The following is a 56,930-nucleotide window of genomic DNA, read 5'->3' on the forward strand; positions in this document are numbered from 1 at the left end:
AGGGCCTCCTGGGCGGCGCGTGCGGAGGGCGAGAGCGCGGGCGTGATGCCGGAGGTGTGCACGAGGGCCGCCGCGGCGAGCAGGTCCACCGCCACGGGCGACTCCAGCGAGGCCGGCGACAGCGCCGCCGCGGCCGACCCGGCACGGTAGTAGTGCATCGTCCCTTCCACGGCGCCGTCCGCCCGCGGGGAGAGCTCTTTGACGTAGAGGCCCGTCGGTGCCATCGGGTCGATCTCCACGGCCCGATCGTCGACGCCGTGCGCACGGAGCTCGGCGGTGAGGAAGCGTCCGAAGCCGTCGTCGCCGACACGGGACACGACCGCGGTGCGGATGCCCGCGGAGGACAGCGCGATCGCGGTGTTCCATTCGGCCCCGGCGAGGGAGCGGTGGAACGTGCGGCAGGTCTCGAGCGGTCCGGCGGTGGCGGCGACGAGGGCGACCAGGCCCTCGCCCAGGCACACGACGCGGGGAGTGGTGTCCGGCACGTTCTGGACATTACCGGATCACGGGCGGCACCGCGTCGATACCGGATCGCAACATCGGACTCTTGGCATCCGCCTGGCCGCTGGGTACCTTCGAGGAATCACCGTCTCCGCGGCGACGATGCCCGGAGACGCGCAAGGAAGCGCCCGACAGGGAAGGTCATACACCCATGCACCAGTCAGCCATGCCTCGGCGAGGAATCGCCGTCATCACCGGAGCGACCATCGCCGCTCTCGCTCTCGCCGGATGTGTCGCCAGCGAGCGCGGGGACAACGGGTCGGAGGGTTCCGGTGATGTCGACGGCACCTTCGTCTTCGCCGCCTCGTCCGATCCCGCGAGCCTCGACCCGGCGTTCGCGCAGGACGGCGAGACCTTCCGCGTCTCCCGCCAGATCTTCGAGGGTCTGGTGGGCACGGAGCCCGGCACGGCCGACCCGGCGCCGCTGCTGGCGGAGTCGTGGGAGTCGTCCGAGGACGGCATGTCTCACACCTTCGCGCTGAAGGAGGGCGTGACCTTCCAGGACGGCACCCCGTTCAACGCCGAGGCCGTCTGCGCCAACTTCGACCGCTGGTACAACTGGACCGGTCTCGCCGCCTCCGAGGCCTTCGGGTACTACTACAACAAGCTCTTCAAGGGCTACGCCTCCAACCCGGAGGACGCGGTCTACAAGTCCTGCACGCCCGACGGGGAGAACTCCGTCACGATCGAGCTGAACAAGCCGTTCGCCGGCTTCATCGCCTCGCTGTCGCTCCCGGCCTTCGGCATGCAGAGCCCCTCGGCGATGCAGGAGTTCGGCGCGGACGAGGTCGGCGGCACCGCCGAGGCCCCGCAGCTGTCCGAGTACGCCATGGGCCACCCGGTCGGCACAGGCCCCTACCAGTTCGAGGAGTGGGCGCCGGGCGAGCAGGTCACGCTCAAGGCCTACGACGACTACTGGGGCGAGGCCGGACAGATCGACCAGATCATCTTCCGCACCATCGACGACCCGACGGCGCGTCGTCAGGCGCTCGAGTCGGGCTCCATCGACGGCTACGACCTCGTGGGCCCCGCCGACACGAAGGCGCTGGAGGAGGACGACTTCACCATGGTGTCGCGTCCCCCGTTCACGATCCTCTACCTCGCCTTCAACCAGGCGATCCCGGAGCTGCAGGACCCGAAGGTGCGCGAGGCGCTGTCCTACGCGATCGACAAGGACGCCCTGATCAGCCAGGTCCTCCCGGAGGGCACCGAGAAGGCGACGCAGTTCGTCCCGCCGGTGGTCAACGGCTACAACGACGAGGTCACGACCTACGACTACGACCCGGAGAAGGCCAAGGAGCTGCTCGCGGAGGCCGGCTACGACGAGGCGAACCCTCTGTCGCTGGACTTCAACTACCCGGTCAATGTCTCGCGTCCGTACATGCCGGACCCCGAGCAGATCTACACCGTCCTGTCCTCGCAGCTCTCGGAGGTCGGCGTGGAGACCACTCCGGTCTCCGAGGAGTGGGTCGAGTACCTCGACCGCACCAGCGGCACCGCCGACCACGGCATCCACCTGCTCGGCTGGACCGGCGACTACAACGACACGGACAACTTCGTCGGAGTGTTCTTCGGCCAGCAGAGCTCGGAGTGGGGCTTCGACAACCCGGAGCTCTTCCAGGCGCTGACCGAGGCGCGCGGGGTCTCCAACCTCGACGACCAGACGGCCCTCTACGAGGACATCAACGAGATGGTCGCGGAGTTCATCCCCGGCGTCCCGCTCGCGCACCCGGCGCCGACGCTCGCCTTCGACCCGCGCGTCGAGAGCTACCCCGCCAGCCCGGTGAACGACGAGGTCTTCACGGACATCGTCCTCACGAAGTAGGCCTGACCATTTGATATGCCGAGCCCCGGTTCCGCCTCGCGGGACCGGGGCACGGCGTACCTTCTGATCGACGGAGAACTCTGTGCTGCGCACCATCGGCAGGCGACTGCTGTTCCTCATCCCCACCCTGTTCGGGCTCAGCATCCTGCTGTTCGCCTGGGTCAGGGCCCTCCCCGGCGGCCCCGCGGTCGCCCTCCTCGGCGAGAAGGCCACCCCGGAGGCCATCGCCAGGGTCAACGAGCTCTACGGCTTCAACAAGCCCCTCATCGAGCAGTACTTCATCTGGGTCACGCGCCTGCTGCAGGGCGACTTCGGCACCTCCATCCAGACCAACCGGCCGGTCACGGAGGAGTTCCTCCGCCGCTTCCCCGCGACGATCGAGCTGAGCGTCGCGGCGCTCATCTTCGCGGTGGGCGTCGGCATCCCGCTCGGGTACTGGGCGGCCCGCCGCCACGGCAAGTTCACCGACCACGCGTCGGTCGTGCTGAGCCTCATCGGGATTACGATCCCGGTCTTCTTCCTGGCCTTCATCCTCAAGTACGTCTTCGCCGTGCAGTTGGGGTGGCTCCCCTCGGACGGCCGCCAGGACCCCCGGATCGATGCCACCCATCCCACCGGTTTCTACGTCTGGGACGGCATCATCACGGGGGAGTTCGACGCCGCGTGGGATGCGATCCTCCATCTGATCCTCCCGGCGCTCGCGCTCGGCACCATCCCGCTCGCGATCATCGTCCGCATCACCAGGGCGAGCGTGCTGGAGGTGCAGAACGCCGACTACGTGCGGACGGGGCGGGCGAAGGGCGTGGGCTCCGGCACGCTGCGCAGCCGGTTCATCCTCCGGAACGCCATGCTCCCCGTCATCACGACGATCGGACTGCAGACCGGACTCCTCATCTCGGGGGCGGTGCTCACCGAGACCGTGTTCGCCTTCCCCGGCATCGGATCGTTCCTCGCGCGCGCCATCTTCACGCGCGACTTCCCGGTGCTGCAGGGGTTCATCATCTTCATCGCGATCGCCTACGCCCTCATCAACCTGGCCGTGGACGTGTCGTACAGCCTCATCGACCCGAGAGTGAGGGTGCAGTGATGTCCTCCTCCCTCATCCGAAAGGAGGCGCTCGCATGAGCATCGCCCTCCCACCCGCACAGGGGCCGTCCGCCGAGAGCGGCGGCAGCATCGACACCGTCGCCATCGCCCAGGCCGACCTCAAGGAGAGCGGCGGCGGGTTCTGGCGCGACGTGTTCCGCCGGCTCCGCCGCAATCCGACGGCGTGGATCGGCGCCGTCATCGTGCTCCTCTTCCTCCTCGTCGCGGTGCTCGCGCCGGTCCTCGCTCCGTACCCCGAGACCGCGCTCCCCGGGGCGAAGGAGATCACGCCCACGCACATCCCCGGCCCGGGCGAGCTGCCGCAGTTCCCCCTCGGTCTGGACCGGTTCGGCGGCGACGTGCTGTCGAAGCTCATCTGGGGCGCCCAGGCGTCGCTGCTGATCGGCGTCGTCTCCACCGCGATGGGTCTCGTCGGCGGCATGATCCTCGGACTCCTCGCCGGCACGTTCGGAGGCTGGGTCGACACCGTCATCATGCGCGTCGTCGACATCATCCTCTCGGTGCCGAACCTCCTGCTGGCGGTGTCGATCGCCGCGATCCTCGGACAGACGCCGTACGCCGTGATGATCGCCATCGGGGCCTCTCAGGTGCCGATCTTCGCGCGCCTGCTGCGGGCGTCCATGCTCCAGCAGCGCTCCAGCGACTACGTGCTCTCGGCGCAGACGCTCGGCCTCGGCCGCGGCCGGATCACGATGTCGCACGTCCTCCCGAACGCGATCGGGCCCGTGATCGTGCAGGGCACCCTGACCCTCGCGACCGCCGTGATCGATGCCGCGGCGCTGTCGTTCCTCGGTCTCGGCGGCGGCGGCCCCGCGACGGCCGAGTGGGGTCGCATGCTCACGTACGCGCAAGCGGAGCTGGCGATCGCCCCGTGGCTGGCGTTCCTCCCCGGCATCTGCATCGCCGTCACCGCGCTCGGCTTCACCCTGCTCGGTGAGGCGCTGCGCGAAGCCATGGACCCGAGGACGAGGGCACGATGAACATCCGCGACGAGGGCGCCGTGCGCGCCGCGAAGGAGAACGGGATGGCGGACCAGCCCCTGCTGTCGGTCGAGGGCCTGGCGGTGGACTTCGCCACCATGGACGGCGTCGTGCACGCCGTCGAGGGCGTCGACCTCGAGATCCGTCCGGGGGAGACCGTGGCGATCGTCGGCGAGTCCGGTTCCGGCAAGTCGACCACCGCGATGGCGATCATCGGGCTGCTCGCGGGCGGAGGGAAGGTGGCCGCCGGCAGCATCAAGCTCGACGGGCGGGACATCTCCCGCGCCTCCGAGAGCGAGCTGCGATCGATCCGCGGACGGGACATCGGACTCGTGCCGCAGGACCCCATGTCGAACCTCAACCCGGTCGCGAAGATCGGCACCCAGGTCGCCGAGACGCTGCTCGCCCACGGCCTCGCCACCCGGCAGAACGTGCAGTCCAAGGTCGTCGAGGCGCTGACCGCCGCCGGTCTTCCGGATCCGGAGCGTCGGGCCAAGCAGTACCCGCACGAGTTCTCCGGCGGCATGCGGCAGCGGGCCCTCATCGCCATCGGGCTGGCGTGCAAGCCGCGGCTGCTCATCGCGGACGAGCCCACCAGTGCCCTCGACGTGACGGTGCAGCAGACCATCCTCGACCAGATCGGCGAGATGACGAGGGAGCTGGGCACCGCCGTGCTCCTCATCACCCACGACCTCGGTCTCGCCGCCGAGCGGGCCGAGCGCGTGATCGTGATGCACCGCGGCAAGGTCGTCGAGCAAGGGCCGGCGCGGCGGATCCTCGAGGACCCGCAGCACCCGTACACCCAGTCGCTCGTGAAGGCGGCGCCGTCGGTGGCGGTGGCGCGGCTGCGTCCTGAGGCCTTCGTCCGGGACGCTTCGACAGGCTCAGCGACCCAGGAGGGCGCTTCGACGGGCTCAGCGACCCACAGTGAGTCTGGGTCCCTGAGCTCGTCGAAGGGCAACATCGTCGAGATCGAGAACCTCACGAAGGTGTACCCCGTGCGCGGCAAGCACGAGGACTTCGTGGCCGTCGACGACGTCTCGCTCGCGATCCCGCGTGGGGAGACCGTCGCGATCGTGGGGGAGTCCGGATCGGGCAAGACGACGACCGCGCGCATGCTGCTCAAGGTCATCGAGCCCACGAGCGGCCTCATCCGCTACGAGGGCAAGGACATCTCGACGCTGAGCCGTGCGGAGACGAAGGACTTCCGGCAGCGGGTGCAGCCGATCTTCCAGGATCCGTACTCCAGCCTGAACCCCATGTTCACGATCGAGCGCCTGATCGCGGAGCCGCTGGAGTTCTACAAGCGGGGGAGCGGGGCGGACCGGCGCAAGCGCGTGCGACAGCTCCTGGACGACGTCGCGCTACCGCAGTCGATGCTGCGGCGCTACCCGTCCGAGCTCTCCGGCGGGCAGCGTCAGCGTGTGGCGATCGCGCGAGCGCTGGCCCTCTCGCCGGACCTCATCGTGTGCGACGAGCCCGTGTCGGCACTCGACGTGCTCGTGCAGGACCAGATCCTGCGGCTGCTCGGCGACCTCCAGCGCGAGTACGGCCTGAGCTACCTGTTCATCTCGCATGACCTCGCGGTGGTGCGGCTCATCAGCGACTACGTGTGCGTGATGAAGGACGGGAAGCTCGTGGAGGCCGCGTCGTCGGAGGAGATCTTCACGAATCCTCGCGACCCCTACACGCGCCGCCTCCTCGCCTCGATCCCCGGCAACGAGCTCAACATCGCCTCCTGACCCGAGACCCCGGTTTCGGGTCGAAACCCCGCCCTGCCTCCGCGGCGAGGGCGGGGTTTCGGCGCCCAGGCGGGGTCTCGGCGGTCCCATTACCGCAGCATCGAAGATTGGTCAAGGATTGCGCTTGCCATGTCGCGAGATCGCGTCTATAGTTGGTAGTTGCGCTCGCTTCTCCCTGCCCTCATATGGTGGTCGGCATCTCGTGAGCTTCTGAGCGCACTCCACCTGACGACAAAGGAATCGAGAAGCCCTGCGGGGCTCACGGAGGTTATTCCCTTGGCTGCTGCTCCCAACGCATCCACATCCACCACCACCAAGAACGGACGCGGAGCTTCCCGTCTCTCGTTCGCCAAGATCTCCGACACGCTGACGGTCCCCGACCTTCTCGCCCTGCAGACCGAGTCCTTCGGTTGGCTGGTCGGCAACGACGCCTGGAAGGCGCGCGTGGCCGAGGCCAAGGCCGCCGGTCGCACCGACGTGAACGAGAACAGCGGTCTGGGCGAGATCTTCGAGGAGATCTCCCCGATCGAGGACCTCGGCGAGACGATGCAGCTGTCGTTCACGAACCCGTACCTCGAGCCCGAGAAGTACTCCATCGAGGAGTGCAAGGAGCGTGGCAAGACGTACGCGGCCCCGCTCTACGTCGAGGCCGAGTTCATGAACCACCTCACGGGTGAGATCAAGACCCAGACGGTCTTCATGGGCGACTTCCCGCTCCAGACCGACAAGGGCACGTTCATCATCAACGGCTCCGAGCGCGTCGTCGTCTCGCAGCTCGTGCGCTCGCCGGGTGTCTACTTCGACAAGACCCCCGACAAGACGAGTGACAAGGACATCGTCTCGGCGCGCGTCATCCCGAGCCGCGGTGCCTGGCTCGAGTTCGAGATCGACAAGCGCGACCAGGTCGGCGTCCGCGTCGACCGCAAGCGCAAGCAGTCCGTGACGGTCTTCCTCAAGGCGCTGGGCATGACCAGCGAGGAGATCCTCGAGGAGTTCGCCGGCTACACCTCCATCGAGGAGACGCTCGCGAAGGACACGATCGTCACCAAGGAAGACGCGCTGCGCGACATCTACCGCAAGCTGCGTCCGGGCGAGCAGGTGGCCGCCGAGGCCGCCCGCGCGCTGCTCGACAACTTCTACTTCAACCCGAAGCGCTACGACCTCGCCAAGGTCGGCCGGTACAAGATCAACCACAAGCTGGGTCTCGACACCCCGCTGACGGAGTCGGTGCTGACGGTGCAGGACATCGTCGCCACGATCAAGTACCTCGTGCGTCTGCACGCGGGCACCGAGGAGACCTTCGAGGGCATCCGCGGCGGCAAGAAGACCGAGATCCGCCTCGCGACCGACGACATCGACAACTTCGGCAACCGTCGCATCCGCGCGGTCGGCGAGCTCATCCAGAACCAGGTCCGCACGGGTCTGTCCCGCATGGAGCGCGTCGTCCGCGAGCGCATGACCACGCAGGACATCGAGGCCATCACGCCGCAGACCCTGATCAACGTGCGCCCCGTCGTCGCCGCGATCAAGGAGTTCTTCGGAACCTCGCAGCTGTCGCAGTTCATGGACCAGAACAACCCGCTCGCGGGTCTGACCAACAAGCGCCGTCTGTCGGCTCTCGGCCCCGGTGGTCTGAGCCGTGACCGCGCCGGCGTCGAGGTCCGTGACGTCCACCCCTCGCACTACGGCCGCATGTGCCCGATCGAGACGCCGGAAGGCCCGAACATCGGTCTGATCGGTGCGCTCGCGACCTTCGCGCGCATCAACTCGTTCGGCTTCATCGAGACCCCGTACCGCAAGGTCGTCGACGGTGTCGTGACCGACCAGATCGACTACCTGACCGCCTCCGAGGAGGTCGACTTCAACATCGCGCAGGCCAACGCGCCGCTCGATGCGAAGGGTCGCTTCCGCGAGAGCCACGTGCTCGCGCGCCCCAAGGGCGGCAGCGGTGAGGTCGACCTGTTCCTCCCGGAGGAGATCGGCTACATCGACGTCTCGCCGCGCCAGATGGTGTCGGTCGCGACCTCGCTCGTGCCCTTCCTCGAGCACGACGACGCGCAGCGCGCGCTCATGGGCGCCAACATGCAGCGTCAGGCCGTGCCGCTGCTCCGCAGCGACTCGCCGCTCGTCGGAACCGGTATGGAGGGCTACACGGCCATCGACGCCGGTGACGTGATCACCGCCGAGAAGGCCGGTGTCGTCTCCGAGGTCTCCGCGGACCGCGTCGTCGTCATGCTCGACGAGGGCGGCACGCAGGAGTACCACCTGCGCAAGTTCGACCGCTCGAACCAGGGCACCTCCTACAACCAGAAGGTCGTCGTCTCGGCCGGTGAGCGCGTCGAGGTCGGAGAGGTCATCGCCGATGGCCCCGCCACCGAGAACGGCGAGCTGGCCCTCGGGAAGAACCTCCTCGTCGCGTTCATGACGTGGGAGGGCTACAACTTCGAGGACGCCATCATCCTGAGCCAGGACCTGGTGAAGGACGACACCCTCTCGTCGATCCACATCGAGGAGTACGAGGTCGACGCCCGCGACACCAAGCTCGGCAAGGAGGAGATCACCCGTGACCTCCCCAACGTCAGCCCCGAGCTGCTGAAGGACCTCGACGAGCGCGGCATCATCCGCATCGGCGCCGAGGTCCGCCCCGGCGACATCCTCGTCGGCAAGGTCACGCCGAAGGGTGAGACCGAGCTGTCGGCCGAGGAGCGTCTGCTCCGCGCGATCTTCAACGAGAAGAGCCGCGAGGTCCGCGACACGTCGCTCAAGGTGCCCCACGGTGAGCAGGGCACGATCATCGCGGTCAAGGAGTTCAACGCCGAGGACGGCGACGACGAGCTCGGCTCCGGCGTGAACCGCCGCGTCGTGGTCTACATCGCCCAGAAGCGCAAGATCACCGAGGGCGACAAGCTCGCCGGCCGCCACGGCAACAAGGGTGTCATCGCGAAGATCCTGCCCGTCGAGGACATGCCGTTCCTCGCGGACGGCACCCCGGTGGACATCGTCCTCAACCCGCTCGGCATCCCGGGTCGAATGAACTTCGGCCAGGTCCTCGAGACCCACCTCGGGTGGATCGCGAAGCAGGGCTGGAAGGTCGAGGGCACCCCGGAGTGGGCCGCCAAGCTGCCGCAGCAGGCGTTCGAGGCCGCGCCCGGCACCAAGGTCGCCACCCCGGTGTTCGACGGTGCGAGCGAGGAGGAGATCTCCGGTCTGCTCGACTCGACGCTCCCGACCCGTGACGGCCTGCGCCTGATCGACTCGAGCGGCAAGACGCAGCTGTTCGACGGCCGCTCCGGCGAGCCGTTCCCGGCGCCGATCTCCGTGGGCTACATGTACATCCTGAAGCTCCACCACCTGGTGGACGACAAGATCCACGCCCGCTCCACCGGTCCGTACTCGATGATCACCCAGCAGCCGCTCGGTGGTAAGGCGCAGTTCGGTGGACAGCGCTTCGGTGAGATGGAGGTGTGGGCCCTCGAGGCCTACGGTGCGGCGTACGCCCTCCAGGAGCTCCTCACGATCAAGTCCGACGACATCCTCGGCCGCGTCAAGGTGTACGAGGCCATCGTCAAGGGCGAGAACATCCAGGAGCCCGGCATCCCCGAGTCGTTCAAGGTGCTCATGAAGGAGATGCAGTCGCTCTGCCTGAACGTCGAGGTCCTCTCGGCCGACGGTACGCTGGTCAACCTCCGCGACACCGACGACGAGGCGTTCCGCGCCGCAGAGGAACTCGGTATCAACATCTCCAGCCGCTTCGAGGCCGCCTCGATCGACGAGATCTAATCCTTCGACGGGCTCAGCCGTCCCCGCGACGGCTGAGCCGGTCGAAGCCCAGACTTCTCAAAAAGAACTTCCGACACAGGAGAACTAGTGCTCGAGTCCACAACCTTCGATGAGCTTCGCATCGGCCTGGCGACCGCAGACCACATCCGCGCGTGGTCCTACGGCGAGGTCAAGAAGCCCGAAACCATCAACTACCGCACCCTCAAGCCGGAGAAGGACGGTCTCTTCGGAGAGCAGATCTTCGGCCCGTCCCGTGACTGGGAGTGCGCCTGCGGCAAGTACAAGCGCGTCCGCTTCAAGGGCATCGTCTGCGAGCGCTGCGGCGTGGAGGTCACCAAGAGCTCCGTCCGTCGTGAGCGCATGGGTCACATCGAGCTCGCCGCTCCCGTCACCCACATCTGGTACTTCAAGGGCGTGCCCTCGCGCCTCGGCTACCTGCTGGACATGGCGCCGAAGGACCTCGAGAAGGTCATCTACTTCGCCGCGTACATGGTCATCTCGGTCGACGAGGAGGCCCGTCACCGCGACCTGGGTACCCAGGAGAACAACATCCGTCTCGAGCTGAAGACGCTCGGCGACCGCCGCGACGCGAAGATCGCGGAGCGCCTGGCCAAGCTGGAGGAGGAGCTCGCGGCCCTCGAGGCCGAGGGTGCCAAGGCCGATGCCAAGAAGAAGGTCAAGGACGCCGCCGAGAAGGAGATGTCGCTCATCCGCAAGGGTGCCGACGAGGCGATCCTGAAGCTGGAGCGCGTGTGGGAGGACTTCCGCACGCTCGAGGTCGGTGCCCTGCGCCCGGAGGACGACGTCTTCCACGAGCTGCAGGACCGCTTCGGCCAGTACTTCGAGGCCTACATGGGTGCCGAGGCGATCCAGCGTCGCCTGGCCGCGTTCGACCTGGCCGCCGAGGCCGAGAGCCTGCACCTGCAGATCTCGGAGGGCAAGGGCCAGCGCAAGATCCGTGCGATCAAGCGCCTCAAGGTCGTCAACTCGTTCCTCGAGACCGGCATGAGCCCGGCCGCGATGGTGCTCGACGTCGTCCCGGTGATCCCGCCGGAGCTGCGTCCGATGGTCCAGCTCGACGGTGGCCGCTTCGCGACCTCTGACCTGAACGACCTGTACCGCCGCGTGATCAACCGCAACAACCGTCTCCGTCGCCTGATCGACCTCGGTGCCCCCGAGATCATCGTCAACAACGAGAAGCGGATGCTGCAGGAGGCCGTCGACGCGCTGTTCGACAACGGCCGCCGCGGTCGCCCCGTCACCGGTACCGGCAACCGCGCCCTGAAGTCCCTGAGCGACATGCTCAAGGGAAAGCAGGGTCGCTTCCGCCAGAACCTGCTCGGCAAGCGTGTCGACTACTCGGGCCGTTCGGTCATCGTCGTCGGCCCGCAGCTCAAGCTGCACCAGTGCGGTCTGCCCAAGCAGATGGCGCTCGAGCTCTTCAAGCCGTTCGTCATCAAGCGCCTGATCGACCTCGGTCACTCGCAGAACATCAAGGCCGCCAAGCGCGCCGTCGAGCGCACCCGTCCCGAGGTCTGGGACGTGCTCGAGGAGATCATCCGCGAGCGTCCGGTGCTGCTGAACCGTGCACCCACCCTGCACCGTCTCGGCATCCAGGCGTTCGAGCCGCAGCTCGTCGAGGGCAAGGCCATCCAGCTGCACCCGCTCGTCTGCGCGGCGTTCAACGCCGACTTCGACGGTGACCAGATGGCCGTGCACCTGCCGCTGTCGGTCGAGGCTCAGGCCGAGGCCCGCGTGCTCATGCTCGCGTCGAACAACATCCTGAAGCCGTCGGACGGCCGTCCGGTCACCCTGCCCTCGCAGGACATGATCATCGGTCTGCACCACCTGACCACGGTCAAGGCCGGCGCCAAGGGCGAGGGCCGTGCGTTCGGCTCCGTCGGCGAGGCACAGCTCGCGTACGACGAGGGCACGCTCGACCTGCAGGCGAAGGTCCGCATCCGCATCCCGGGTCTGGCCTTCCTCGAGGGCGAGGCTCCCGAGGGCTACGAGAAGCACGGCCTGGTCGACGCTTCGCTGGGTCAGGCGATCTTCAACGACGCGCTGCCGAAGGGCTACCCGTTCGTGCGCGAGCAGGCCGACAAGGGCAAGCTGTCGCAGATCGTCAACAAGCTGGCCGAGGAGTACCCCAAGGTCGAGACGGCCGCCACGCTGGACCGCATCAAGGATGCCGGTTTCTACTGGGCGACCCGTTCGGGTGTGACCGTCGCGCTGAGCGACATCCTCACCCCGCCGAACAAGGCGGAGATCGTCGCGGGCTACGAGAAGCAGGCCGCGAAGGTCCAGTCCCAGTACGAGAAGGGCCTCACGACCGACGCCGAGCGTCGTCAGGAGCTCATCAAGATCTGGACCGAGGCGACCGACGAGGTGCAGGCCGCGATGAAGGCGCACTTCCCGGAGGACAACACCATCAACCGCATGGTGTCCTCTGGCGCTCGTGGTAACTGGCTGCAGATCCGGAACATCGCCGGTATGCGTGGTCTGGTGAACAACCCCAAGGGTGAGATCATCCCGCGTCCGATCATCTCCTCGTACCGCGAGGGTCTGTCGGTGGCGGAGTACTTCATCGCGACGCACGGTACCCGTAAGGGTCTGGCCGACACCGCTCTGCGTACCGCCGACTCGGGTTACCTGACCCGTCGTCTGGTGGACGTCTCGCAGGACGTCATCATCCGCGAAGAGGACTGCGGCACGTCGAAGGGCCTCGAGCTCCCGATCGCCGCTCCGAACTCGCAGGGTGAGCTGGTGCGCGACGCGAACGTCGAGAACTCGGTGTTCGCCCGCACGCTGGCCTCCGACGTGGTGAACGCGTCGGGCGAGGTCCTGGCCGCGGCCGGCGACGACGTGGGCGACGTGCTCATCGACAAGCTGGTCGCCGCGGGCGTCGAGACCATCAAGGTCCGCTCGGTCCTGACCTGCGACTCCGCCGTCGGCGTGTGCGCGCAGTGCTACGGCCGTTCGCTCGCGACCGGCAAGACCGTCGACATCGGCGAGGCCGTCGGCATCATCGCGGCCCAGTCGATCGGTGAGCCCGGTACCCAGCTGACGATGCGTACCTTCCACACCGGTGGTTCGGCGTCGGCGGATGACATCACGCAGGGTCTGCCCCGTGTGCAGGAGCTGTTCGAGGCGCGTACCCCCAAGGGTGCATCGCCGATCGCGGAGGCCGACGGCCGCATCACGATCGACGAGACCGAGAAGGCCAAGAAGGTCATCCTCACGCCCGACAACGGCGACGAGCCCGTCGTCTACCCGGTGCTGAAGCGTGCCACCCTCCTCGTCGAGGACGGCCAGCACGTCTCGGTCGGTCAGCCCCTGCAGGTCGGCACGCTCGACCCCAAGGAGGTCATGCGCGTCATGGGTGCCCGCGAGGTGCAGAAGTACCTCGTCGGCGGCGTCCAGGGCGTCTACCGCTCGCAGGGTGTGCCGATCCACGACAAGCACATCGAGGTCATCGTCCGCCAGATGCTCCGCAAGGTCACCGTCGTCGACCACGCCGACACGACCCTGCTGCCCGGTGAGATGGTCGACCTGAAGCGCTACCAGCAGATCAACCGTGAGGCCGTGGCCGAGGGCAAGCGCCCCGCGTCCGGTCGCCCGGAGCTGATGGGTATCACGAAGGCGTCGCTCGCGACCGAGTCGTGGCTGTCCGCTGCGTCCTTCCAGGAGACGACCCGCGTGCTCACGCAGGCCGCCATGGAGGGCAAGCGCGACCCGCTGGTCGGTCTCAAGGAGAACGTCATCATCGGAAAGCTCATCCCCGCCGGAACCGGTCTCTCGAAGTACCGCGACGTCACGGTCGAGGCCACCGAGGAAGCCAAGAGCGAGCGCTACCCGAACCGGATCTTCGCATCCGACGGCGCGTACGCGGACGGCGACTTCGGCTACGTCGACTTCGACGCGTTCTCGACGGACGACATCACCCCCGGTACCTACAACTGAGGTGTGACTGAGTGAACGAAGGCCCCGGGGTTCTCCCCGGGGCCTTCGTCGTCCCTCGGCGCGGTGGGGTGTGCATGGCTTCGGAGATCCGGCGCGGCGCGCCGCCGGTGGGCCTCATCCATCGGGGTGTCGGGTGTCATCTCCGAAGCTGTGACCGGGGCGGGCGCGGTAGGGTCGGCGAGTGACCACTGAGACTTCCCCCGGCGGCGCGGCCGTCGTCATCGGAGACGCCCTGATCGACGAGATCCGGGATGAGGCCGGCGTCCGCGAGTTCGTCGGCGGAGCCGCCCTGAACGTCGCGGTGGGGCTGCGCCGGCTCGGAATCCCCACGACGCTCATCGCGATGGTGGGGGAGGATGTCGCCGGCGCGCACATCCGCGAGTATCTGGCCGATCACGGCGTGCGGCTGATCGCGAGCGCGGCACCGCACGGGTCGTCGCGGGCCGTCGTCACGCGGGCCGCGAACGGCGAGCCGAGCTATGTCTTCAACCGCGCGGCCCAGGAGCGCACGATCCGGTACGCCCACGAGGCGAGGGCGGCCATCGCCGAGGCGGACATCGTCGCCGTGAGCTGCTTCCCCTTCGATGTCCCGGCCGAGGTCGACGCCCTCGCCGCCGCGGTGGAGGGCGCGCGGCTGGCGATCGACCCGAACCCGCGCACCGGCATGCTGTCCGACCGCGAGGAGTTCGTCCGCGGCTTCGAGCGGCTGGCGGCGCGGGCGGACCTGGTGAAGGTCGGCGCCGACGACGCCGCCGTGCTCTATGACGGCGACCTCGACGCCCTGCGCGCGCGGCTCCGGGGCCTCGGCGTCGCGGCGGTGCTCGCGACGGCCGGAGCGGACGGGGCCGTGCTCGAGTCGGTCGCCGGGTCGGTTTCGGCCCCGATCTCGGCGCTCCCTGGTCGGGTGGTCGACACCGTGGGAGCGGGGGATGCGACGCTGGCCGCCGTCGCCGCCGGACTGGTGGACGGGGCCCCGAAGGCGGCCGAGGGATGGTCGGCCCTGCTCGAGCGCGCGATGGACGTGGCCGCTGCGACCTGCCGCGCCGAGGGCGGGCTGCTGCGCACACCGGAGTCGCTCGCCGCCGCCGACCGCGGCGTGTACGGAAGCTGACGCCTCGATTTCTCGCGCCCGCATCCGGCAGGTATGATTGTTCTTCGTGCCCCCGGTTGGCTGTTCAAGTCGGACGGGTGCGCTCTGGCGAGTTACCCAAGTGGCCAAAGGGATCTGACTGTAAATCAGCCGTCTTCGACTTCGGGGGTTCGAATCCCTCACTCGCCACCACGGAAGCCCCCGCTCGCGGGGGCTTCTCCCGTTCTCGGCCTCACCTGCGCGCCGAGTTCCTAGACTGGAGCGATGCGACCTCTCACCGAAGCCGACGTCCGGGCCTCGTTCGTGAACGCGGACGCCGACGAGCTGCGCGTCATGGAGATGCCGCACGACTTCCTCCTCGTGGACTGGGACTACCTCGACTTCTTCGCCTGGCGCGACCCGAGTGCCGGCAAGCGCGGCTACGTCCTCGTCCCGCACGAGGGGCGTGTGGTCGGCGTGGTGCTGCGGGCGTCGGAACCAGGGCGCGGGCGCTCGGGCATGTGCAACATCTGTCACACGATGCAGCCGGGCAACCAGGTCGCCTTGTTCGCCGCCCGGCGCACGGGAGCGGCGGGGGAGCGCGGCGACTCGGTCGGCACCTACATCTGCGCCGATCTGTCCTGCCACGAGAATGTGCGCCTGGCGCATCCGCTCGCACCGAACGAGATCCGGGCGGCGGGACAGGTCGACTTCCGACTCGATGGCACCCGGCGACGGATGGAGCGGTTCGTGGCGCGCGTCTGGGAGGGCGCCTGAGCGCGACTAGCCTGGAGGCATCCGCCTGTGCTCGAAGGAGAAGCCATGAGTGATGCCATCCTGTTCGCCGTCGACGAGGGGCTGGCGCGGCTCACGCTCAACCGTCCGACCCGCCTCAACGCCTTCAACGCCGATCTGGCGTACGCCTGGCGGGATGCGACCGTCGAGGCGACGTCGCGCGACGACGTGCAGGCCATCCTCATCGACGCGGCGGGACCGGCGTTCTGCGCGGGCGGTGACGTGATCGACATGGCGACGACCATGGGGTCGTCCGGGGCGGAGATCACCGCGCTGGCGGAGGTCATCAACACCGGGATCCGCGCGCTCACGGAGTCGAGCGTGCCCGTGGTCGCCGCGGCGCACGGGACGACGGCCGGTGGCGGACTCGGCATCCTGCTTGCCACGGACTACGCGGTGGTGGGCTCGCGGTCGCAGCTCGGGAGCCTGTACGCGAACATCGGCCTCACTCCCGACCTCTCCGTGTCGGCGCAGCTCGCGCGGGCCGTGGGTCAGCGCCGCGCCCTCCAGCTCGTGCTGCAGGACCGCCTGCTCACGGCCGCGGAGGCCCTCGACTGGGGGCTGGTGGCCGAGGTCGTGGAGGGCGAGGACGGCAGGACGGAGGCCGGCCTGGTCCGTGCGCGGGCCGAGGAGGTCGCGCGGTTCTGGCTCGCCGGGGCCGCCGACGCGTACGGCCAGGCCAAGCGGCTGGTGCGGTCGCAACCGGAGCGCACCTTCGCCGATCAGTTGAGCGAAGAGGCCCGGTCCATCGGTGCCGCCCTGGAGACCCCGGACGCACAGGCGCGGGTCGCGGCCTTCGCGGCGGCTTCCGCGAAGAAGGCCGGCTGACCCTTCCTCCCCAGATCGCGGTCCGTTCCCGATCTCCTTCGGACTCGAGGGAAGCCGGAACAAGCGGGCCCGCGCGTGGCAGGATGAAGGCATCGCCGCTCGACGAGAGGATCCCCATGTCCCATCCGGACACCGCCCGGCTGCAGCCGCAGGGTGACAAGAAGAACATGTCGCTGCTCATCAGGGGCTCGCTGTGGGTCGCGATCGGCGCCCTCATCGCCGCGGCTCTGGTCTGCGTCGTATGGGTCCTGGTCGGCGATCAGAACGGCCTCATCGGTCGCGCCTTCCTCACGATCCTCCTGCTCGCCGCCTTCGCCGGGATCGCCATCCTCGAAGCGGGGCTCGCGACGAACCGTCCGGACTGGCTCCAGCTCGCGAGCATGGTCACGTGGGTCATCGCGCTCCTCGTCGGCCTCGTGAAGATCTGGCTCCCGGAAGACGGGCTCTACTTCGGTGCGGAGCGCTTCTTCCAGCTGCTGCTCGTGATCGGGATCCTGCAGCTCGCACTGCTCCATGTGCGGCTCTTCACCCGTGCCGCGCAGCGCCACGTCACGACCTTCACGAAGGTGATCCACATCGTGACGATCGTCTTCCTCGGCGCCCTCGTCGCCCTGCTGGTCTTCTTCCTCGCGTTCCCCAACACCTTCGACTACACCGAGCTGTACTGGCGCATCGTCGTCGCCCTCACGATCCTCGTCGCCGTCGGCACCACGCTGATTCCGCTGCTCAACGCCCTGTTCGCGCCGAAGAAGGCTCCTGCCGCCCGGCCCGTCGCTTCCGCACCGTCCTGGCCGACCTACGCCGACGGGATCACGCCGCTCCCGGCTCTTCCCGACGGAAGCCCGGACTGGAACGCCTATTACACGGGGTACCCCTCGGCGGCTCCCCAGGCCCTGGGTCAGGCGCCCGCCGCGGGGTTCCCCGTGGCGACCCCGCCCCTGGCGCCCACCGCTCCGGCCCTCCCGGACTTCGCGGCGCCTCCCGCTCCTGGCCCTGTGCCTCCCGCGCCCGACCTGCCGGCGCCGCCGCAGCCGGCGTCGCCCTCGTCGGCACCTGCGCAGCCGGCGCCGCCGCAGCCCGCTCCGCCCGCCCAGGGCGAGCCCCCGGCCTTCCCGCCGCCGCCGCCCGCACCCTCGCACCCGGCGCCGTGATCGACGCTCTCGAGCTCAGCGCGCTGGCGACGGAGATCGCCGAGGAGGCGGGTGCGCTGGCCCGTACCCGACGCCGGGAGGGCGTCCGGCTCGCGGCCACCAAGTCGACGCTCGCCGACATCGTGACCGAGGCGGACCGCGAGGTGGAGGCGCTCATCCGCGAGCGACTGCGCGCGGCGCGGCCGGCGGACGGCTTCCTCGGTGAGGAGTCGGGGGCGGCCACCGGCGACAGCGGCATCACGTGGGTGGTCGACCCGATCGACGGCACGGTGAACTACGCCTACGGCATCCCCGCGTACAACGTGAGCATCGCGGCCGTCAGCGGTCCGCCGGAGCCTGACGCCTGGGTGGCGCTGGCCGCCGCCGTGCACGCGCCCGCTGTGGGCGAGACCTTCACCGCGGCACGCGGGCACGGTGCCTGGTCGGACGGCGTCCGGCTCGCGGTGACCGCGGTGACCGACGCCGGGGCACTCCTGGCGACCGGGTTCGGCTACGACCCGGCGACGCACGACGGCGACCTCGCGACGGTCCGCCGGGTGATGCCCATCGCCCGGGATCTCCGCCGTATGGGATCGGCGGCCCTGGACCTGGCCTACGTGGCGGCGGGCCGATTGGACGGATACTTCGAGCGCGGCCTCAAACCGTGGGATCACGCGGCGGGTGCCCTGCTCGTCCAGGAAGCGGGTGGGCGCGTGAGCCGGATCGATCGGGAATCGCCGCGGCCCTTCCTGATCGCGGGTGGCGTGACCGTGCACGACCGACTCCGGGATATCCTCGATGAGGAAAAACCCTGACCGATCCATGGCTTTCACAGGAGGATCGGGGTAGTGTTTACCCGATCGTTACTTTCACCACCCGAAGGTGAGAGTTGTCATTGCGCCCCCGAGCATCACGAACGACCGAGAGATTAGCTTTGCCCTTCGAGAACCCCCAGGCTGCCGCTGCGCCCACGCGCCGGTCCAGCCGCCCTCGCACTGCGGCCTCCGAGGCCTCGGCGAGCGGGTCGACGGCACCCCTCGCTGACGCGGAGACCGTGATCGCCCTCGCTGCTGTCATCCCCCTGTCCCGTCGCGCCGCGCGTCAGCGTCAGGCCGAGGTGCCCCCGGTGCCGCTCGCACCCGAGGAGCCCTTCATCGCCGCGGCTGCACCGGCCATCGCCGATGTCCCCGCGGTGCCCGTCGTCGCCGAGATCGTCGAGAAGTCCGAGGACACGGTCCCGGTCGAGGACATCGCCCCGGCATCCGAGCCCTTCGTCGCCGAGGCTGACGCCGAGGGCGACGCCTTCGAGCGCGCCTCCCGCGCCTTCCGTGAGACCGGCTCCATCCCGACGCCGTCGGCGTCCCGCCGTTCGACTTTCACTGCGAACGCCGCATCGCAGGCCGCGCCGAAGATCGACACCGCCGGCCTCGCGGCCGTCGGCCCTCGCCGCACCCGCCGCATTCGCAAGACCCTCGCCGCCGGTGCCACCGTCGGCGCGATGGGGCTCGCCGGACTCCTGGCCGTGTCCATGACCCTGCCCGCGGAGGCCGTCGCGGCCGCCCAGGGCGGATCGCTCGCCTCGACGTCCCTCGTCACCGCGGCCGCCGCCGATGCGGCAGGCTCGGCGGACGACGAGATCCAGGCCTTCGTCGCGCCGTCCGGTGTGCAGAACGAGCCGCTCTCTCGCGCCGACAACTTCAGCACGGTCTCCCTCGTCGAGGTCGCCGCCGAGCAGGGCATCAACTACTCCGGTGAGATCTTCACGAACGACCCGGACGCCGCCATCCAGTGGCCGTTCCTCGTCGGCGTGGGTATGAGCTACGGCTACGGCATGCGCAGCGGCCGCCTCCACGAGGGCATCGACTTCGTGCCGGGCAACGGTGCGCCCATCCAGGCGATCGCCGACGGCACCGTCCGCATCGCGACCGAGCAGGGTGCCGCCTACGGTGTCACGGTCTACATCGACCACGTCATCGACGGCTCGGTCATCACGAGCCACTACTCGCACATGCAGTACGGCTCGCTGCAGGTGAAGGCGGGCGACAAGGTCAAGGTCGGCGACATCGTCGGCAAGACCGGTAACACCGGCCGCTCCTACGGGGCGCACCTGCACTTCGAGCTCATCGTGAACGGGACGACCATCGACCCGATGCCGTGGCTCAAGAAGAACGCCGGACGCACGTCGCTCACCTCGGAGGAGTGACCGTCTCGATTTCATGAGGACGCCACAAGGATGGTATTCTCGTGTGGTTGCCCCGCGAGGGGCAGCACGCCCCGATAGCTCAGTGGCAGAGCACTTCCATGGTAAGGAAGGGGTCGTCAGTTCAATCCTGACTCGGGGCTCGGAGTTCGCATCTGCGATGCGGATGCCGTGCGGCAGGGTAGCTCAGTTGGTGAGAGCGCACGACTCATAATCGTGAGGTCGCGGGTTCAAGCCCCGCTCCTGCTACTTGTGAAAACCCCCGGAAGCTTCCGGGGGTTTTGTCGTTCCCGACCTCTGTGCCGGGATACCGTCCTCGCCCCGCGCGGAGCGGCTTAGAGTGTGTGACGCGTCGGCCACACGGCCGACCACCGAGATGGCGGGCATCGAGAGACGAGGTCTCCTGTGTCTGCGCCCGATCGCCGTGCGAGCATCGTGTTCCGGGACGCGCGGCGGGCCCTGGACGAGGCGGTCGCGGAGGGACGCGGCCACTGCCTCGGGCTCGAGGCGCTCGCGCCGAGAGACTCCTGGGATGTCCTGGTCGCTGAAGGATACGGGCGGGCGCTGCTGACCGGCGCCCTCGTCGGGGCGCTCGACGGCCTCCATCGGTGCCGTGCGACGGTCGCTGACGTGCTGAGCTGTCCGGCAGTGCCCCTCGGGGTCGAGGTCGGACCGACGTCCCTCCGACTCGCCATGGGGTGGCTCGCGGACGGGCTGGCCGACACGGACGATGCTGCCGTGTCCCGCAAGGCGGTGGCCAGCATCGCCGACGACCTCATCGGCGCTTCCGAGGTTGCGCTCGCCGTCGGCGATGCGCACCGAGTGGCCGTGCTGGTCTTCGCGATCGCGGCCGTCGGCACCCACGCGGTCTGGTGTGCGATGTGATCCGGGTGGTCAACGCTGCGGGGCGAACGGTTCCCGCGGGGAGGCCCCGACCCGCCCGCGGATGAAGACCATCAGCACGAGGCCCACGACGACCACCACGATGTTCCCCAGAGCCGCGAACGCCGTCAGCCCACCCTCGGCGGGGTGCAGCGTCTGCAGGAAGATGCTCGGGTCGGTGCTGGCGTGCAGGAGGATCGGGGCGACGATGGTCCGGGTGACGCGGAGCGCGAGGTACATGCAGATGCCGAATGCGAAGGTGTACACGAGCTGGAAGAGCGTCGGGAACAGGTCCTGCCCGGTTAGCAGGTTCCCCGAGTGCAGCCCGGCGAAGATCGCCGCAGAGACCACCGCGACGACGAGTTCGCGCGCCCCCGCGTCCCGCATCATCTTCACGACGAGGCCGCGGGTGAGGACCTCCTCCGCGAAGCCGATGACGAGTCCCGCGAGCAGCCACGTCGCCACCACGTCCACCCCGACGCTGCCGTGCTCGATCGTGAGGAAGCGGAGGACGTTGAACAGCAGGACCGCGACGATCGCGATCCACATCCATCCCGCTCCCCGGATGGGCTGGCGCCCGAAGATCGGTCGCCACCACCCGACCGAGGCGATGAACGCGACCAGCAGGAGGCCACCGACGAGGATCGGCAGGACGTCGTAGACGAGGACGCCGGCTGCACTCGCCGGGTCGTCGACCTGCGCGGCCAGCGGGAGGAAGGCCAGCGAGAGCAGCTGATAGAGACCGTAGTACACGGCCGCGAGCAGGAGGGCGCGCCACCAGCCTCCGCGATCCCAGAAGCGCTGCCAGGCGGAACGGTGCGGTGCGGCGTCGGTCACGGGTGCTCCTCGGAGGGGGAAGGGGCGGACTGCTCCAGTCTGGTGGTTGCGTGCCGCACCCGGCGAAAGCGCTCGACGACACGCCGCGTGTCAACCCCCTCGGCCCTGGGAGCCCGCCCGCCGAGACTGGCCGTCCGGATCCCCAACGTCAGGAGGCGCCATGTCCGACACGTCGAACAGCCAGGACAACCAGGAGGAGATCGAGGCCATCGGCGTCGACCCCGACTTCGTCACCACCGATCACGACCCCGAGCCCGACGAGCTTCCGGCGACGGGCGGCGGGGAGGACGACGACGACGTCGACGTCGCCGACCTCCCCTAGCGCGGGCTACCTGCCCAGGGGCGCCGAGCCGGTCTCTCCCGGCTCGGCGTCCGCGCGTTCGTCGACCCGCCCCCCGGCGCGGAGCTCGGCCTCCAGGCGTTCGGCCTCCTCGCCGCTGATCGCCTCACCGCGGGCCACGAGCCCGGCCTGGTCCGACAGCGGGATCTGCTTGAGGAAGAGCGACAGGATCAGGGCGAGTGCGATGAAGGGCACGAGGTACCAGAACACCGGGGCGAGTGCGTCCGCGTACGCCGTGACGATACCGTCGCGCACCTCGTCCGGCAGGCTGTTCAGCGTGGCGGGGTCGATCGTGGATGCGGCTTCGGATGCGGCCTCGGGCGAGGCCCCGGCGCCGGCGAACACCCCGAGGAGGTTCTCGGTCAGGCGCGTGGTGAAGATCGTGCCGAACACCGCGGTCCCCAGCGAGGCGCCGACCTCGCGGAAGTAGTTGTTCGTGCTCGTGGCGGTGCCGATCTCGCCTGCCGGGACGGCGTTCTGCACGACGAGCACGACGACCTGCATGATGAGGCCGAGCCCGGCGCCGAAGACGAACAGGAACGCGCAGATCAGCCAGATCGGCGTCTCCGCCGACAGGGTGGTCATGGCGACCATCGCGATGCCGGTGATGATGGTGCCGAGGATCGGGTAGATCTTGTACTTCCCGGTCTTCGAGATCGCGATGCCGGAGAAGATCGAGGTCCCCATGAGGCCCACCATCATCGGGATCATCAGCAGCCCGGACGCGGCGGCGGACGTTCCGGACGACATCTGCAGGAACGTCGGGACGAAGCCGATCGCCGCGAACATGCCGATGCCGAGGACGAGGCCGATCGCGGTGGCGTTCACGAAGATCGGGTTGCGGAAGAGGCTGAGCGGGATGATCGGGTCCTGCACGCGCGACTCGGTGATGACGAACGCCGTCGCCGACACCACGAGCCCGGCGCCCCAGGCCCAGGTCGCCAGGGAATCCCAGCCGAACGCGGCGTCGCCGCCGAAGTCGGTGAAGAAGATGAGGCACGTCGTGGCCGCGGACAGGAAGAGCACGCCGAGGATGTCGATCGGCTTCTCCGCCTTCTTGCTGGGGAGCTTCAGCGCCACGAGGGCGATGAGGAACGCCGCGATGCCGACCGGGATGTTGATGTAGAACGCCCACTGCCAGGTCATGTGGTCGACGAAGAAGCCGCCGAGGAGCGGTCCGGCGACCGCGGAGAGGCCGAACACCGCGCCGAGCGGGCCCATGTACTTGCCGCGCTCGTTGGCCGGCACGATGTCGGCGATGATCGCCTGCGAGAGGATCATGAGCCCGCCGCCGCCGAGACCCTGGAGGGCGCGGAAGACGACGAACATCCAGAAGTCCGACGCGAAGGCGCAGCCGACCGAGGCGAGCGTGAACAGGGCGATGGCGACGAGGAACAGCGACCGCCTGCCCAGCACGTCGCCGAACTTGCCGTAGATGGGCATGACGATGGTGGTGGCGAGCAGGTAGGCCGTGGTGATCCAGACCTGATGGTCGACGCCGCCGAGCTGGCCGACGATGGTGGGCATCGCGGTCGACACGATCGTCTGGTCGAGGCTCGCGAGCAGCATGCCCGCGATCAGGGCGCTGAAGATGATCCAGATGCGGCGCTTCGTCAGGAGGAAGGGCGCATCCGCGGTGGCGGTGGCGGACATCAGTGGGCTTTCTGTGAAGGGGAGTAGAGGTCGCGCGCGAGGCGCAGCCGGCGGGTGATGAGGTCGGCGAACGGTTCGGTGGAGTGGTGGTGCAGCAGCTGCTCCATGCACAGGCGCACGAGCGCGCCGACGGAGTGGACGAGCACCTCCGCGCGCAGCTCCGCGTCCGGCTCCGCGCCGATGCGGCGGGCCACGAGGGCGATGTCGCGGCGCTCGTGCTTCTCCTGCTGCTCGAAGGCGGCCCGCAGCAACCGCGGCTCCTGCTCGATGACGGCGAACAGCTCCGCGGCGTGCTCGATGGGATCGAAGAGGGCGAAGCGCTCGATGGTGAGCTGCACGAAGTCGTCCAGGAGATCGCCCTCGCGGTCGAGGAAGGCCGCTTCGAGCTCCTCCTGGCGGGAGTCGATGACGGCGAAGCCGAAGACGGCGTTCTCCTTGCTCTCGAAGTAGTTGAAGAACGTGCGCCGGGAGACCCCGGCGTCGGCGCACAGCTCCTCGACGGTGAAGCCGGCGAAGCCCCGCTCGGTGGTCAAGCGGCGCGCGGCTTCGGTGAGCGCGCGCGTGGTCCGACGCTTGCGCTGCTCCCGTGTGGATTCTGCACTGTTCTTCATAAAGTGCAACTTTGCACTCTGAACCTTGGAGTGCACTGAGAGTCGCCGCCGAGAGGTGAGCCGAAATTCGTTCGGAGAAGTTTGTGACATTCTGTGCTCCCCGACCGTCTTAGTGGTGTCGTGAGAACACGGCCCGCGCGGGAACCGCGTGGTCACACGGATGAAGGAGCTCGAGATGGCGAACGTGACTGGGGGCACCCAGCCCAAGGCTCAGGTCGTTCCGGCGGCGCAGGGGGCGGCGGGGAAGACCACGATCGAGGATGCGGTGGTCGCGAAGATCGCCGGCATCGCGGCACGAGAGGTGGACGGGGTCTACGCGCTCGGCGGCGGCGCCGCACGCATGATGGGCGCCATCCGCGACGCCCTCAACACGACCGACCTCGCGCAGGGGATCAGCGTCGAGGTCGGCGAGACGCAGGTGGCCGTCGACGTGACGATCGTGGCGGAGTACCCCGTGTCCCTGCAGAAGGTGGCCGACCAGGTGCGGGCCGCGATCCACCGGGCCATGGTGGAGCTGGTGGGCATGGAGGTCGCCGAGGTGAACGTGACCGTCAACGACGTGCACATCCCCTCCGAGGACGACGACGAGGCTCCGGAGGCGCGAGTCCAGTGAACGCCTCGGTGATCGGCGGAGCTGCGGCGACGGTGCTCGCGCTGACCTGGATCGTCTGGGGGTTCTGGGCGTTCCTGCTCGTCACCCTCGCGATGCTCGTCGGTGCGGTCGTCGGCCGCATCGTCGACGGTCGCCTGGACGTGCGGGCGCTCGCCGACGTGGTGCGCGGGCGGCGATCGTCCTCATGAGCGTCGCAGTGACGGACGGGCCGACGACCGTGGCGGGGGCCACGGTCGTCGAGGCCCGGGCGCTGCATCGGCTCGCGCTGGGGATCGTCCGCGATGTCGCCGGAGTCGGCACGGGAGACGCGAGCGTCGACCTCGCCGACAGCCGCGGCGACCTGCGAGTCTCCGTGGCGGTCCCGGTCGTCCTGGGGAGCCGCGCGGGCGGTCCCGTGGCGGTCCGCGCCGACGCCGTGCGCGACGCGGTCGTCCGCGGGATGCGCGAGCTGGCGGCCCGCCGCGTGGGAGCGGTGGACGTGCGTTTCACCGGAGTCCGGCGTGAGGAAGAAAGGAGAGTGGCATGACGGCGAACACGACGACGTCGCGGCGACTGCTTCGTCGAGAGGCGAGGGCGACCCGCCGGGGCCCGGCGATCGCGCTCGCGGTCGTCCTCGTGATGCTTCTCCTCGCTCTGCTGGGCGCGGTGGTCGCCGGGACTCTCGACGCGGGGTTCCGCGCGCAGGTCACCGGATGGCTCACGCCCGTCACGGCTTCCGCCGCGGCGCCTGCGGTGATGATCGCCGCCGGGGCCGTGCTCGTGGTCGTGGCGCTGCTCCTCCTCGGACTCGCCGTGATTCCCGGTCGGCGGGCCCGTCGCACGCGGCTCGCCGCACGGGCCGCGCTCGTGATCGACGACGGGGTGCTCGCCGACGCCATCGCCGACGGCACCGCGCGCCGGATCGGCGTGCCACGCGGCCAGGTGCGCGTGACCGTCGGACGACGCACGGTGCTGATCCGGGTCACGCCCACGAGCGGGGTCCCGGTGGATGCGGCCGCCGCGGGAGACGCGGCCCTGCGCGTGCTGGACGAGACCGGATTCCGGCTCTCGCCGCGGGTGCAGGTGGCGCGGGAAGGAGTGATCGCATGACGTCGGCAGGGACCGTCGCGAACCGGATCGTCCTCCTCGGAGGAGCCGCGATGCTTCTGGGCGGGGGCGTCGTCCTCCTCGCTGCGGGACTGCGGGGCGCGGGGGCGCTTCCGGCCCCCGCCGAGGATGTGCTCGCCCAGGCCGACGGTGTCGTGGCGTGGTCGGGGGCCTGGGGCCTCGACATCCCCGGTGCGGGCTTCGTGCCGCTGTGGGCGCTCGCGGGGCTCGCCGCCGCGGTGCTGCTCGTCGTCCTCCTCCTCGCGTTCCTGCTCACCCGCAGGCCGCGGCGGGAGCGCACCCTTCTCCGGCTCGCCGGTGAGGGCGGCACGACCACCGTCGACCGGAGTGTGGCGGAGCAGCTGCTCGCAGCCCCCCTCGCCGATCGAGCGGACGTGCTGGCCGCCCGGGTGACGAGCCGGAAGATCGGCCGCGAGATCGCTCTCGGCCTCGTGGTCACTCCACGCCCCGGCGCGGCCCTGGGGCAGGTGCTCGCCGCCGCCGATGCGGTCGTGCAGGAGTGGGACGCCGTCACCGGGACGCGGATGCCGGTCGTCGTGCACATCGCCGACCGCGGCTGGCGGGAGCTCTTTCGCTCCCGACAGCGGATGCGCCGTTCGCTGGTGGCCGGACAGAGCGCGGCGGCGCGTGAGCCGCACAGCACACAGACATCGACCCCGACCGTCGGGGTCGTGTGAGGAAAGGAGGCGCCATGAGCGCGGAGGACAAGATCAAGGCCGCAGCCGAGAAGGTCGCAGGCAAGGCCAAGGAGGTCGTCGGCGAGGTCACGAACAACGACAAGCTCGTCGCCGAGGGCAAGGCCGAGCAGGCCAAGGGTGACGTCAGGAACGCGGCCGAGGATGTCAAGGACACGTTCACCAAGTGACGGAAGGGGAGGAGGCGCCCGGAGGGGCGTCTCCTCCGCCCGCGCGCAGGGGGTCGATCCGATCCGATGCGGCGCGGGCTCCGAATGCCTGGGGAACCGTGAACGAGGGGTGGGGGAATGGCAGCCGATCACTGGGGTGAGGCGCTGGAGCACGCCGGGGACCGTATCGTCGCCGGCCGTGCGATGGACGGCGACGTCGCCGCGTTCGCGGTGCTCGTGCGGAGGTATACGCCGATGATGAGGGCCTACACGCAGCGGATGCTCAACGCGTCGGCGGAGGTCGACGACATCGTGCAGGACGCGTTCGTGACGGCATGGCAGCGGTTCGCTGAGCTGGAGGACCCCGCGAAGGTCAAGAGCTGGCTCATGCGGATCGTGAGCCGCAAGGCGGTGGATCGGCTGCGCCGGACGCGCCCCGCGCTCGACGTGGACGAGATCGACCGACCGGCGCCGCCGCAGGCATCGCCCCATGCGGTCGTCGAGGCGAGAGCGGGCGTCGAGGCCCTCGGCGCGGCCCTGCGCGAACTCCCGGAGGCCCAGCGCGAATGCTGGGTGCTGCGGGAGCTGGCCGGGTACAGCTACGACGAGATCGCCGAGGAGCTCGGCATCCCCGTCAGCACGGTGCGCGGACTGCTGTCCCGCGCGCGACGGTTCCTGATCACACGGATGGAGGCGTGGCGATGACCGATCACCACGAGGACGACCAGCTGCGCCGCCTCGGCCTGGAGCCCGCCGACCTCGACGGGCACACGATCGAGGAGCTCAGCGACTACCTGGACGCCGGCCGCACTCCGCGGAATCCCGCCATCGAGGAGTCGCCGGGGTGCCAGCTCGCGCTCGACGCCCTGGAGAGGCTGCGCGGGCTGGGCAGCGCCCTGATGAATGAGGACGTCTCCTCCGCGCCTGCCGCGGACGAGAGCTGGGTGGAGAGGATCCTCAGCGGCATCGCGATGGACGCCCAGGCGGGGCGCCGCATCCCCTTCGCCTCCGATGATCCGGACGTGGAGCTGGCGATCACCGAAGGCGCCGTGCGCGGACTGGTTCGTGCCGCGGAGGAGACCGTCCCCGGCGTGCTGGTCGGCCGGTGCCGGCTGGAGGGCGACGTCACCGAGCCCGGAGCGCCGGTGCGGGTCGCGATCGACGCGAGCGTCCGCCTCGGCGACCCCCTCCGTCGCGTCGCCGACCGGCTGCGCGCGGAGGTGGAGGCCCGGCTGCGTCGTCATACCGAGCTGCAGGTCGTGGCCATCGATGTCGCGATCACCGACGTCAGGGAGGGGGCATGATGACCGGCACCGAGCTGTCGAAGGAGGAGCGCGCGGGTCTCGCGCTCCGGATCGAGGCGGCGCTGCGCGCCTGCTCCGGGGTGCGCGGCGTGTACCGATCGGGGTCGCTCGTCTCCCACCTCCTACGTGCGGGCGCGTCGGCGTGGGGGAACGAGCGCGGAGTCGAACCGATCGTGTCCGTCGCCGCCGGAGCGGACGGCGTGGCGGTGGAGGCGGCGATCGGCGTCGACGGGCGGGTGCGCAGCGTCGCGACGCTGCGGCATGCCCGTGACGCCGTGGACGCGGTGCTGCGGGCCGAGGGCCTGCGCCGCGGGAGCCTCACGCTGACCGTCGCCTACGTGCAGAGCGCCACGGAACCGGCGCCGGGGGAGCGCCGCCGTCCATGACGGCGGCGCTCCTCGCGTCACACCAGGGCGCGGAGCCCCTCGACGAGCGGAGTCGTCGGGCGGCCGATGAGGCGGCGGAGGGTGCCGTCGGTGTCTGCCAGGGCGCCGTCGCGGATGCCGGCGTCCAGGGCGACGACGAACCCGGCGGTGCCCTCGTCGAGGCCGGCGGCGCGGAGCGCGGCGAGCTGCTCGTCGGCGGAGAGCGGGACGAACACGACCTCGCGGCCCGTCACCTCGGTCATCGCGGCCGCGAGGTCGGCGTAGGTCCATGCGACGTCCCCGCCGAGCTCGTAGACCGCACCAAGATGTCCGTCCTCGGTGGCGACGGCGGCGGCGGCCTTGGCGTAGTCCTTCCGGCTGGCGGAGGCGACGCGACCCTCTCCGGTGCCGGCGCTGAGGGTGCCGGTCTCCGCTGCACGAGCGAGGTCGGCGGCGTAGTTCTCGGTGTACCAGTTGTTGCGGAGGATCACCGCGGGAAGGCCTGCAGCCGCGATGAGCTCCTCGGTGGCCTTGTGCTCGGGAGCCAGGACGAGGGAGCTTGTAGTGGCCTTCGGAGCGCTCGTGTAGACGAACTTCGACACCCCGGCATCCTTCGCGGCCTCGATGACCGCCTGATGCTGCGCGACGCGCTGGCCCACCTCCGAGCCGGAGACCAGCACGACGGTGTCCACGCCGTCGAGCGCCGCCGCGACCGAAGCCGGGTCGGTGTAGTCGAGACGGACGACGGGCACGCCGAGGTCGGCCCCCTTGGCGAGATCGCGGGCGCCGGCACGGATCGTCTGCGGGTCGACGCCGCGCGCGAGCAGGGCGGCGACGATGAGGCGGCCGAGGTGACCGGTCGAACCGGTGACGAGGATGGTCATGGGAGTCCTTTCGTTGCTGACTCCCCGGACAACCCTGGCAGCCGTGCTCCGCATTCCTTTCGGCGGGTACCCACTTTTCGGTAAGGTACCCACATGGCGGTGAGTTTTGCGCAGATCCGGGGTTCCCAGCCCGCTCTCTTCGACCAGGGATGCGGCACGCGCGTCATCCTCGACCACATCATGAGCAAGTGGGGCGTGCTCGTGCTCTCCTGCCTCTCCGACGGCACGCGGCGCTGGGGCGAGCTGCGTCGGGAGGTGGACGGCATCAGCGAGAAGATGCTCGCGTCGACCCTGCGGACCCTCACCGACGACGGCCTGGTGCACCGGGAGTCGCTGCCGACGGTGCCGCCGCATGTCGAGTACAGCCTCACGCCGCTCGGGCGTGACCTCATGGAGCGGATGCTTCCGCTGATGGAGTGGGTGGCCGCACACGCCGAGGGAATGCTCGGTCGCGACTGACCCACGGAATCCTTCGCGTATCTGAACGCGACGCATGGATTCCGTTGCAGAAACAAAAAGATTGACGGGATACCGCGGCGAGCCGTACTGTTCAGGACATGGCAACGACGCCCATCCACCTTGAACGCCCCGACGGCAAGGGCCTGGCCGCAGGCACCCTCGGCCTGTGGGGCTCCACCGTCATCGGGCTCGCCTCCACGGCCCCCGTCTACTCGCTCGTGGCGACGCTCGGCTTCGTCGTGCTCGCCGTCGGCGCGCAGGCGCCGATCGCCTTCATCATCGCCTTCGTGCCGATGCTGCTGATCGCCTTCGCCTATCGCGAGCTCAACAACGCCGTCCCCGATTGCGGCACCACGTTCACCTGGGGCACCAAGGCCTTCGGGCCGTGGGTGGGCTGGATGGGCGGCTGGGGCGTCGCGGTGGCCGGCATGGTCGTGCTCGCGAACCTCGCGCAGATCGCCTCCGTGTACTTCTGGTCGCTGATCGGGCAGGACCTCGAGAACAACGACTGGCGCGTCGTCGTCGTGGCGGTGCTCTTCATCGCGGCCATGACCTGGGTGAGCTGGCGCGGGGTCGAGATCGGCGAGCGCATCCAGAACGTGCTCCTCGCGATCCAGTACCTCGCGCTGGCGGTCTTCATCGTGGCCGCCCTCTGGCAGTTCTTCACGGGCGACGCCCCCGCCGCCACCCCGTTCTCGTGGGAGTGGCTGAACCCCTTCGGCTTCACCGACTGGTCGGGCTTCACCGAGGCGATCCTCCTCGCGCTCTTCATCTACTGGGGATGGGACACCTGCCTCGCCCTCAACGAGGAGACGAAGGACCCGAAGCGCATCCCCGGCCGCGCCGCGGTGCTCACGTGCGTCATCCTCCTGGTGACGTACGTCGCGGTGACGATCGCCGCGATGATGTACGCCGGACTCGGCGAGGACGGCACGGGACTCGGCAACGAGGCCAATGCCGACGACTTCTTCCTGGCCATCAAGGACGGGCTGCTCGGACCGTTCGGCTGGGTGCTCGTGGTCGCGGTCATCATCTCGGCGATCTCGTCCACCCAGACGACCATCCTCCCGACCGCCCGCGGCACGCTCGCGATGGGCGTGTACCGGGCGCTCCCGGCGAAGTTCAAGGACGTGCACCCGGTCTACAAGACGCCGTCGTTCTCGACCATCGTCATGGGCGTGGTGGCTTCCCTGTACTACGTCGGCATGACCCTCATCAGCGACAACATCCTGCAGGACTCGATCCTCTCGCTGGGCCTCGCGATCGCGTTCTACTACGCCATCACCGGTTTCGCCTGCGTCTGGTACTTCCGTGCCGACCTGCGCCGCTCGACCCGCGACCTGTTCTTCAAGGGCATCTTCCCGCTGCTCGGAGCGCTGCTGCTGACCGGCGCGTTCGTGCAGTCGGCGATCGACATGTGGGATGTCGACTACGGCTACACCGTGCTCTTCGGCATCGGCGGCACGTTCGTGATCGGCATCGGGTCGCTGGCGATCGGCCTCGTCCTGATGCTCCTCTGGTACCTCTTCCCGCGGTCGAAGCGGTTCTTCCGGGGCGAGAGCCTGAACCGTGAGACCGAGGTGATGGTGCCGGAGGAGCCGGGCGCGATGATCCGCTCGGTCGACGGCGGCATCTGAGGCGCAGGGTGCGCGCGCGGCTGTCCTAGGCTGGCCTCGTGCGCATCCGGCTCGACATCGCCTACGACGGCACCCATTTCCGCGGGTGGGCCACGCAGCCCACGCTCCGCACGGTCCAGGGGACGCTGGAGGCGGCGCTCGCCCGGATCGTCGGCTCCGACGTGCGGTTCGTCGTCGCCGGACGGACGGACGCCGGCGTGCATGCGAGCGGACAGGTCGCGCACGTGGATCTCGACGAGGCGCAGTGGGCCCGGATCCAGGCACGACACGGCCGCGCCGCCGAGGATCCCGCGGGCAGCATCGCGGCGCGCATGCGCGGGGTGCTCGGCGCCTACCCCGACGTGACGGTCGTGCGCTCCTCCCTCGCCCCCGAGGGCTTCGACGCGCGCTTCTCCGCCGTCTGGCGGCGCTACCGCTATCGCCTGGCCGACGACCTTGCCGGCTATGACCCGCTGCGGCGTCTCGACACCACGACGATCCGCGGCCGGTTGGACGCCGAGGCCATGGACGCCGCCGCCCGGACCCTCATCGGTCTGCACGACTTCGCCGCCTACTGCAAGCCCCGCGAGGAGGCCACGACCATCCGCACACTGCTCGACTACCGGTGGCAGCGGGACGCGGACGGGGTGCTCGTCGCGGAGGTGAAGGCGGACGCGTTCTGCCACAGCATGGTGCGGGCCCTCGTCGGCGCCTGCGCGGCGGTGGGGGAAGGGCGCCTCGACGTCGGCGACCTCGTCGTGCTCCGCGATGCCCTCACGCGGACCAGCGAGTTCAAGGTGCTCGCCGCCCGCGGGCTCACGCTCACCGAGGTCGGATACCCCGCCGACGACCTCCTCGCCGCGCGGGCAGCCCAGACCCGCGCCCGCCGGGACCACGAGACCGACTGATCGTCCGGATCCGGAGCCGGGGCACAGATGGGGCGGGTAGCGTGGGGACGATCATGAAGGTCATCTCCTACAACCTGCGCAAGCACCGGGCCGCCGGCGAGCTCGCGGCGCTCGTCGATGAGCATGATCCCGACATCCTCTGCCTGCAGGAGTGCGACGTCCCGGAGCTGCCGGACCGGATCGGCGGTCTCGTGCTGGCGGATGCGACGCAGGGCAACCGCCTCGGACTCGCGCTCTTCTATCGCGAGAGCACCTACCGTCTGCAGGGCATCCGCACGCTGGGCCTGAAGAAGTCGCTGCACGATCGGATCGCCAAGCCGGCGCACGAGCGCGTGCTCGGCGCGCGCCTGCGCGACATCGACGACGGCGGCGAGTTCATCGTCGCGTCCTTCCACGCCGCGCCCCTGACGGCGTTGAACTCGCTGCGGCGGCATCAGATCCGTGCGGCGCTCGCCGAGCTCGCGACGCTGGGCGAGGGGCTGCCGCAGCTCATGGTGGGGGATTACAACTACCCCGTGTTCAAGGAGAACCTCGGGCAGGCCGTGCGCGACCAGGGCTACGCGCTCTCCCTCAGCGACGACCACACCTACACGCGCTACCGCGTCTTCCGCGGGCACTACGACTTCGCGACGTCGTCCGGCTTCGAGATCGAGCGCATCACCACGCTGCCGCAGCGTTCCAGCGACCACCGCCCGATCCTCGTGACGGTCCGCCCGGACTGAGTCCGGGCGCCGGCGGGTTTGGGAATGCCGTTCCGGTGGCGTATGCTGACTCTTTGGTACCCTTCCCTGTCCTGCGGGGAAGACGCACATCCGAACGTGAGCCCTCCACTGGCGTGTTCCTCCCCGTAGGGAAGAACCACCCCGGAGTGGGATTCACGAACACCTCCGTTCGACAAGAAAGCAGCACTATCGTGACGCGCACTTACACCCCCAAGGCTGGCGAAGTCCAGCGCGACTGGGTCGTCATCGACGCCACCGACGTCGTTCTCGGCCGTCTGGCTTCGCACGCGGCGACGCTCCTGCGTGGCAAGCACAAGCCGACCTTCGCCAACCACATCGACTCGGGTGACTTCGTCATCATCGTGAACGCCGACAAGGTCGCGCTCACCGGTCAGAAGCTCCAGAAGAAGATGGCGTACCGCCACTCCGGTTTCCCGGGTGGCCTCAAGGCCGTCAGCTACGCCGAGCTCCTCGAGAAGAACCCGGTCCGCGCCGTGGAGAAGGCCATCCGTGGCATGCTCCCGAAGAACAGCCTGGGCCGCCAGCAGCTGTCGAAGCTGAAGGTGTACGCCGGTGCCGAGCACCCGCACGCCGCGCAGCAGCCCCAGCCGTACACCCTCGACCAGGTCGCCCAGTAAGCGCCGTACAGACTAAGGACATACTCGTGGCTGACATCCAGGACTCCACCGAAAACCTCCAGAACTTCTCGACGTCGACCCCGGAGACCGACGCGGTCGAGGCGGCTCCCCGCCCCGTGCTGAGCGTCCCCGGCGCCGCTGTCGGCCGTCGCAAGCAGGCGATCGCCCGCGTGCGTCTGGTTCCCGGCTCGGGCACCATCACGGTCAACGGCCGCACGCTCGAGGACTACTTCCCGAACAAGCTGCACCAGCAGCTCATCAACGACCCGTTCACCGCGCTGAACCTCGCCGGTGCCTACGACGTGATCGCCCGCATCTCGGGTGGTGGCGACTCCGGCCAGGCCGGCGCGCTGCGTCTCGGCATCGCCCGTGCCCTCAACGGCATCGACGCGGAGAACAACCGTCCGACCCTGAAGAAGGCCGGCTTCCTCTCGCGCGACGCTCGCGTCAAGGAGCGCAAGAAGGCCGGACTCAAGAAGGCCCGTAAGGCGCCTCAGTACTCGAAGCGTTAAGGTCCACTGCTCCGATGCCGATCTTTGGCACGGACGGCGTGCGAGGACTCGCCAATGGCATCCTCACCGCCGACCTGGCGCTCACCCTGGCCCAGGCGACTGCTGTCGTCCTGGGCCAGGGCCGTACGGCGGAGGCTCGCAAGGCCGAAGGCAAGCGACTCACCGCCGTCGTCGCCCGTGACCCTCGGGTCTCCGGGCATTTCCTGACTGCCGCCGTCGCCGCGGGGCTCGCCTCCTCGGGCGTCGACGTCCTCGAGGCCGGGGTGATTCCCACGCCGGCGCTGGCATTCCTCGTCGCGGACCGCGACGCCGACTTCGGCGTGATGATCTCCGCGTCGCACAACGCGGCGCCCGACAACGGGATCAAGATCTTCGCCCGCGGCGGACGCAAGCTCCCTGACATCGTGGAGCAGCGCATCGAGGAAGCCATGCACGGCGAGATGCTGCGTCCGACCGGGGCCGGTGTCGGCCGCATCGACCGCTTCTCGGACGCCGAGGACCGCTACGTCGTCCATCTGCTCGCCTCGCTCCCGCATCGTCTCGAGGGCATCCACGTCGTGCTCGACTGCGCTCACGGCGCCGCCTCCGGTGTCTCGCCGGAGACGTTCCGCGACGCGGGCGCCGAGGTCACGGTGATCGGTGCCGACCCCGACGGCTGGAACATCAACGACGGCGTCGGCTCGACCCACCTCGACAACCTCGCCGAAGCCGTCGTCCGGCTCGGCGCCGACGTCGGCATCGCGCACGACGGCGACGCGGATCGCTGCCTCGCGGTCGATGCGCAGGGCAACGTCGTGGACGGCGACCAGATCATGGCCATCCTCGCCGTGTCGATGAAGGAGCGCGGTCGCCTCACCGACGACACGCTCGTGGCCACGGTCATGAGCAACCTCGGCCTGCACGTCGCGATGCGCGAGCACGGGATCACGGTGCGGCAGACGGCCGTCGGCGACCGCTACGTGCTCGAGGACATGAACGCCGGCGGTTACGCCCTCGGCGGCGAGCAGTCCGGACACGTCATCATGAGCGAGTACGCCACCACCGGCGACGGCCTGCTCACCGGTCTGCATCTGGTGGCCGAGATGGCACGGCAGGGGAAGTCCCTCGCCGAGCTCGCGTCCGTCATGACCGTGTACCCGCAGCTGCTGATCAACGTCCGCGACGTCGACAAGGATCGCGTCGCCGATGACGAGGTCGTGCAGCAGGCGGTGCGCGACGTCGAAGCCGAGCTGGGAGACACCGGGCGTGTGCTGCTGCGCAAGTCCGGCACCGAGCCGCTCGTGCGGGTCATGGTCGAGGCGGCCGACTCCGCGTCGGCGCGGGCCCACGCCGAACGACTGGCTGCCGTGGTGCAGGAGCGCCTCGCCCTCTGACCCGCGGTGCGGGTCCGGTCACCGCCGCTCCCTTCTCAGGGCGCGGCGCAGATCCGGTACACGCCCGCGTCCACGAGCGTCTCCGTGGTGCAGCGTGCGGCGGTGAGGCGGGGGGTGTCGGCCATCGCCGGCGCGTCGTGAAGACCGAGATGCGCGCCGGAGAGGACGACGGGCGCGACGGCGATGCCCCACGGTTCCGCCGCGATCCAGGCGATGTCGTTCTCCCGCACCCAGTCGGCGAGCGGTGCGACGGCCTGTCGCTGCTGCTCCAGGGTCAACGGGCGAGGGGCGGACGCACTCGTGACGTGGACCGCGGCTCCCGCCGCGACGATGAGCGCGAGGACCGCCGCGGCGGCTTTCGCCCACCCACGATCCACCACCCGTGTCGCGGCCCAGACAGCCACGGCGGCGAGGACGGGGAAGAAGGCGAGGATGCCCGGCGCCGGGTGTCGGACCCACAGGGGCAGTCGCGAGGCCGTGGCCCACCATCCGACGAAGGCGAGAGCGCCCACGCCGGCGGCGAGAGCATAGGCGATCACCACGCGATCCGCTTCCCGCGAGGAGCGCCAGCGGCGGATCACGCCGGTCGCGGCGAGGCCGAGCGCGATGGCGGCGCCGACGAGCGCGACCCACGCGGGAAGCGACCACGAGTCGGCCAGCGTGGCCAGCTTCTGGATGAGGGACGTCCCCGCGTCTCCCTGTCCTCCGCTGCGGACGAACCGGATGAGCTCGCGGACGTGCTCGATGAAGGCCGCGGGGCCGAGCGAGAGCAACGCCGCGAGCTCGAAGAGCGCCGTCGGCAGGGCGACCAGAGCCAGCGGCAGCCAGGAGCGGCGCAGCGTCCTCCGGATCCGCGCCCAGCCCGATCCCTCGGCCAGCACGCACAGGGCGACGGCGAAGGCGGGCAGCGCCAGCAGGGCGATGAGCTTGGACTGCACAGCGAGACCGACCAGAAAACCGGCGAGCCAGGGCCGGCGCTGCAGGACCACCAGCGCCCAGACGAGCAGAGCGGCGGCAGGGATCTCGCCCAGGAGGTCGGCCGGACCCTGGATCGGCGACACTCCGGCATCCGCCGTGAACGCGAGCGGGACGGCCGCCGCGAGCAGGCTCGCTGACGGTCCGGCGATCCGCCACCCCAGGACAGCCGAGCCCGCCACCAGCAGGGCCCAGAAGGCGAGGGGGACGAGGCGCGCCGCCAGCACCGGGTCCATCCCGGTGGCGAGTATGGCGGACACAGGCAGAAGCACGACCGGTCCGGTGGAGATCCGTGGGTCGAACGGCGTGATCGTGGAACCGGAGAGGGCGCCGTCGCTCGCATAGCCGAGGCCCGCGAGGAGGTTGCGGGGGACGGTCAGATTGAACGCCTCGTCCTCCCAGAACGGACGGGTGAGCAGGCTGTGCCAGACGACCACGACGTGCCCGGCCAGCAGGGCGGCCGCGGCCACCCAGAAGAGGAGGGTGCGAGCCCGGCTCATGATCCCACGTGCTCCGGTCGCGGCAGGTGCCGCAACGGAGCAGACGGACGGAGGGAGAGCTGCCAGGCCTCGGCGAGAGCGGCGCGCACGAACGTGCGGAGTCGCTTGGGCGGAAGGGAGATCCCGCCCGCTCGGCCCCACATGGTTCCGGTGCTCGATGCGCCGCGGCGCGGAATGCTCTCCACGCGCAGATAGCGCACGCGGAAGCCGCCCCGGGCTTCCGCGAGGGAGAAGTGCACGTGCGGCACCGTGGCGTCCGCAGGCACGGCGTCGATCAGCACGCGCAGCGCCTCCGGTCGGTAGGCCCGGAGGGGGGTGTTCACATCGGGGATGCGCTGGCCGGCGGCGACCGCGATGAGAAGCCCGACCGCGCCGGTGAGGACCCTGCGATACCACGGGTCGGTGCGGCCGTCCCGTACCCCGTGCACCACATCCGCGTGCTCCGACATGAGCGCCTCGATCAGGCGGGGGAAGTCCGCGCCATGGAACTGGCCGTCGCCGTCGACGTGCACGAGGACCTCCGGATCGACGGAGAGGCCGGCGCGGTAGGCCGCGAGGGCCGTCGGGCCGTGGCCACGATTCACGGCCTGCACCTCCACCACCGTGTCGGCGACCCCGTAGGACGCGATTCCGGATTCCGCGACCCACCGGGCCGTCACACCCACGAGACCCGTGACCTTCGACGACACCGTCGCCGGCAACCAGACGGTGAAGCCCACGAACAGCAGGTACGCCGCCAGAGCGAACCGCGCCGCTGCGGTGCCGCGACGGAGGCGGCGAACGGCGAGGGTCGAGGTCATGGCGTCATGCTATCCACGCCCCCGGAGCGCGCCTCTCAGGATCGGCCGCCGTGCTGCTCGATGTACCGCAGCAGCACCCCTTCGCGCAGTGCCCACGGCGACACCTCCAGCTCCTCCACGTCGAGCGCCGTCATCGCCGCGTGCAGCGACACCGCCGCTGCGACGATCTGGAAGGTGCGGTCGGGGGTGATGCCGGGAAGCTCCTGTCGCGCCGATGCCGGCAGACGCGCCAGGCGGGGGATCCACGACCCGAGGGCCGCGCGCGGCAGCAGCATCCGTTCGCTCCCCGACCAGCCGGGGACGGGGTAGCCGACCAGACGCGCGAGGGAGCGGATGGCCTTGGACGATCCGACGACATGGTCAGGACGGGGGAGCGCCGTGAACGCGGGGACGACGGAGGCCAGCGTCGTCGTCGCATGCGCGCGGAGCCGGTCCACGTCGTCCTCGCCGGGAGGGTCGTGCGGGAGGAAGCGCACCGTCATACGTCCCGCGCCCAACGGCACGGAGGCCGCCGCATCCGGGAGTTCCTCGGCGCCCGCGGCGATCTCCAGCGAGCCGCCGCCGATATCGAGGAGCAGGAGCTGACCCGCCGACCACCCGAACCACCGGCGCACGGCGAGGAAGGTGAGCTCCGCCTCAGTCTCTCCGTCGAGCACCTGGAGCGGCTGGCCCAGCACGGCCTCGATACGGCCGATCACCTCCTCGCCGTTGCGCGCATCCCGCACGGCGCTCGTGGCGGTGGCGAGGAGTGCGTCAACGCGTTCCGCTTTCGCGACGCGGCGTGCCTGGGCGACGGCCGCCTCCAGGGCGCGCACACCCTCCTCCGCGATAGCCCCGTCGGGGTCGAGGTAGCGCATGAGGCGCAGCACGGTTCGGTCGCTCGTGGTCGCGAGTGGTCGTCCGCCGGGGCGCACGTCGGCCGCGAGCATGTGGACGGTGTTCGATCCGATGTCGATGACTCCGAGGCGCACGGGATGAGGATACTCGCGCGCGGTTACGATGGACGACGTGACCACCGTCGACCCCACGCTGCCGCTGTCGCCGTACCGGGAGATCGGGCGCGCGGAGTGGGCGCGTCTCGCCGCGGGACTCGACCAGCCGCTCACCGAGACCGAGGTCGTCGAACTCCGGGGCATCGGCGACCGGCTCGACCTCACCGAGGTGCGCGAGGTCTACCTCCCGTTGAGCCGGCTGCTGAGTCTGTACGCGAGCGCGACCAAGCAGCTCGGCGCCGCGACCTCGACGTTCCTGCAAGAGGACGACACCACGACGCCGTTCGTCGTCGGCGTCGCCGGCTCCGTCGCGGTGGGCAAGTCGACGATCGCCCGGCTCCTCCGCGAGCTCATGAGCCGCTGGCCGGGGACGCCGCGGGTGGAGCTGGTCACGACGGACGGCTTCCTCTATCCGAACGCCGAGCTGGAGCGTCGCGGCCTCATGGACCGCAAGGGCTTCCCCGAGTCGTACGACCGCCGGGCGCTGATCCAGTTCCTCACGGAGGTCAAGAGCGGGGCCCCGGAAGTGCGCGCGCCGTTCTACTCCCACATGCGGTACGACATCGTCCCGGACGCCCACGTGGTGGTGCGCCGGCCGGACGTCGTGATCGTCGAGGGGCTGAACGTCCTGCAGCCCCCGCCGGCGCCGAACGACGTGGCCGTGAGCGATCTCTTCGACTTCTCGATCTTCGTGGACGCCGACACGGCGCACATCGAGAAGTGGTACGTCGACCGGTTCCTCGCCCTGCGGCAGGGTGCCTTCAGCAACCCGAACTCGTACTTCAACGTGTTCGCGCACCTCACGGACGAGGAGGCGATCACCACTGCATTGGGATACTGGAACGAGATCAACATGCCCAACCTCGTCGAGAACGTGATGCCGACTCGGCATCGGGCACGGCTCGTGCTGCGGAAGGGTGCGGATCACGACGTGGAGAGCGTGCTCCTGCGCAAGCTCTGAGCGCTCGCGGCGGCGTCCGATTGTTCGGACGGCTCGCAAAAAATGCCGCTTACCCTTATCCGCATGTGTGGAATCGTCGGATACGTGGGCCCGCGGCCCAGCCAGGACATCCTTCTCGCCGGCCTCGCCCGGCTCGAGTACCGCGGCTATGACTCCGCGGGCATCGCCGTGATCGACGGCGAGGGGACGCTGGGCATGCGCAAGAAGGCGGGCAAGCTCGCCATGCTGCGCGACTCGCTCGGCGACGCCCCCCTCGCCGACGGCACGACCGGCATCGGCCACACCCGCTGGGCGACGCACGGCGGCCCGACCGACGTCAACGCGCACCCGCACCTCGCCGACGACGACAAGCTCGCGGTGATCCACAACGGCATCATCGAGAACTTCGCGGCCCTGCGGGACGAGCTCCTCGCCGACGGCGTCGCCTTCCGCAGCGAGACCGACACCGAGGTGGCCGCCGCCCTCCTCGGTCGCGAGTACGCGGGCAACGGCGGCGATCTCGCCCTCGCCTTCCGCACGGTGGTGAACCGCCTCGAGGGGGCCTTCACGCTCCTGGCCATGCACCAGGACCACCCGGGGCTCGTCGTCGGCGCCCGCCGCAACTCGCCGCTCGTGATCGGTCTGGGCGAGGGGGAGAACTTCCTCGGCTCCGACGTCGCCGCCTTCGTCGAGCACACCCGCAAGGCGCTGGCGATCGGTCAGGACCAGATCGTCTCGATCACCCCGGACGCGGTGACCGTGACCGACTTCGCCGGGACGCCCGTCACCGCAGAGCCCTTCGACGTCTCGTGGGACGCCGCCGCCGCCGAGAAGGGCGGATGGTCGAGCTTCATGGCCAAGGAGGTCGCGGAGCAGCCCGAGGCGGTCGCGAACACCATCCGCGGACGCATCCGCGACGGCCAGGTCGTGATCCCGGAGCTGGACGGCCTCGACGACCTCTTCGTCGGCATCAACCGCGTCATCATCACGGCGTGCGGCACGGCCTCCTATGCCGCGCTCGTCGGCAAGTACGCGATCGAGCAGTGGGCCCGCGTGGCCGTCGACGTCGAGCTCGCCCACGAGTTCCGCTACCGCGACCCCGTCATCGGCGCCGACACGCTCGTGGTCTCGATCAGCCAGTCCGGCGAGACCATGGACACGCTCATGGCCGTGAAGTACGCCCGGGAGCGCGGTGCCCGCACGCTGTCGGTCTGCAACACCCAGGGCGCCACCATCCCGCGCGAGTCCGACGCCGTCGTGTACACCCACGCCGGCCCGGAGGTCGCCGTGGCCTCGACCAAGGCGTTCTCCGCCCAGATCACGGCCCTGCTGCTGCTCGGCCTGCACATGGGCCGCGTCCGCGGTGTCGTCGCCGACGCCTCCACGGACGTCGAAGAGCTCGCCGCGCTGCCGGAGAAGGTCGCGAAGGTGCTGGAGAGCGAGCACGAGCACGTCTCGCAGCTCGCCGGCTGGATGGCCGACACCCGCTCCGTGCTCTTCCTCGGTCGCCACGTCGGCTATCCGATCGCGCTCGAGGGTGCGCTCAAGCTCAAGGAGATCTCCTACATCCACGCGGAGGGCTTCGCCGCCGGAGAGCTCAAGCACGGTCCGATCGCCCTGATCGAGCCGGGACAACCGGTGTTCGTGCTCGTGCCGTCGCCGCGGCACTCCGCGCTCGTGCACTCCAAGGTCGTCTCCAACATCCAGGAGATCCGCGCCCGTGGCGCCCGCGTCATCGTCGTGGCGGAGGAGGGCGACGCCGCCGTGCTGCCCTTCGCCGACGAGGTCATCCACATCCCGCTCGCCGGTCCCATGTTCGAGCCGCTGCTCGCCGTGGTGCCGCTGCAGATCTTCGCGATGGCGCTGGCCACCGCGAAGGGTCTCGACGTGGACCAGCCGCGCAACCTCGCGAAGTCCGTCACGGTGGAGTGACCGCCGACCCACCCCCTTGTGTTCCTCCCACCCCTCTGCGTGCGCACGCAGAGGGGTGGGGCGCACGGAGAGGGGTGGGTGGGCAAGCCCGAGTAGGCTGAACGCGTGATCATCGGCACCGGCATCGACCTCGTGGACATCCCGAGGTTCGAGCGCACGATGACCCGTACCCCTCGCCTGCGCGAGCGGCTGTTCGCCCCGTCCGAACGGGAGCTCCGGCTACCGTCTCTGGCCGCGCGATATGCTGCGAAGGAAGCGCTGATCAAGGCCCTCGGCGGCTCCGACGGGGTGCACTGGACCGAGATCGAGATCGCCTCGGAGGCCTCCGGAAAGCCGCATTTCGTGCTGTCCGGATCCACCGCCACGGTCGTCGAGGAACGCGGCATCCGCACGCTGCACCTCACCCTCACCCACGATGCCGGCCTCGCCGCCGCTTTCGTCGTCGCCGAAGGAGCCCCGCTGTGACCGTCCCGTTCCGCGAGGCCACGATCGACCTCGATGCGATCGCCGACAACGTGCGGCACTTCCGTCGGCTCACCGGAGTCGAGGTGCTCGTCGTCGTCAAGGCCAACGCCTACGGCCACGGCGCCGCCGCGACCGCCGTGACCGCGCTCTCCGCCGGTGCGACACGGCTCGGCGTGGCCGAGATCCCGGAGGCGCTGGAATTGCGGCGTCAGGGCGTGCACGCGCCCGTGGTGGCCTGGCTGCACGCCCCGGGGGAGCGGTTCCGGGAGGCGGCTGCGGAAGGGGTCGAGGTCGGCATCTCGTCGTACGACCAGCTGCAGGCGGCCGCCGCCGCCGCTTCCGCGGACCGCCCGGTCGCCGTGCACCTGAAGCTCGAGACCGGGCTGTCGCGCAACGGCATCGCTCCCGACGACTGGGGGACGGTGCTCGCCGAGGCCGCACGGCTGGAGCGCATCGGCCGCCTGCGCATCGTGGGCCTCTTCTCGCACCTCTCCAACGCCTCACCGGCCGACGACCGCGCCGCGCTCGCCCGGTTCGAGGAGGGGGTGGCGCAGGCCGCGGCGCTCGGCGTGCGTCCGGAGATCCGCCACATCGCCGCCACCGCCGCCGCGATCGACCTGCCGGAGACACGGCTGGACGCCGTCCGCATCGGCATCGGCACGTACGGCCTCTCGCCTTTCGACGACCGCTCCTCCGCGGACCTGGGTCTGCGCCCGGCCATGACCCTGCGCGGGGCGGTGGCGGCCGTCCGTCGTGTCCCCGCCGGCACCGGGGTCTCCTACGACTACGTGCACCGCACGGACCGCGAGACCACCCTGGCGCTCGTGCCCCTCGGTTATGCCGACGGCGTGCCCCGCAGCGCCTCCGGACGCCTGCCCGTGTCGATCGGAGGGCGCCGCTACACGAACGTCGGACGGATCGCGATGGACCAGTTCGTCGTGGACGTCGGGGATGCGCCGGTGGGTGTCGGTGACGAGGTCACCCTGTTCGGGGATCCGACCCTCGGCGTGCCGTCGGCCACGGAGTGGGCGGAGGCCGCCGGCACGATCGGCTACGAGATCGTCACCCGCATCGGTCACCGGGTGCCGCGGAGGACGACGTGAGCTTGGATCCCGCGTTCCTCGGACGCCGCCGGATCTCCACCTCCGAGGAGATGGAGCAGCTCGGCCTGCGCATCGGCGAGCAGCTCGAGCCCGGTGATCTCCTGATCCTCACCGGACCGCTGGGGGCGGGCAAGACCACGTTCACCCGCGGGCTGGCCGAGGGGCTCGGGGTCCGGGGGCCCGTGCAGAGCCCGACGTTCGTGATCGCCCGCACCCATCCGTCGCTCGTCGGCCGCGCGCCGCTCGTGCACGTCGACGCCTATCGCCTCGGCTCCGCGGCCGAGCTCGACGACCTCGACCTCGACCTGGAGCGGTCGGTCGTGGTCGTGGAATGGGGCCGCGGTATGGCGGAGGAGCTCGCTGACGCCTGGTGGGACATCGAGATCGAACGCCCCGTCGGTGCCGGCGAGGACGAGCACCTCGACCCGTCGGAACTCGACGCCGACGCGCCGCGCGTCGTCACGATCGCCCGTGAGGAGCGCGCGTGACGGCGGGGGAGCCGCTGGTCGCGGTCATCATCGAGGACGACCCCGGCGTCCGGTCCCTGCTGGACGAGGTGTTCCTCGCCGCGGGGTTCCGTACCGTGCTGGCCGGCTCCGGTCCCGAGGGGCTCGCGGCGGTCACGGCGCACCGTCCGATCATCACCACGCTCGACATCAACCTCCCCGGCATCGACGGCTTCGAGGTCGCACGGCGCATCCGACAGGTCAGCGACACCTTCATCATCATGCTGTCCGCCCTCGCCGACGAGTCGGACGTGGTGCTCGGCCTCACCTCCGGTGCCGACGAGTACCTGGTGAAGCCCTTCCGGCCGCGCGAGCTGCGTGCGCGGATCGAGGCGCTCCTCCGGCGCACCCGCACCCCGGCGACGGACCCGCTCCCTCTCGCCGCCGCGCAGGGCCCGGCGGCTCCGACCCCCGTCCCCGCGGCCTCCCTCGCCCCGAGTATCCCGCTTCCGGCCGGTGCCGCCGCCGACGCCACCGTCGCCACATGGCGCGGGCTCGTGCACCGCGATCTCAGTCTCGACCTCGACACGCGCCTCGTGCTCGTCGCCCAGCGCCCCGTCGAGCTCACCCCCACCGAGTTCGACCTGCTCGCGGCGCTCCTCGAGGCCGGCCGTCGGGTCTGCAGCAAGGCCGACCTCGCGCTCGGGCTGCGCGGAGCCTCCGGTGACGCCTTCGATCGGGTGAGTGAACCCGACAAGCGGGCGATCGAGACGCACATGGCCAATCTGCGTCGGAAGCTCGGCGACAGTCCCACCGCCCCTCGTTACATCGAGACGGTGCGCGGTGTCGGGTACCGCCTCACGTCCGACGACCGGCGCTCCTGACGGGAGGGGCGAGGCCGCGGCTCCCCCACCGCGGCCCCGGATGCCTGCGAATCCCCACTCGCGCGGCCCCAGCTTCTGCGAAATCCCCAGTCGCAGCGTCGGCTCCCACTCAGAATCGTAGGACGGGAACGACGCCTGAAGAGCGAGAAGTGAGGATCTTTGAGTAATCTTGCGTGAATGCTGAGGATCGACCGGGAGGCGGACCTTGATGATCCGCACGGTCTCGATCTGGCGGTGGCAGCTGGTGTTCACCGCGAGCATCGTCGCCATCGTGGTGATGGTCGCGGGCTTCAAGCCGCAGACGATCGCGATCCCGCTCTTCATCGGCGGTATCGGCCTGATCGTGGTCACCACCCTCGTGGCGCTGATGGTGCCGTGGCGACGCCTGCCGCGCACGGCGGTGACGGCCCTTCCGCTGCTGGACGTCCTCGGGGTCGGGCTGACCACGAACGTGCCGGATCTCCGGCTCGGCTTCCTCTGGGTGTTCCCGGTGGTCTGGTTGGCGACCTACTTCTCGATGCCCTGGGTGTTCGTCGGCATCGCGCTGAGCGGCGGCTGCCTGGTGTTCTTCGCCGACCGCTCGGGGCCGCCGGAGGACGTGCTGCTGCGCGTGCTCACGGTCGTCATCACCCTGAGCTTCCTCGGCGTGACCGTCCGCATCGGCGCCCAGCGCTCCGGCGCGGCGAGGCGGCTCCTGCAACGCCGCTCGGAGCAGGTGAACCGGGCGGCGGAGCGGGCGGAGACGAACCAGGAGCGCGTCACGCAGATCATCGACGCGCTCGGCATCGCGCTCGTCGTGGTCACCTCCGCCGGTCGCATCCTGCAGATGAACGACGCCTACCGCGCCCTCTACGGTCGTGACCGCTTCGGCACGGCGCTCCCGTCGGCGTCCGTCGAGTACGACGCCCGGCGCGGGACGGCTCTGGCCCCGGAGCGCACGACGCTGGCGCGCGCGGCCGCGGGGGAGCCGATGCGGGAGGAGCGGGTGTGGCTGTACGACGGGGCAGGGCAGTGGCACGCCCTCGCTGTGACCACGCAGCTCATCGCCGGAGCCCGGCAGGGGGAGCGCATCACCCTCGTCGTCATCGACGACGTCACCGCGCTCCTGGAAGCCGCCGAGGAGCGGCGGGCCCTCACGGCGGTGATCTCCCACGAGCTGCGCAACCCCCTCACCGCGATCATCGGGCACGTCGAGCTCCTGCGCGAGCGCGACGACCTCCCCGGCCGGGTGCCCGCGCAGATCGAGGTCATCGCGGACGCCGGGGAGCGGCTGCAGGATCTCGTCACGAGCATGCAGGCCCAGACGGGGCGGGTCTCGCACGACCCCTTCGAGCCGGTGGACCTGCGCGTGGTCGTCGAGGAGTCGGCCGCGTCGTTCGCGCCCCTGATGGGGGCCGCGCGGCAGGAGCTCGTCCTCGACGGGGCCGAGCGGATGGTGATCACGGGCGACGCGTTCCGGCTGCGTCAGGTGCTGGACAACATCCTGGGCAACGCCGTGAAGTACACGCCGGGGGGCGGACGCATCACGGTGCGGCTGGCGGAGTCGGGCGGACACGCCGAGGTCACCGTGGCGGACACGGGGATCGGCATCGCCGAGGAGGAGCTGCCGCGGCTGTTCGAGCCCTACTTCCGCGCCGACAGCGCCGTGCGCGGCGGCATCGCCGGCACCGGTCTCGGCATGGGCATCGCACGGGACATCGTGGTCGCGCACGGCGGCGTCATCCTCGTGGCGAGCGAGGTGGACGTCGGCACCACCGTCACCGTCCGCTTCCCCCGACGACCGAAAGAGAACTCCGTATGACACCGCTCGTGCCCGTCAGCGTCGACGTCACCACGAGCATGGTGGCGGTGGTGACCGTGCTCACCGCGATCGTGGTCGGTCTCGCCACCCTGGCCCGGCCGAGCAGGGCGACCATCGTCTGGGGCGTCGCCTTCGGCATCGGAATGCTCGGCGCCTACCTCTGGTTGGCCGGTCACCACACCGGCAGCCCCGTGCTGCGCGCGGCCGCCTCCGCGATCGTCGTCTCCTTCGTGCCGCTCGTGTGGATCGGCGTGCGGATGCACTTCGGACGGTCAGCGCCCTGGCTGCCGGTCGTCCTCGCGCTCGTCGGCGTCCCCACGGCGCTGATCCTCACGGCGGGCACGCGTTGGTACCTGCCGGTCTTCCACGTCGTCTTCCTGGCGATGGCGGTCTTCGCCGGACTGCTCGCCTGGGAGCTGCTCCGAGGGCAGCCGGCGTCGCGCGATGTCGTGCTGCCTCTCGCGCTCGCCGCGTGCGGCTTCGTCGTGGTCGCCGTCGTCAGCGCCGGCTCCGCCCTCGTCTCGGGAGGCGTGAGCACGGAGGAGCAGCTCAGCGCGCTGCGCGGGATGAACGCGGTGGGGACGATCGTCGTGAGCACGTGCGCAGCCTTCACCCTCGTGCTCCTCGTGCGGGTGGAGAGCGCGACGCCCGGGGCGGACGGTGCGGCGGAGCGCGCCAGGGAGCGGCTTCGCAAGGCGTCTGCGCAGAAGGACCCCGCCTGGTCGATCCTCGACATCCGTTTGGACGACCCCATCGACCTCCGCGAGGCGTCGAGCAGCGCCGGCTTCCGACGCATCGCCGATCGCTTCCACGCGGACATCGGCGACGTGCTTCCGGCGACAGCCGATGCGGAGCGGGTCGCCGACGACCGCGCGATCGTCATCATCCACGGCAGCGACGAAGCGGTGCGGTTCCACCTGCGGGCGATCCTGGCATCCGTGTCGATCATCGATCTGGAGGCGCCCGCGAGCGGGATCCGCTCCTCCGCCAGCATCGGCTGGGCGACGGCATCCGTCGCGGGATACGACTACGACACGCTCGTCGCGGCGGCGGCATCGGCGGCCGATCGGGCACGCGAGGCCGGCGGGGATCAGTGGAAACGGGCGCAGGAGTCGGATCTGACCGCCGTCTGAGCTCGCCTTCCGGCGTCAGCCGAACAGCCTCTTCACCGTATCGAGGTGCTCGCGGGTCAGGGCGCCGGCTGTCCGGGGGTCGCGTGCGGCGATCGCATCGCCGATACGCGCGTGCGCGTCCTGGTCGGCGGCGTCGCCGTGATGGCCGCGGATGCGCAGCATGTCGATCATGGCCTGCAGCGAGCGCGGGGCGAAACCGTCGAACAGCTCTCGCAGCACGGGATTGCCGGAGGCGACGACGACGGCCCGGTGGAAGGCCATGTCCGCCTCGACGTGCGCGCGGATGTCCGTGCGTCGACGGTCGCGTTCGGCGAGCGTGCGCCTCAGCTCGTCCAGGTCGGCCGGGGTCCGGCGCTCCGCAGCGAGCACCGCGGCCTCGACTTCGATCGCGGTGCGGGCCTCGAGGACCGCGATGATGTCGGCGCGGTCGAGGACGGCATCCCAGGTCGCGGTGGGCTCCGTGGCCGTGACGAAGACGCCCGCGCCCTGGCGGGTGGCGAGCACACCGCGCCCGGCCAGTATGCGGATCGCCTCGCGTGCCGTCGAGCGACCCACGCCGAGTTGCGGAGCGAGTGTGGTCTCGCCGGGCAGCTTGCCGCCGATCGCCCATTCACCGGCTCCGATCCGTGCCAGGAGCAGCTCGGCGGCCTGTTCGGCGAGGGATTCACGGCGCACGGTCGTCATGGGTCCATTCTCGCAGGCCCATCCACTGCTCTGCTTGTCTGAGGAGTTGTGCTACATTTCCCCTATGCGCACACTCGGGTTCCTCCTTCTTCGTCGCCACGACGGGGTCTAGTCAGACCGGCTCCCCGTCGTGGGGCGCAGGACGCGCCGGTCGCCTTCCCCGCGATCTGAACAGGAACCAGACCATGACCCCACGCCGCGCTTTCCCGACTCTCTCCACGCCCTCCGGGGCCCTCCCCGACGACGCCCCGCACTGGAACAGGCAGCGGCCTTCGCAGATGCCCTCGCATCGCTATCGCGACGTGTACTCCCGCGTCGCCGTACCGGTGCAGACGCGGACCTGGCCGAGCGCACGACTGACGCAGGCACCCCTGTGGGTCCCGGTGGATCTCCGTGACGGGAACCAGGCGCTGGCGGAGCCGATGGACCCGGCCCGCAAGCGGCGCTTCTTCGAGCTCATGGTCGCGATGGGCTACAAGGAGATCGAGGTCGGGTACCCCTCGGCCTCCCGGACGGACTACGACTTCGTCCGGCTCCTCGCCGAGACCGACCTCGCTCCTGCCGACGTGACGATCGTGGTGTTCACGCCCGCGCGGCGCGACCTGATCGAGCGCACCGTGGAGTCCGTGCGAGGCATCCGGAACCCCGTCGTCATCCACATGTACACCGCCACGGCGCCGACGTGGCGCGACGTCGTCCTCGGCCAGGACAGGAAGGGGCTGAGGGCGCTGATCCTCGCCGGCGGGCAGGACGTGCTCCGCTTCGCGGGAGACCTCGACAACGTCCGCTTCGAGTTCTCTCCCGAAGTGTTCACCCTCACCGAGCCGGACTTCGTCCTCGACGTGTGCGAGGCGATGACGACCCTGTGGGACGCGACCCCCGAGCGTCCCGTGATCCTGAATCTGCCGGCGACCGTCGAGGTCGCGACCCCGAACGTCTACGCGGACCAGATCGAGTACATGCACCGCAACCTCGGCCGTCGCGACGGGGTCATCCTCTCCGTGCATCCGCACAACGACCGCGGCACCGGTATCGCCTGCGCGGAACTCGCCGTCCTCGCCGGCGCGCAGCGGGTCGAGGGGTGCCTCTTCGGCAACGGGGAGCGCACCGGCAACGTCGACCTCGTGACCCTCGCCCTCAACCTCCACGCGCAGGGCGTCGATCCGATGATCGACTTCTCCGACATCGACGAGATCCGCCGGACCGTCGCACACTGCAACGGCATCGACATCCATGCGCGGCACCCGTATGCCGGCGACCTCGTGCACACCGCCTTTTCGGGCACCCATCAGGACGCCATCCGGAAAGGGTTCGCGGAGCATCGCGCCCGTGCCGCGGAGGAAGGCCGCGCCGAGGGCGACATCGAATGGCACGTGCCGTATCTGCCCATCGACCCGGCGGACATCGGCCGCAGCTACGACGCCGTGATCCGCGTCAACTCGCAGTCCGGGAAGGGCGGCATCGCGTACCTGCTGGAAGACGCCTTTGGGATCGAGCTGCCGCGGCGCCTGCAGATCGACCTCGCCCGTCTCGTCCAGCGGCGCACCGAGCAGACCGGACGCGAGATCACGGCCGCGGAGGTGTGGGACATCTTCGACGCCGCCTACCTCGCGAGCGCGGACACGAGACCGCTGAGGCTGCGGGCGGATGCCGACGTCGCGGGAGGGTGCACGACGATCACGCTCCATGCCGACGGCGTCGAGACGCGGACCCGCCACGACGGCGTCGGCCCGGTGGAGGCGCTGGGCGCGGCGCTCGCGGCAATCGGTCTGCCCGTCGAGGTCCTGAGTCTGCACCAGACGAGCATCGGAACGGGCACGGAGAGCGACGCGCTCACCCTGATCGAGTACCGCGACGGCGCACGCTCGGAATGGGCGGCCGGCCGCGACCGCTCCGTGCTGACGGCGACCCTGCACGCCGTGCGGAACGCGGCGGAGCGCCGCGCCGCGACGACGCCGGCCCGCGGGGCCTAGGGGGTCTGCTTCTCGCGCCCCCGCGCGAGTGCCGCGGTGATCGCGTCCGCGGCGCTCGCGTCGGTGTCGGCGGCGGCGGAGACGTTCTCGGCGACGACGGCCTCGATGATCTCGGTGCGCTGGATGCGGGTCTCGCGCGGGGCCTTGACGCCGATGCGCACGCTGTCGCCCTTGATGTCGAGCAGCGTGACCTCGATCTCGCCGTCGATGCGCACGCTCTCACCGATCCGCCTCGTCAACACCAGCATTCGTTCAGCCTACTGGTGCGGCGGGGGCCGCCCCGAGCGACGCGGTGGAGGAGTCGCGGACCACGCCGATCGTCTCGATCGTCAGCGATGCGGACGTCGCCTCGGTGTAGGAGAGGACGGGGAGGCCGTCCGTCTGGGCCGACACGAGCCGTCGCACGGCCGGACGCAGCGAGGGGGCGCACACGAGCACCGGTTCACCGCCATCCGTCTGCGCGGCCACGGCCTGCTTCACCGACGCGATCACCGCTTCCATCCGCGGCGGGTCGAAGACGATCTGCGAGCCCTCGTCGCCGGGACGCAGGCTCTCCAGCATGGCCTGTTCCAGCAGCGGGGCGATCATGACGACCCGGAGGGTGCCGTCCTCCGCGAAGCGGGAGGCGATGGCCGGCCCCAGGGCGGCGCGGGCGGCCTCGATCAGTCCCTCTGGGTCTGTCGAAGTCTTGGCACGCAGCGCGAGCGCCTCGTAGATGCGGCTGAGGTCGTTGATCGGCACACGTTCGGCGAGCAGCCCCTGCAGCACGCGCTGCACCTCCGCGAGCGACAGCAGCGCGGGGGTGAGCTCCTCGACCGCCGACGGCGAGACCTGCTTGAGCGCATCGGTGAGCTGACGCACGTCCTCCCGGCTCAGCAGGCGGGCGGCGTGCGTCTGGATCACGCTCGACAGGTGGGTGATGATGACGCTCGCTCGGTCGATCACCGTGGCGCCGGCGAACTCCGCGCTGTGGCGCATCTCCATCGGGATCCACTTGCCCTCGAGACCGAACACGGGGTCGAGCGCGGCGGTCCCCGGCAGGCTGTCCAGACCCTGCCCGAGAGCGAGCACCGATCCGCTCGGCGCGGTGCCCCGCCCGGTCTCGACGCCCGCGATGCGGATGACGTAGGTGGCCTGGGGGAGCTCGATGCTGTCCCTGGTGCGCACGGGCGGCGTGACCAGGCCCAGGTCGAGCGCGATGCGGCGCCGCAGCGCCTTCACCCTCGCGAGGAGGTCGTCGGGGCCGCCGGTCACCAGATCCACGATGTCCGGGGCGAGGAGGATCTCGAGGGGGTGCACCCGCATGCGCTCGATGAGCTCCTCCGGCTGGTCCACCGGCGCGGGAGCGGGTGCCTGCGCCGCCTCCGCCTCCTCCCGCTTGCGGGTCGCGGTGATGCGCTGGGCGATGAGCAGCAGCAGGGCGCCGATCACCAAGAAGGGCAGCATCGGCATGTGGGGGATGAGCGCCATGACGATGGCCGCGCATCCCGCGATGATGAGGGCGTTGCGCGACTGGCCGAGCTGCGTCGACGCCGCCGATCCCATCTCGGCCTCGGCGGTCGAGCGGGTGACGATCATGCCGGTCGAGACCGCCATGAGCAGCGCGGGGATCTGGGTGACGAGACCGTCGCCGATCGTGAGCAGGCTGTAGGTGCTCACTGCCTGGTCGATCGACATGCCGTGCTGGACGAGGCCGATCGCGATGCCGCCGACGAGGTTGATGATGATGATCACGAGTCCGGCGATCGCGTCGCCCTTGACGAACTTCGAGGCGCCGTCCATCGCACCGTAGAAGTCGGACTCGGCGGCGACCTCCGCCCGGCGCTCGCGGGCTTCGGTGTCGCTGATGAGGCCGGCGTTGAGGTCGGCGTCGATGGCCATCTGCTTGCCCGGCATCGCGTCGAGCGTGAACCGGGCGCCGACCTCGGCCACGCGCTCTGCACCTTTGGTCACCACGACGAACTGGATGACGACGAGGATGAGGAACACGACGGCGCCGATGATGAGCGAGCCGCCCACCGCGATCGCCCCGAACGCCTCGATCACCTGTCCCGCGTACGCCTCGCCCAGCACAAGGCGGGTGGAGGCGACGTTGAGCCCGAGCCGGAACAGCGTCGCCACGAGCAGCAGCGAGGGGAACACCGAGAAGTCGAGCGGCTTCTTCACGAACATGGACGTCAGCAGGATCACCAGCGCGAACATGATGTTGAGGATGATCAGCACGTCGAGCAGGAACGGCGGCACCGGGACGACGAGCAGCATGATGATGCCGACGACGCCGATCGGCACCCCGAGCGTGGTGAGGAGCTTCTTCATACGGTCCTCCGGTAGGGGAGCGAGTGGATGCCGCGGGCGGCGCCTCGGCGCCGCAGCGCGTCGACGAACACGAGGACCCGTGCCACGGCGTTGTAGAGGTCTTCGGGGATCTCCTGGCCCAGCTCGCATGCGGCGTGCAGTGCGCGGGCGAGGCTGATGTCGCGGACGAGGGGGACGCCGGACTCCAGCGCCTTCTCACGGATGCGCTCGGCGATGACGCCGCTGCCCTTTGCAACGACCCGCGGGGCGGAGGTGCCGGGGTCGTATTCGAGCGCGATGGCGATGTGCGTGGGGTTGACGACCACCACGTCGGAGCCGGCGACCGCGGCGATCATGCGGTTGCGGCTCACCGCGAGCTGACGCGACCGGCGCTGCTGCCGGATGAGCGGGTCGCCCTCGGAGTTCTTGTTCTCGTCGCGCACCTCGCGCTTGGTCATGCGCGTGTGCTTGCGGTTGCGGCGCATCACGACGAACAGGTCGATCGCGGCGAGCACCAGACCCACGGCGATCGCGGTCTGCAGCAGTGCCGCGGTGCCGTCCGCCGCGGTGCCGAGCAGCCGGGAGATCGAGTGAGCGCCGCTCGCCGTGAGCACGGGCATGAGCCCGGAGATGACGACCCACAGGGCGAGGGCGATGGCGGCCGTCTTCAGCAGCGCCTTCGCCCCCTCCCACAGTGCCTGCAAGCCGAACACCCGCCGCACTCCGGAGACGAGGTTGAACTGCTCGTAGCGCCCTGACAGCTTCCGCAGGTGCACGCCGCCCTGCACCACCGCGCCGAACAGCGTCACGATCGCGACCGCGGCCAGCAGCGCGCCCAGCGTGGGCAGCACCGAGGCGAGGGCCCGCCCCAGGGCGGCGAGGGCGGCTTCCGGAGAGGGCGCCTGCATGAGTCCGGCGAGGGTCACCAGCTGCTCGGTGCCGGCGGCGGTCCCCGCGGCGATGGCAGCGGGCATCATCACGGCAGCGGCGCCGATGCCGAGCCACGCCGTGAGGTCCTGACTGCGGGCGATCCGACCCTTCTGCCTGGCCTCCCGGAGGTGCTTCTCGGTGGCCTTCTCGCTGCGTTCGCCGCTGTCCGAGCCGCTCACGGTGTCACCCCCTGCATCAGGCGGAACGCCTGGGTGGCGAGGGCGTCGACGATGCCGGGGAAGGCGACGTACACGGCGCCCGCGAGCAGGAGCGTGAGGAGGATCTTGACGGGGAAGCCCATCGCGAAGGCGTTGAGCGCCGGCGCCACGCGCGTGATGAGACCGAGCCCGACGTCGGCGAGGAAGAGCACGAGGACCAGCGGGCCTGCGATCTGCACGGCCGCCAGCACCATCTGGGACACCCCGTCCACGAGCAGCTCGGCGGGTCCCGCGACGCGGAAGATGCCGTCGACCGGCACCGCGTCGAAGCTGCGGGCGAGCCCGGCGAGGATGAGCTGATAGCCGCCGGAGGCGAAGAGCAGCGTGAGTGCGGTGAGGTGGAAGAGCCGGGTGAACTGCGCGCCGTTGACCATCGCCGCCGGATCGAAGGCCTGGGCGAGCTGGAAGCCGCCGAACACGTCGATCAGGCTGCCCGCAGCCTGCACCGCGGAGAAGCACAGCAGCACGAGGAAGCCGAGCAGGGCCCCGGTGAGCAGCTGGATCACGAGCGCGCCGAGGAACGGCCCGGTGTCCAGGCTCTCGTACCCCGGCGCGACGGCAGCCCCCACCGCGAGCGACAGTCCGATCGAGAGCATCGCCTTCACGCGCACCGGGATCGCGCCGTACGAGAACGGTGGGGCGATCATGATGAACGCCGTGATGCGCACGGCGGCGAGCAGGGTGGCCTCCAGCCACGCGAAGTCGATCGGGATGAACACGGGCTCACCCGCTCAACAGCGACGGGATGCGGGCGAACATCTCGTTCGTGAAGGCGATGATCTCGGCGATCATCCAGTTCCCCGCGATGAGCAGGGCGATGCCCACCGCGACGATCTTCGGCACGAACGACAGCGTCACCTCCTGCACCTGGGTGATGGACTGCAGCAGCGAGATCGCGAAGCCCACCACGAGCGCGGTGATGAGCATCGGGGCGGCGAGCTTGGCGGCGATCAGCAGGCCCTGGGCACCGATGTCGAGGACGGCTTCGGGACTCATCCCACACCTCCGTAGCTCTCCAGGAGCGCTTTGATGATGAGCCCCCATCCGTCCACGAGGATGAACAGCAGGATCTTGAACGGCAGCGAGATCATGACCGGCGGGAGCATCATCATGCCCATCGACATCAGCGCCGCCGCCACGACGAGGTCGATCACGAGGAACGGCACGAAGATCACGAAGCCGATGATGAAGGCGGCCCGCAGCTCCGAGATCATGAACGCGGGGATGAGCGTGTACATCGGCACGCTCGCGGCGTCCTCCGGGTTGTCCTGCCCGGCCATCCGGGTCATCAGCGCAAGGTCCTCCTCGCGCGTGTAGTGCAGCATCCACTCCCGCAGGGGGGCCTGCCCGACGTCCACGGCCTGCGTGAACGTGAGCGCGCCGTCGATGTACGGCTGCACGGCGAGCGTGTTGATCTCGGTCAGCACGGGCCACATGATGAACAGCGACAGGAACAGCGACAGCCCCGCGAGCACCTGGTTCGGCGGGATCGTCGGGAGGGACAGCGCGTTCCTGGTCATGGCGAGCACGACGAAGATCTTCGTGAACGACGTCATCATCAGCAGCAGCGCGGGGGCCACCGACAGCAGGGTGATCCCCAGGAGGGTGAGGATCGAGCCGGACGGCCCGCCATCGATGCCGTTGATGTCGATCGTCACGCCCTCGCCGTCGTCCGGGGTGACCTCCGCGTGCGCGGCGGTGCCGGAGAGGGCGACGAGGACGACGGCGAGGAGGATCGCGACCGCGACGAGGACGAGCAGCCGCGAGGCGCGACCGCGATCGACGGCACGGATCGCGGTCATCGTGCGCGCCGGAGGGCCTCGGCGGTCTGCCGCCACGTGTCGGGGGAGAGGATGGAGCCGCGGAGCGGGTCGTTGCGGTGCCGCACGCGGCGACGGAGCTCCGGTGCCGGGCTGACCGCCGGGGGCGCGCTCGTGAGTGCGGCGGCGGCGAGGATGCGGTCGAACTCGGCGTCGTCGGCCGTGCGGGTGGTCGGCGGGCGCCCCTCCTCGGACTCCGCGGGCTCCGGCCGCAGGGGAAGGCGGTCGACCACGCTCACACCGTGCTCGGTGACCCCGAGCACGTAGCGGGCGTCATCGGTCTGCACGACCACGAGCTGCGCCTTGGGGCCGATGCCCTGCCGCCCGAGCACCGTGATCGCCTCGGCGTCGCGGCGCCGCGCCTGGGTCTTCGAGACCCGGCGCTGCAGGAACCAGAGCAGCCCGAGGACGGCGGCGAGCGACAGCCCGACCCGCAGCGCGAGCAGGAGGTCGTCCAGGGTCAGGCCTCGACGTTCTCGAGGATGCGGGTGATCCGCACCGCGTAGTCCTGGTCGACGACGACGACCTCGCCGTGCGCGATCGTGCGGCCGTTGAGCTTGACGTCGGCGGGGGCGCCCGCGGAGCGATCGAGCTCCACGATGCGACCGGGCTCGAGGTCGAGCACGTCGCGGACGGCCATGCGGGTGCGGCCGATCTCCACCGTCAGCTCCATCTCGACACCCGCGATGCGGTGCAGGCGGCCGTCGGCCCCGGTCGGGCGCGCGGGGCGGTGGGTGATCCGCACGGCGAGGCGGCCGATGATCCGTTCGGTGTGGTCCACGAGGTCGAAGAGCTGGGTCTGCGGGTCGGCGAACACGGCCGAGGCGTCGCCGACCGCGGCCTCGCCGAGCAGGCCCGGACCGAGGGCGGTCGCCGCGGCCTCGAGCGCGTCCAGCAGCCGGTCGGTGAGCGGGCGGTCCCCGAGGCCGTCGACGAGCACGTCGGCGTCGAGGAGCTGCACGGCGAGCTGGGCGCTCGCCTCGCCGACGAACTGCGCGACCACCGCGTCGCCGGTGTCGCCGGACACCTGCGAGGCGCGCGCGGTGACCGGTGCGGCGGTGGGCAGCCGGGCCGCGAACGCGGCGGCGACGGCGGACTCGTAGGCGGTGGTGCTGATCACGCGGACTCCTGAGCGGGGGCGGTTTCGGGGACGGTGGCGGTCACGACGCAGGCGAGCCGGGCGCCCGCGCTGCCGACGGCGGCGGTCGCGACCGTCTGGTCGCCCACGGTGAGGAGCAGGGGACGGTCGGCGGCGTGCGGCAGGGGCAGCAGGTCGCCGACGGCGAGATCGAGCACCTCGCGAGGGAGCACTGTGCGGGGGGCCAGCCGCAGCGCCACCTCGACCGGGGCGGCTTCCACCTGCCGCCGGACCAGTCCCGGGGTCTCGGTGCGGTCGGCGTCGGAGGCGCGTACCGCGAAGCCGGCGAGGACCGACGCGGGGAGCATGATGC

57 protein-coding genes and 3 tRNA genes (1 of these 60 running past the window's edge) are annotated in these 56,930 nt (G+C 70.2%); 42 read left to right on the plus strand and 18 right to left on the minus strand.

Features of this window, described 5'->3' with window-relative positions; translation table 11 throughout:
* Positions 1-485 (minus strand): PfkB family carbohydrate kinase (locus AUV07_RS09910; protein WP_231868237.1); only part of this gene is annotated, 485 nt, incomplete at its 3' end.
* Positions 486-652: 167 nt separating this feature from the next.
* Between AUV07_RS09910 and AUV07_RS09915 the strand changes: the two genes are divergently transcribed.
* The 16 genes from AUV07_RS09915 to AUV07_RS09990 all read left to right on the plus strand — a co-directional run bounded on the left by AUV07_RS09915 (position 653) and on the right by AUV07_RS09990 (position 20,805).
* A complete protein-coding gene (locus AUV07_RS09915) occupies positions 653-2,326 on the plus strand; it encodes an ABC transporter substrate-binding protein (protein WP_062635739.1) in 1,674 nt (557 codons plus the stop codon).
* A gap of 82 nt (positions 2,327-2,408) precedes the next feature.
* On the plus strand, positions 2,409-3,413 hold the full coding sequence (locus AUV07_RS09920; protein WP_025104414.1) for an ABC transporter permease: 1,005 nt from the start codon (positions 2,409-2,411) through the stop codon (positions 3,411-3,413).
* Positions 3,414-3,447: 34 nt separating this feature from the next.
* The gene (locus AUV07_RS09925; RefSeq protein ID WP_025104413.1) at positions 3,448-4,413 is read left to right on the plus strand and encodes an ABC transporter permease; all 966 of its coding nucleotides are present in this window, start codon (positions 3,448-3,450) and stop codon (positions 4,411-4,413) included.
* Positions 4,410-6,155, plus strand: a complete 1,746-nt coding sequence (locus AUV07_RS09930; protein ID WP_082802909.1) for an ABC transporter ATP-binding protein — start codon at positions 4,410-4,412, stop codon at positions 6,153-6,155. Before AUV07_RS09925 ends, AUV07_RS09930 begins: the two co-directional genes overlap by 4 nt.
* Before the next feature lie 276 nt (positions 6,156-6,431).
* Positions 6,432-9,935, plus strand: coding sequence for a DNA-directed RNA polymerase subunit beta (gene rpoB / locus AUV07_RS09935; RefSeq protein ID WP_025104411.1), 3,504 nt, complete (start codon positions 6,432-6,434; stop codon positions 9,933-9,935).
* An 87-nt stretch (positions 9,936-10,022) separates the two neighbouring features.
* Entirely contained in the window at positions 10,023-13,898 is a 3,876-nt protein-coding gene (rpoC, locus tag AUV07_RS09940) for a DNA-directed RNA polymerase subunit beta' (protein WP_025104410.1), read from the plus strand.
* 181 nt (positions 13,899-14,079) lie between these two features.
* Positions 14,080-15,009, plus strand: a complete 930-nt coding sequence (locus AUV07_RS09945; protein ID WP_062635741.1) for a PfkB family carbohydrate kinase — start codon at positions 14,080-14,082, stop codon at positions 15,007-15,009.
* 86 nt (positions 15,010-15,095) lie between these two features.
* Positions 15,096-15,180: transfer RNA gene (locus AUV07_RS09950), tRNA-Tyr, on the plus strand.
* 72 nt (positions 15,181-15,252) lie between these two features.
* Positions 15,253-15,744: an FBP domain-containing protein gene (locus tag AUV07_RS09955; protein ID WP_062635743.1), complete on the plus strand. Its 492-nt coding sequence runs from the start codon at positions 15,253-15,255 to the stop codon at positions 15,742-15,744.
* A gap of 45 nt (positions 15,745-15,789) precedes the next feature.
* Positions 15,790-16,590, plus strand: a complete 801-nt coding sequence (locus AUV07_RS09960; protein ID WP_062635745.1) for an enoyl-CoA hydratase/isomerase family protein — start codon at positions 15,790-15,792, stop codon at positions 16,588-16,590.
* A 116-nt stretch (positions 16,591-16,706) separates the two neighbouring features.
* Complete coding sequence (locus AUV07_RS09965; protein ID WP_157524000.1) at positions 16,707-17,741, plus strand: hypothetical protein; 1,035 nt, start codon at positions 16,707-16,709, stop codon at positions 17,739-17,741.
* Positions 17,741-18,535, plus strand: coding sequence for an inositol monophosphatase family protein (locus tag AUV07_RS09970; RefSeq protein ID WP_062636069.1), 795 nt, complete (start codon positions 17,741-17,743; stop codon positions 18,533-18,535). Before AUV07_RS09965 ends, AUV07_RS09970 begins: the two co-directional genes overlap by 1 nt.
* A gap of 119 nt (positions 18,536-18,654) precedes the next feature.
* Positions 18,655-19,923 carry a M23 family metallopeptidase gene (locus tag AUV07_RS09975; protein WP_062635747.1) on the plus strand — a complete coding sequence of 423 codons (1,269 nt, stop codon included), beginning with the start codon at positions 18,655-18,657 and terminating at the stop codon, positions 19,921-19,923.
* Between the two features lie 68 nt (positions 19,924-19,991).
* Positions 19,992-20,063: transfer RNA gene (locus AUV07_RS09980), tRNA-Thr, on the plus strand.
* A gap of 32 nt (positions 20,064-20,095) precedes the next feature.
* Positions 20,096-20,169, plus strand: a tRNA-Met gene (locus tag AUV07_RS09985).
* Between the two features lie 156 nt (positions 20,170-20,325).
* Positions 20,326-20,805, plus strand: a complete 480-nt coding sequence (locus AUV07_RS09990; protein ID WP_062635749.1) for a hypothetical protein — start codon at positions 20,326-20,328, stop codon at positions 20,803-20,805.
* A 9-nt stretch (positions 20,806-20,814) separates the two neighbouring features.
* On the opposite strand, the gene AUV07_RS09995 is transcribed toward AUV07_RS09990, so the two are convergent.
* Positions 20,815-21,639, minus strand: a complete 825-nt coding sequence (locus tag AUV07_RS09995) for a CPBP family intramembrane glutamic endopeptidase (protein ID WP_062635751.1) — start codon at positions 21,637-21,639, stop codon at positions 20,815-20,817.
* Between the two features lie 160 nt (positions 21,640-21,799).
* On the opposite strand from AUV07_RS09995, the gene AUV07_RS17620 reads away from it, so the two are divergent.
* Positions 21,800-21,961 carry a hypothetical protein gene (locus AUV07_RS17620; protein WP_157524002.1) on the plus strand — a complete coding sequence of 54 codons (162 nt, stop codon included), beginning with the start codon at positions 21,800-21,802 and terminating at the stop codon, positions 21,959-21,961.
* A 6-nt stretch (positions 21,962-21,967) separates the two neighbouring features.
* Here AUV07_RS17620 and AUV07_RS10000 read toward each other — a convergent pair whose 3' ends face one another.
* Entirely contained in the window at positions 21,968-23,632 is a 1,665-nt protein-coding gene (locus AUV07_RS10000; RefSeq protein WP_062635753.1) for an MDR family MFS transporter, read from the minus strand.
* Positions 23,632-24,243: a TetR family transcriptional regulator gene (locus AUV07_RS10005; protein WP_062635755.1), complete on the minus strand. Its 612-nt coding sequence runs from the start codon at positions 24,241-24,243 to the stop codon at positions 23,632-23,634. The genes AUV07_RS10000 and AUV07_RS10005 overlap by 1 nt, the downstream gene beginning before the upstream one ends.
* A gap of 175 nt (positions 24,244-24,418) precedes the next feature.
* On the opposite strand from AUV07_RS10005, the gene AUV07_RS10010 reads away from it, so the two are divergent.
* From AUV07_RS10010 to AUV07_RS10050, 9 genes are all read left to right on the plus strand, one after another.
* A complete protein-coding gene (locus AUV07_RS10010; protein WP_082802921.1) occupies positions 24,419-24,856 on the plus strand; it encodes an Asp23/Gls24 family envelope stress response protein in 438 nt (145 codons plus the stop codon).
* The gene (locus AUV07_RS10015) at positions 24,853-25,044 is read left to right on the plus strand and encodes a DUF2273 domain-containing protein (RefSeq protein ID WP_025104398.1); all 192 of its coding nucleotides are present in this window, start codon (positions 24,853-24,855) and stop codon (positions 25,042-25,044) included. Before AUV07_RS10010 ends, AUV07_RS10015 begins: the two co-directional genes overlap by 4 nt.
* The gene (locus AUV07_RS10020; RefSeq protein ID WP_062635757.1) at positions 25,041-25,382 is read left to right on the plus strand and encodes a hypothetical protein; all 342 of its coding nucleotides are present in this window, start codon (positions 25,041-25,043) and stop codon (positions 25,380-25,382) included. Before AUV07_RS10015 ends, AUV07_RS10020 begins: the two co-directional genes overlap by 4 nt.
* Entirely contained in the window at positions 25,379-25,945 is a 567-nt protein-coding gene (locus tag AUV07_RS10025) for a hypothetical protein (RefSeq protein WP_062635759.1), read from the plus strand. Before AUV07_RS10020 ends, AUV07_RS10025 begins: the two co-directional genes overlap by 4 nt.
* Entirely contained in the window at positions 25,942-26,640 is a 699-nt protein-coding gene (locus AUV07_RS10030) for a hypothetical protein (protein WP_062635760.1), read from the plus strand. Before AUV07_RS10025 ends, AUV07_RS10030 begins: the two co-directional genes overlap by 4 nt.
* Before the next feature lie 14 nt (positions 26,641-26,654).
* Positions 26,655-26,828 (plus strand): CsbD family protein, encoded by a 174-nt coding sequence (locus tag AUV07_RS10035; protein WP_025104394.1) that lies wholly within the window; start codon positions 26,655-26,657, stop codon positions 26,826-26,828.
* 117 nt (positions 26,829-26,945) lie between these two features.
* Positions 26,946-27,512 carry an RNA polymerase sigma factor gene (locus tag AUV07_RS10040; RefSeq protein ID WP_062635762.1) on the plus strand — a complete coding sequence of 189 codons (567 nt, stop codon included), beginning with the start codon at positions 26,946-26,948 and terminating at the stop codon, positions 27,510-27,512.
* Positions 27,509-28,111: a hypothetical protein gene (locus AUV07_RS10045; protein ID WP_062636074.1), complete on the plus strand. Its 603-nt coding sequence runs from the start codon at positions 27,509-27,511 to the stop codon at positions 28,109-28,111. Before AUV07_RS10040 ends, AUV07_RS10045 begins: the two co-directional genes overlap by 4 nt.
* A complete protein-coding gene (locus AUV07_RS10050) occupies positions 28,108-28,497 on the plus strand; it encodes a hypothetical protein (RefSeq protein ID WP_231868238.1) in 390 nt (129 codons plus the stop codon). Before AUV07_RS10045 ends, AUV07_RS10050 begins: the two co-directional genes overlap by 4 nt.
* A 17-nt stretch (positions 28,498-28,514) precedes the next feature.
* On the opposite strand, the gene AUV07_RS10055 is transcribed toward AUV07_RS10050, so the two are convergent.
* On the minus strand, positions 28,515-29,360 hold the full coding sequence (locus AUV07_RS10055) for an SDR family oxidoreductase (RefSeq protein WP_062635764.1): 846 nt from the start codon (positions 29,358-29,360) through the stop codon (positions 28,515-28,517).
* 93 nt (positions 29,361-29,453) lie between these two features.
* Between AUV07_RS10055 and AUV07_RS10060 the strand changes: the two genes are divergently transcribed.
* The 7 genes from AUV07_RS10060 to glmM all read left to right on the plus strand — a co-directional run bounded on the left by AUV07_RS10060 (position 29,454) and on the right by glmM (position 35,588).
* On the plus strand, positions 29,454-29,819 hold the full coding sequence (locus AUV07_RS10060; RefSeq protein WP_062635767.1) for a winged helix-turn-helix transcriptional regulator: 366 nt from the start codon (positions 29,454-29,456) through the stop codon (positions 29,817-29,819).
* A gap of 98 nt (positions 29,820-29,917) precedes the next feature.
* The gene (locus AUV07_RS10065) at positions 29,918-31,456 is read left to right on the plus strand and encodes an APC family permease (RefSeq protein WP_062635769.1); all 1,539 of its coding nucleotides are present in this window, start codon (positions 29,918-29,920) and stop codon (positions 31,454-31,456) included.
* Positions 31,457-31,494: 38 nt separating this feature from the next.
* Positions 31,495-32,343: a tRNA pseudouridine(38-40) synthase TruA gene (gene truA, locus AUV07_RS10070; RefSeq protein WP_025104387.1), complete on the plus strand. Its 849-nt coding sequence runs from the start codon at positions 31,495-31,497 to the stop codon at positions 32,341-32,343.
* A gap of 53 nt (positions 32,344-32,396) precedes the next feature.
* A complete protein-coding gene (locus AUV07_RS10075) occupies positions 32,397-33,065 on the plus strand; it encodes an endonuclease/exonuclease/phosphatase family protein (protein ID WP_025104386.1) in 669 nt (222 codons plus the stop codon).
* Between the two features lie 191 nt (positions 33,066-33,256).
* Positions 33,257-33,703, plus strand: a complete 447-nt coding sequence (gene rplM, locus AUV07_RS10080; protein WP_062635771.1) for a 50S ribosomal protein L13 — start codon at positions 33,257-33,259, stop codon at positions 33,701-33,703.
* 26 nt (positions 33,704-33,729) lie between these two features.
* Positions 33,730-34,215, plus strand: a complete 486-nt coding sequence (gene rpsI / locus AUV07_RS10085; RefSeq protein WP_025104384.1) for a 30S ribosomal protein S9 — start codon at positions 33,730-33,732, stop codon at positions 34,213-34,215.
* A 14-nt stretch (positions 34,216-34,229) separates the two neighbouring features.
* Positions 34,230-35,588 carry a phosphoglucosamine mutase gene (gene glmM, locus AUV07_RS10090; protein WP_062635773.1) on the plus strand — a complete coding sequence of 453 codons (1,359 nt, stop codon included), beginning with the start codon at positions 34,230-34,232 and terminating at the stop codon, positions 35,586-35,588.
* 35 nt (positions 35,589-35,623) lie between these two features.
* Here the strand turns inward: glmM and AUV07_RS10095 are convergent, their stop codons facing one another.
* From AUV07_RS10095 to AUV07_RS10105, 3 genes are read right to left on the minus strand one after another with little or no spacing between them, the layout of a single operon-like run.
* A complete protein-coding gene (locus tag AUV07_RS10095) occupies positions 35,624-37,063 on the minus strand; it encodes a hypothetical protein (protein WP_062635775.1) in 1,440 nt (479 codons plus the stop codon).
* Positions 37,060-37,863 (minus strand): hypothetical protein, encoded by an 804-nt coding sequence (locus tag AUV07_RS10100; protein WP_062635778.1) that lies wholly within the window; start codon positions 37,861-37,863, stop codon positions 37,060-37,062. The genes AUV07_RS10095 and AUV07_RS10100 overlap by 4 nt, the downstream gene beginning before the upstream one ends.
* A gap of 35 nt (positions 37,864-37,898) precedes the next feature.
* Positions 37,899-38,834 (minus strand): Ppx/GppA phosphatase family protein, encoded by a 936-nt coding sequence (locus tag AUV07_RS10105; protein ID WP_062636078.1) that lies wholly within the window; start codon positions 38,832-38,834, stop codon positions 37,899-37,901.
* Positions 38,835-38,862: 28 nt separating this feature from the next.
* Between AUV07_RS10105 and coaA the strand changes: the two genes are divergently transcribed.
* The 8 genes from coaA (at position 38,863) to AUV07_RS10145 (ending at position 47,559) form a co-directional block, all read left to right on the plus strand.
* Positions 38,863-39,816, plus strand: coding sequence for a type I pantothenate kinase (gene coaA, locus AUV07_RS10110; RefSeq protein ID WP_025104380.1), 954 nt, complete (start codon positions 38,863-38,865; stop codon positions 39,814-39,816).
* Positions 39,817-39,879: 63 nt separating this feature from the next.
* The gene (gene glmS, locus AUV07_RS10115) at positions 39,880-41,727 is read left to right on the plus strand and encodes a glutamine--fructose-6-phosphate transaminase (isomerizing) (protein WP_062635780.1); all 1,848 of its coding nucleotides are present in this window, start codon (positions 39,880-39,882) and stop codon (positions 41,725-41,727) included.
* Positions 41,728-41,832: 105 nt separating this feature from the next.
* Entirely contained in the window at positions 41,833-42,192 is a 360-nt protein-coding gene (locus AUV07_RS10120; RefSeq protein ID WP_062635782.1) for a holo-ACP synthase, read from the plus strand.
* Positions 42,189-43,295, plus strand: a complete 1,107-nt coding sequence (alr, locus tag AUV07_RS10125) for an alanine racemase (protein ID WP_062635784.1) — start codon at positions 42,189-42,191, stop codon at positions 43,293-43,295. The genes AUV07_RS10120 and alr overlap by 4 nt, the downstream gene beginning before the upstream one ends.
* 50 nt (positions 43,296-43,345) lie before the next feature.
* Positions 43,346-43,783, plus strand: a complete 438-nt coding sequence (tsaE, locus tag AUV07_RS10130; protein WP_062636080.1) for a tRNA (adenosine(37)-N6)-threonylcarbamoyltransferase complex ATPase subunit type 1 TsaE — start codon at positions 43,346-43,348, stop codon at positions 43,781-43,783.
* Entirely contained in the window at positions 43,780-44,625 is an 846-nt protein-coding gene (locus AUV07_RS10135) for a response regulator transcription factor (RefSeq protein WP_062635786.1), read from the plus strand. The genes tsaE and AUV07_RS10135 overlap by 4 nt, the downstream gene beginning before the upstream one ends.
* 208 nt (positions 44,626-44,833) lie before the next feature.
* The gene (locus AUV07_RS10140; RefSeq protein WP_062635788.1) at positions 44,834-46,426 is read left to right on the plus strand and encodes a sensor histidine kinase; all 1,593 of its coding nucleotides are present in this window, start codon (positions 44,834-44,836) and stop codon (positions 46,424-46,426) included.
* Positions 46,423-47,559 (plus strand): hypothetical protein, encoded by a 1,137-nt coding sequence (locus AUV07_RS10145; protein WP_062635790.1) that lies wholly within the window; start codon positions 46,423-46,425, stop codon positions 47,557-47,559. The genes AUV07_RS10140 and AUV07_RS10145 overlap by 4 nt, the downstream gene beginning before the upstream one ends.
* Before the next feature lie 15 nt (positions 47,560-47,574).
* Here the strand turns inward: AUV07_RS10145 and AUV07_RS10150 are convergent, their stop codons facing one another.
* Positions 47,575-48,243 (minus strand): FadR/GntR family transcriptional regulator, encoded by a 669-nt coding sequence (locus tag AUV07_RS10150; RefSeq protein ID WP_062635792.1) that lies wholly within the window; start codon positions 48,241-48,243, stop codon positions 47,575-47,577.
* A gap of 185 nt (positions 48,244-48,428) precedes the next feature.
* Between AUV07_RS10150 and AUV07_RS10155 the strand changes: the two genes are divergently transcribed.
* Positions 48,429-50,216, plus strand: coding sequence for a 2-isopropylmalate synthase (locus tag AUV07_RS10155; protein ID WP_062635794.1), 1,788 nt, complete (start codon positions 48,429-48,431; stop codon positions 50,214-50,216).
* Here the strand turns inward: AUV07_RS10155 and csrA are convergent.
* The 9 genes in view from csrA to AUV07_RS10200 are tightly spaced (at most 4 nt apart) and all read right to left on the minus strand, a layout consistent with a single transcriptional unit that may run on beyond the window.
* Positions 50,213-50,464: a carbon storage regulator CsrA gene (gene csrA, locus AUV07_RS18115; protein WP_025104370.1), complete on the minus strand. Its 252-nt coding sequence runs from the start codon at positions 50,462-50,464 to the stop codon at positions 50,213-50,215. The two genes, AUV07_RS10155 and csrA, sit on opposite strands and share 4 nt — an antisense overlap.
* Before the next feature lie 4 nt (positions 50,465-50,468).
* Positions 50,469-52,532, minus strand: a complete 2,064-nt coding sequence (locus AUV07_RS10165; RefSeq protein WP_062635796.1) for a flagellar biosynthesis protein FlhA — start codon at positions 52,530-52,532, stop codon at positions 50,469-50,471.
* Complete coding sequence (locus tag AUV07_RS10170; protein ID WP_062635798.1) at positions 52,529-53,620, minus strand: EscU/YscU/HrcU family type III secretion system export apparatus switch protein; 1,092 nt, start codon at positions 53,618-53,620, stop codon at positions 52,529-52,531. The genes AUV07_RS10165 and AUV07_RS10170 overlap by 4 nt, the downstream gene beginning before the upstream one ends.
* On the minus strand, positions 53,617-54,378 hold the full coding sequence (locus tag AUV07_RS10175) for a flagellar biosynthetic protein FliR (RefSeq protein ID WP_025104367.1): 762 nt from the start codon (positions 54,376-54,378) through the stop codon (positions 53,617-53,619). Before AUV07_RS10175 ends, AUV07_RS10170 begins: the two co-directional genes overlap by 4 nt.
* Positions 54,379-54,382: 4 nt before the next feature.
* A complete protein-coding gene (gene fliQ / locus AUV07_RS10180) occupies positions 54,383-54,655 on the minus strand; it encodes a flagellar biosynthesis protein FliQ (RefSeq protein WP_025104366.1) in 273 nt (90 codons plus the stop codon).
* Entirely contained in the window at positions 54,652-55,461 is an 810-nt protein-coding gene (gene fliP / locus AUV07_RS10185) for a flagellar type III secretion system pore protein FliP (RefSeq protein ID WP_062635800.1), read from the minus strand. Before fliP ends, fliQ begins: the two co-directional genes overlap by 4 nt.
* A complete protein-coding gene (locus AUV07_RS10190; protein ID WP_331709279.1) occupies positions 55,458-55,943 on the minus strand; it encodes a FliO/MopB family protein in 486 nt (161 codons plus the stop codon). Before AUV07_RS10190 ends, fliP begins: the two co-directional genes overlap by 4 nt.
* Positions 55,940-56,599, minus strand: coding sequence for a flagellar motor switch protein FliN (gene fliN, locus AUV07_RS10195; protein ID WP_025104363.1), 660 nt, complete (start codon positions 56,597-56,599; stop codon positions 55,940-55,942). The genes AUV07_RS10190 and fliN overlap by 4 nt, the downstream gene beginning before the upstream one ends.
* On the minus strand, positions 56,596-56,930 hold the 3' portion of the coding sequence (locus AUV07_RS10200) for a flagellar motor switch protein FliM (protein WP_157524026.1). The gene runs 586 nt beyond the window's last position; the window shows 335 of its 921 coding nt (coding positions 587-921); the start codon falls outside the window, past its right edge — the gene reads right to left on this strand; the stop codon is at positions 56,596-56,598. Before AUV07_RS10200 ends, fliN begins: the two co-directional genes overlap by 4 nt.

The organism is Microbacterium sp. CH1 (assembly GCF_001595495.1).
Lineage (GTDB): Bacteria > Actinomycetota > Actinomycetes > Actinomycetales > Microbacteriaceae > Microbacterium.

Coding starts and splice junctions, on each gene's coding strand:
- AUV07_RS09915 (WP_062635739.1), top strand. CDS start 653: ATGCACCAGTCAGCCATGCCTCGGCGAGGAATCGCCGTCATCACCGGA.
- AUV07_RS09925 (WP_025104413.1), top strand. CDS start 3,448: ATGAGCATCGCCCTCCCACCCGCACAGGGGCCGTCCGCCGAGAGCGGC.
- AUV07_RS09930 (WP_082802909.1), top strand. CDS start 4,410: ATGAACATCCGCGACGAGGGCGCCGTGCGCGCCGCGAAGGAGAACGGG.
- AUV07_RS09955 (WP_062635743.1), top strand. CDS start 15,253: ATGCGACCTCTCACCGAAGCCGACGTCCGGGCCTCGTTCGTGAACGCG.
- AUV07_RS09960 (WP_062635745.1), top strand. CDS start 15,790: ATGAGTGATGCCATCCTGTTCGCCGTCGACGAGGGGCTGGCGCGGCTC.
- AUV07_RS09965 (WP_157524000.1), top strand. CDS start 16,707: ATGTCCCATCCGGACACCGCCCGGCTGCAGCCGCAGGGTGACAAGAAG.
- AUV07_RS17620 (WP_157524002.1), top strand. CDS start 21,800: ATGTCCGACACGTCGAACAGCCAGGACAACCAGGAGGAGATCGAGGCC.
- AUV07_RS10000 (WP_062635753.1), bottom strand. CDS start 23,632: ATGTCCGCCACCGCCACCGCGGATGCGCCCTTCCTCCTGACGAAGCGC.
- AUV07_RS10005 (WP_062635755.1), bottom strand. CDS start 24,243: ATGAAGAACAGTGCAGAATCCACACGGGAGCAGCGCAAGCGTCGGACC.
- AUV07_RS10010 (WP_082802921.1), top strand. CDS start 24,419: ATGGCGAACGTGACTGGGGGCACCCAGCCCAAGGCTCAGGTCGTTCCG.
- AUV07_RS10020 (WP_062635757.1), top strand. CDS start 25,041: ATGAGCGTCGCAGTGACGGACGGGCCGACGACCGTGGCGGGGGCCACG.
- AUV07_RS10025 (WP_062635759.1), top strand. CDS start 25,379: ATGACGGCGAACACGACGACGTCGCGGCGACTGCTTCGTCGAGAGGCG.
- AUV07_RS10030 (WP_062635760.1), top strand. CDS start 25,942: ATGACGTCGGCAGGGACCGTCGCGAACCGGATCGTCCTCCTCGGAGGA.
- AUV07_RS10035 (WP_025104394.1), top strand. CDS start 26,655: ATGAGCGCGGAGGACAAGATCAAGGCCGCAGCCGAGAAGGTCGCAGGC.
- AUV07_RS10040 (WP_062635762.1), top strand. CDS start 26,946: ATGGCAGCCGATCACTGGGGTGAGGCGCTGGAGCACGCCGGGGACCGT.
- AUV07_RS10045 (WP_062636074.1), top strand. CDS start 27,509: ATGACCGATCACCACGAGGACGACCAGCTGCGCCGCCTCGGCCTGGAG.
- AUV07_RS10050 (WP_231868238.1), top strand. CDS start 28,108: ATGATGACCGGCACCGAGCTGTCGAAGGAGGAGCGCGCGGGTCTCGCG.
- AUV07_RS10055 (WP_062635764.1), bottom strand. CDS start 29,360: ATGACCATCCTCGTCACCGGTTCGACCGGTCACCTCGGCCGCCTCATC.
- AUV07_RS10060 (WP_062635767.1), top strand. CDS start 29,454: ATGGCGGTGAGTTTTGCGCAGATCCGGGGTTCCCAGCCCGCTCTCTTC.
- AUV07_RS10065 (WP_062635769.1), top strand. CDS start 29,918: ATGGCAACGACGCCCATCCACCTTGAACGCCCCGACGGCAAGGGCCTG.
- AUV07_RS10075 (WP_025104386.1), top strand. CDS start 32,397: ATGAAGGTCATCTCCTACAACCTGCGCAAGCACCGGGCCGCCGGCGAG.
- glmM (WP_062635773.1), top strand. CDS start 34,230: ATGCCGATCTTTGGCACGGACGGCGTGCGAGGACTCGCCAATGGCATC.
- AUV07_RS10095 (WP_062635775.1), bottom strand. CDS start 37,063: ATGAGCCGGGCTCGCACCCTCCTCTTCTGGGTGGCCGCGGCCGCCCTG.
- AUV07_RS10100 (WP_062635778.1), bottom strand. CDS start 37,863: ATGACCTCGACCCTCGCCGTTCGCCGCCTCCGTCGCGGCACCGCAGCG.
- coaA (WP_025104380.1), top strand. CDS start 38,863: ATGGACGACGTGACCACCGTCGACCCCACGCTGCCGCTGTCGCCGTAC.
- glmS (WP_062635780.1), top strand. CDS start 39,880: ATGTGTGGAATCGTCGGATACGTGGGCCCGCGGCCCAGCCAGGACATC.
- tsaE (WP_062636080.1), top strand. CDS start 43,346: ATGGAGCAGCTCGGCCTGCGCATCGGCGAGCAGCTCGAGCCCGGTGAT.
- AUV07_RS10140 (WP_062635788.1), top strand. CDS start 44,834: ATGATCCGCACGGTCTCGATCTGGCGGTGGCAGCTGGTGTTCACCGCG.
- AUV07_RS10145 (WP_062635790.1), top strand. CDS start 46,423: ATGACACCGCTCGTGCCCGTCAGCGTCGACGTCACCACGAGCATGGTG.
- AUV07_RS10150 (WP_062635792.1), bottom strand. CDS start 48,243: ATGACGACCGTGCGCCGTGAATCCCTCGCCGAACAGGCCGCCGAGCTG.
- AUV07_RS10155 (WP_062635794.1), top strand. CDS start 48,429: ATGACCCCACGCCGCGCTTTCCCGACTCTCTCCACGCCCTCCGGGGCC.
- csrA (WP_025104370.1), bottom strand. CDS start 50,464: ATGCTGGTGTTGACGAGGCGGATCGGTGAGAGCGTGCGCATCGACGGC.
- AUV07_RS10165 (WP_062635796.1), bottom strand. CDS start 52,532: ATGAAGAAGCTCCTCACCACGCTCGGGGTGCCGATCGGCGTCGTCGGC.
- fliQ (WP_025104366.1), bottom strand. CDS start 54,655: ATGAGTCCCGAAGCCGTCCTCGACATCGGTGCCCAGGGCCTGCTGATC.
- fliP (WP_062635800.1), bottom strand. CDS start 55,461: ATGACCGCGATCCGTGCCGTCGATCGCGGTCGCGCCTCGCGGCTGCTC.